46 protein-coding genes (1 of these 46 running past the window's edge) are annotated in these 57,671 nt (G+C 72.9%); 20 read left to right on the plus strand and 26 right to left on the minus strand.

All coding sequences use genetic code 11. The annotated features are described in order from the left end of the window. A protein-coding gene (locus IEZ27_RS01095) for a cation:proton antiporter regulatory subunit (RefSeq protein WP_125637598.1) crosses the window boundary here: on the minus strand, window positions 1–163 show its 5' end (the start). It extends 320 nt beyond the left edge of the window; only the first 163 of its 483 coding nucleotides appear in the window; its start codon is at window positions 161–163; the stop codon falls past the left edge of the window. A gap of 305 nt (window positions 164–468) precedes the next feature. Here IEZ27_RS01095 and IEZ27_RS01100 point away from each other — a divergent pair, with 305 nt between their 5' ends. The 3 genes from IEZ27_RS01100 (at window position 469) to IEZ27_RS01110 (ending at window position 3,140) form a co-directional block, all read left to right on the plus strand. Further along, the gene (locus IEZ27_RS01100; RefSeq protein WP_125637597.1) at window positions 469–1,113 is read left to right on the plus strand and encodes a response regulator transcription factor; all 645 of its coding nucleotides are present in this window, start codon (window positions 469–471) and stop codon (window positions 1,111–1,113) included. Window positions 1,114–1,207: 94 nt separating this feature from the next. Then, complete coding sequence (locus IEZ27_RS01105) at window positions 1,208–1,672, plus strand: ATP-binding protein (protein ID WP_189645457.1); 465 nt, start codon at window positions 1,208–1,210, stop codon at window positions 1,670–1,672. A 40-nt stretch (window positions 1,673–1,712) separates the two neighbouring features. Beyond that, window positions 1,713–3,140 carry a PAS domain-containing sensor histidine kinase gene (locus IEZ27_RS01110; protein ID WP_189645458.1) on the plus strand — a complete coding sequence of 476 codons (1,428 nt, stop codon included), beginning with the start codon at window positions 1,713–1,715 and terminating at the stop codon, window positions 3,138–3,140. Window positions 3,141–3,162: 22 nt separating this feature from the next. Here IEZ27_RS01110 and IEZ27_RS01115 read toward each other — a convergent pair whose 3' ends face one another. Continuing rightward, window positions 3,163–4,332 carry an acetate/propionate family kinase gene (locus IEZ27_RS01115; RefSeq protein ID WP_189645459.1) on the minus strand — a complete coding sequence of 390 codons (1,170 nt, stop codon included), beginning with the start codon at window positions 4,330–4,332 and terminating at the stop codon, window positions 3,163–3,165. Next, window positions 4,308–6,611, minus strand: coding sequence for a phosphoketolase family protein (locus IEZ27_RS01120; RefSeq protein ID WP_229823031.1), 2,304 nt, complete (start codon window positions 6,609–6,611; stop codon window positions 4,308–4,310). Before IEZ27_RS01120 ends, IEZ27_RS01115 begins: the two co-directional genes overlap by 25 nt. Before the next feature lie 63 nt (window positions 6,612–6,674). On the opposite strand from IEZ27_RS01120, the gene IEZ27_RS01125 reads away from it, so the two are divergent. The 5 genes from IEZ27_RS01125 to IEZ27_RS01145 all read left to right on the plus strand — a co-directional run bounded on the left by IEZ27_RS01125 (window position 6,675) and on the right by IEZ27_RS01145 (window position 12,629). Then, entirely contained in the window at window positions 6,675–8,381 is a 1,707-nt protein-coding gene (locus IEZ27_RS01125; protein WP_189645461.1) for an IlvD/Edd family dehydratase, read from the plus strand. Window positions 8,382–8,517: 136 nt separating this feature from the next. Then, window positions 8,518–10,149: a glucose-6-phosphate isomerase gene (pgi, locus tag IEZ27_RS01130; RefSeq protein ID WP_189645462.1), complete on the plus strand. Its 1,632-nt coding sequence runs from the start codon at window positions 8,518–8,520 to the stop codon at window positions 10,147–10,149. A 1-nt stretch (window position 10,150) separates the two neighbouring features. After that, the gene (zwf, locus tag IEZ27_RS01135; protein ID WP_189645463.1) at window positions 10,151–11,518 is read left to right on the plus strand and encodes a glucose-6-phosphate dehydrogenase; all 1,368 of its coding nucleotides are present in this window, start codon (window positions 10,151–10,153) and stop codon (window positions 11,516–11,518) included. A 27-nt stretch (window positions 11,519–11,545) separates the two neighbouring features. Beyond that, window positions 11,546–11,902, plus strand: coding sequence for a spore germination protein GerW family protein (locus IEZ27_RS01140; protein ID WP_125637589.1), 357 nt, complete (start codon window positions 11,546–11,548; stop codon window positions 11,900–11,902). 88 nt (window positions 11,903–11,990) lie between these two features. Then, the gene (locus IEZ27_RS01145; RefSeq protein WP_229823032.1) at window positions 11,991–12,629 is read left to right on the plus strand and encodes a LysE family translocator; all 639 of its coding nucleotides are present in this window, start codon (window positions 11,991–11,993) and stop codon (window positions 12,627–12,629) included. A gap of 48 nt (window positions 12,630–12,677) precedes the next feature. Here the strand turns inward: IEZ27_RS01145 and IEZ27_RS01150 are convergent, their stop codons facing one another. The 3 genes from IEZ27_RS01150 to pulA all read right to left on the minus strand — a co-directional run bounded on the left by IEZ27_RS01150 (window position 12,678) and on the right by pulA (window position 17,092). Beyond that, window positions 12,678–13,400, minus strand: coding sequence for a VIT1/CCC1 transporter family protein (locus IEZ27_RS01150; protein WP_189645464.1), 723 nt, complete (start codon window positions 13,398–13,400; stop codon window positions 12,678–12,680). A gap of 199 nt (window positions 13,401–13,599) precedes the next feature. Then, window positions 13,600–14,274: a hypothetical protein gene (locus IEZ27_RS01155; protein ID WP_229823033.1), complete on the minus strand. Its 675-nt coding sequence runs from the start codon at window positions 14,272–14,274 to the stop codon at window positions 13,600–13,602. A gap of 154 nt (window positions 14,275–14,428) precedes the next feature. Beyond that, window positions 14,429–17,092, minus strand: a complete 2,664-nt coding sequence (pulA, locus tag IEZ27_RS01160; RefSeq protein WP_189645465.1) for a pullulanase-type alpha-1,6-glucosidase — start codon at window positions 17,090–17,092, stop codon at window positions 14,429–14,431. A gap of 39 nt (window positions 17,093–17,131) precedes the next feature. On the opposite strand from pulA, the gene IEZ27_RS01165 reads away from it, so the two are divergent. After that, entirely contained in the window at window positions 17,132–19,381 is a 2,250-nt protein-coding gene (locus IEZ27_RS01165) for a hypothetical protein (RefSeq protein WP_189645466.1), read from the plus strand. Here IEZ27_RS01165 and IEZ27_RS01170 read toward each other — a convergent pair. After that, window positions 19,341–20,528, minus strand: coding sequence for a cytochrome P450 (locus IEZ27_RS01170; RefSeq protein ID WP_229823034.1), 1,188 nt, complete (start codon window positions 20,526–20,528; stop codon window positions 19,341–19,343). The genes IEZ27_RS01165 and IEZ27_RS01170 overlap by 41 nt on opposite strands. Window positions 20,529–20,633: 105 nt before the next feature. Between IEZ27_RS01170 and IEZ27_RS01175 the strand changes: the two genes are divergently transcribed. From IEZ27_RS01175 to IEZ27_RS01185, 3 genes are all read left to right on the plus strand, one after another. Then, window positions 20,634–24,041 (plus strand): phosphodiester glycosidase family protein, encoded by a 3,408-nt coding sequence (locus IEZ27_RS01175; RefSeq protein ID WP_229823038.1) that lies wholly within the window; start codon window positions 20,634–20,636, stop codon window positions 24,039–24,041. 184 nt (window positions 24,042–24,225) lie between these two features. Beyond that, on the plus strand, window positions 24,226–26,403 hold the full coding sequence (locus IEZ27_RS01180; protein ID WP_189645469.1) for an amylo-alpha-1,6-glucosidase: 2,178 nt from the start codon (window positions 24,226–24,228) through the stop codon (window positions 26,401–26,403). A gap of 28 nt (window positions 26,404–26,431) precedes the next feature. Beyond that, entirely contained in the window at window positions 26,432–27,547 is a 1,116-nt protein-coding gene (locus tag IEZ27_RS01185) for a glycosyltransferase family 4 protein (protein WP_189645470.1), read from the plus strand. Here IEZ27_RS01185 and IEZ27_RS01190 read toward each other — a convergent pair. Further along, complete coding sequence (locus tag IEZ27_RS01190) at window positions 27,460–28,392, minus strand: LysR family transcriptional regulator (RefSeq protein WP_189645471.1); 933 nt, start codon at window positions 28,390–28,392, stop codon at window positions 27,460–27,462. The two genes, IEZ27_RS01185 and IEZ27_RS01190, sit on opposite strands and share 88 nt — an antisense overlap. Window positions 28,393–28,807: 415 nt before the next feature. Here IEZ27_RS01190 and IEZ27_RS01195 point away from each other — a divergent pair, with 415 nt between their 5' ends. Then, window positions 28,808–29,653 carry a TNT domain-containing protein gene (locus tag IEZ27_RS01195; protein WP_189645472.1) on the plus strand — a complete coding sequence of 282 codons (846 nt, stop codon included), beginning with the start codon at window positions 28,808–28,810 and terminating at the stop codon, window positions 29,651–29,653. A gap of 107 nt (window positions 29,654–29,760) precedes the next feature. Continuing rightward, the gene (locus IEZ27_RS01200; RefSeq protein ID WP_189645473.1) at window positions 29,761–30,654 is read left to right on the plus strand and encodes an MBL fold metallo-hydrolase; all 894 of its coding nucleotides are present in this window, start codon (window positions 29,761–29,763) and stop codon (window positions 30,652–30,654) included. Between the two features lie 70 nt (window positions 30,655–30,724). On the opposite strand, the gene IEZ27_RS01205 is transcribed toward IEZ27_RS01200, so the two are convergent. The 5 genes from IEZ27_RS01205 to IEZ27_RS01225 form a co-directional block, all read right to left on the minus strand. Beyond that, window positions 30,725–32,392, minus strand: a complete 1,668-nt coding sequence (locus IEZ27_RS01205) for an HAL/PAL/TAL family ammonia-lyase (protein WP_189645474.1) — start codon at window positions 32,390–32,392, stop codon at window positions 30,725–30,727. Between the two features lie 130 nt (window positions 32,393–32,522). Continuing rightward, window positions 32,523–33,308: an ABC transporter ATP-binding protein gene (locus tag IEZ27_RS01210; RefSeq protein ID WP_189645475.1), complete on the minus strand. Its 786-nt coding sequence runs from the start codon at window positions 33,306–33,308 to the stop codon at window positions 32,523–32,525. Then, window positions 33,298–34,407: a FecCD family ABC transporter permease gene (locus tag IEZ27_RS01215; protein WP_229823044.1), complete on the minus strand. Its 1,110-nt coding sequence runs from the start codon at window positions 34,405–34,407 to the stop codon at window positions 33,298–33,300. The genes IEZ27_RS01210 and IEZ27_RS01215 overlap by 11 nt, the downstream gene beginning before the upstream one ends. Then, window positions 34,400–35,473 (minus strand): ABC transporter substrate-binding protein, encoded by a 1,074-nt coding sequence (locus IEZ27_RS01220; RefSeq protein ID WP_189645476.1) that lies wholly within the window; start codon window positions 35,471–35,473, stop codon window positions 34,400–34,402. Before IEZ27_RS01220 ends, IEZ27_RS01215 begins: the two co-directional genes overlap by 8 nt. Window positions 35,474–35,606: 133 nt before the next feature. Then, window positions 35,607–36,221 carry a hypothetical protein gene (locus IEZ27_RS01225; protein WP_189645477.1) on the minus strand — a complete coding sequence of 205 codons (615 nt, stop codon included), beginning with the start codon at window positions 36,219–36,221 and terminating at the stop codon, window positions 35,607–35,609. A gap of 139 nt (window positions 36,222–36,360) precedes the next feature. On the opposite strand from IEZ27_RS01225, the gene IEZ27_RS01230 reads away from it, so the two are divergent. Continuing rightward, a complete protein-coding gene (locus IEZ27_RS01230) occupies window positions 36,361–36,969 on the plus strand; it encodes a hypothetical protein (protein WP_189645478.1) in 609 nt (202 codons plus the stop codon). 16 nt (window positions 36,970–36,985) lie between these two features. Here IEZ27_RS01230 and IEZ27_RS01235 read toward each other — a convergent pair whose 3' ends face one another. Then, entirely contained in the window at window positions 36,986–38,707 is a 1,722-nt protein-coding gene (locus IEZ27_RS01235) for a phosphatidylglycerol lysyltransferase domain-containing protein (RefSeq protein ID WP_229823047.1), read from the minus strand. Between the two features lie 77 nt (window positions 38,708–38,784). On the opposite strand from IEZ27_RS01235, the gene IEZ27_RS01240 reads away from it, so the two are divergent. The 4 genes from IEZ27_RS01240 (at window position 38,785) to IEZ27_RS01255 (ending at window position 45,256) form a co-directional block, all read left to right on the plus strand. Continuing rightward, window positions 38,785–39,873, plus strand: a complete 1,089-nt coding sequence (locus IEZ27_RS01240; protein ID WP_189645479.1) for an alpha/beta hydrolase — start codon at window positions 38,785–38,787, stop codon at window positions 39,871–39,873. A gap of 108 nt (window positions 39,874–39,981) precedes the next feature. After that, window positions 39,982–41,145 carry an amidohydrolase family protein gene (locus tag IEZ27_RS01245; protein WP_189645480.1) on the plus strand — a complete coding sequence of 388 codons (1,164 nt, stop codon included), beginning with the start codon at window positions 39,982–39,984 and terminating at the stop codon, window positions 41,143–41,145. Continuing rightward, complete coding sequence (locus tag IEZ27_RS01250; protein WP_229823048.1) at window positions 41,142–42,440, plus strand: M20 metallopeptidase family protein; 1,299 nt, start codon at window positions 41,142–41,144, stop codon at window positions 42,438–42,440. The genes IEZ27_RS01245 and IEZ27_RS01250 overlap by 4 nt, the downstream gene beginning before the upstream one ends. An 11-nt stretch (window positions 42,441–42,451) precedes the next feature. Next, entirely contained in the window at window positions 42,452–45,256 is a 2,805-nt protein-coding gene (locus IEZ27_RS01255) for a glycoside hydrolase family 2 TIM barrel-domain containing protein (RefSeq protein ID WP_189645481.1), read from the plus strand. A gap of 59 nt (window positions 45,257–45,315) precedes the next feature. Here IEZ27_RS01255 and tuf read toward each other — a convergent pair whose 3' ends face one another. From tuf to IEZ27_RS54845, 11 genes are all read right to left on the minus strand, one after another. After that, complete coding sequence (gene tuf, locus IEZ27_RS01260) at window positions 45,316–46,482, minus strand: elongation factor Tu (protein ID WP_189645482.1); 1,167 nt, start codon at window positions 46,480–46,482, stop codon at window positions 45,316–45,318. A gap of 232 nt (window positions 46,483–46,714) precedes the next feature. Beyond that, entirely contained in the window at window positions 46,715–47,815 is a 1,101-nt protein-coding gene (menC, locus tag IEZ27_RS01265) for an o-succinylbenzoate synthase (RefSeq protein ID WP_185844862.1), read from the minus strand. Window positions 47,816–47,926: 111 nt separating this feature from the next. After that, window positions 47,927–48,481, minus strand: coding sequence for an acyclic terpene utilization AtuA family protein (locus IEZ27_RS01270; protein ID WP_189645483.1), 555 nt, complete (start codon window positions 48,479–48,481; stop codon window positions 47,927–47,929). Between the two features lie 80 nt (window positions 48,482–48,561). Beyond that, window positions 48,562–50,139 carry a Na+/H+ antiporter gene (locus tag IEZ27_RS01275; protein ID WP_189645484.1) on the minus strand — a complete coding sequence of 526 codons (1,578 nt, stop codon included), beginning with the start codon at window positions 50,137–50,139 and terminating at the stop codon, window positions 48,562–48,564. A gap of 46 nt (window positions 50,140–50,185) precedes the next feature. After that, window positions 50,186–51,190, minus strand: a complete 1,005-nt coding sequence (locus tag IEZ27_RS01280; protein WP_229823051.1) for a M24 family metallopeptidase — start codon at window positions 51,188–51,190, stop codon at window positions 50,186–50,188. Continuing rightward, window positions 51,187–52,089 (minus strand): ABC transporter ATP-binding protein, encoded by a 903-nt coding sequence (locus tag IEZ27_RS01285; RefSeq protein WP_125637567.1) that lies wholly within the window; start codon window positions 52,087–52,089, stop codon window positions 51,187–51,189. Before IEZ27_RS01285 ends, IEZ27_RS01280 begins: the two co-directional genes overlap by 4 nt. Then, complete coding sequence (locus IEZ27_RS01290) at window positions 52,089–52,871, minus strand: ABC transporter ATP-binding protein (RefSeq protein WP_189645485.1); 783 nt, start codon at window positions 52,869–52,871, stop codon at window positions 52,089–52,091. The genes IEZ27_RS01285 and IEZ27_RS01290 overlap by 1 nt, the downstream gene beginning before the upstream one ends. Continuing rightward, the gene (locus tag IEZ27_RS01295; RefSeq protein ID WP_189645486.1) at window positions 52,868–53,728 is read right to left on the minus strand and encodes an ABC transporter permease; all 861 of its coding nucleotides are present in this window, start codon (window positions 53,726–53,728) and stop codon (window positions 52,868–52,870) included. The genes IEZ27_RS01290 and IEZ27_RS01295 overlap by 4 nt, the downstream gene beginning before the upstream one ends. Further along, a complete protein-coding gene (locus IEZ27_RS01300) occupies window positions 53,725–54,840 on the minus strand; it encodes an ABC transporter permease (RefSeq protein ID WP_229823052.1) in 1,116 nt (371 codons plus the stop codon). Before IEZ27_RS01300 ends, IEZ27_RS01295 begins: the two co-directional genes overlap by 4 nt. A 12-nt stretch (window positions 54,841–54,852) precedes the next feature. Continuing rightward, the gene (locus IEZ27_RS01305; protein WP_189645487.1) at window positions 54,853–56,433 is read right to left on the minus strand and encodes an ABC transporter substrate-binding protein; all 1,581 of its coding nucleotides are present in this window, start codon (window positions 56,431–56,433) and stop codon (window positions 54,853–54,855) included. A 63-nt stretch (window positions 56,434–56,496) separates the two neighbouring features. Further along, on the minus strand, window positions 56,497–56,625 hold the full coding sequence (locus tag IEZ27_RS54845; protein WP_268246029.1) for a hypothetical protein: 129 nt from the start codon (window positions 56,623–56,625) through the stop codon (window positions 56,497–56,499). Here IEZ27_RS54845 and IEZ27_RS01310 point away from each other — a divergent pair, their 5' ends adjacent. Continuing rightward, window positions 56,626–57,177, plus strand: coding sequence for an Lrp/AsnC family transcriptional regulator (locus tag IEZ27_RS01310; RefSeq protein WP_229823053.1), 552 nt, complete (start codon window positions 56,626–56,628; stop codon window positions 57,175–57,177). A gap of 84 nt (window positions 57,178–57,261) precedes the next feature. On the opposite strand, the gene IEZ27_RS01315 is transcribed toward IEZ27_RS01310, so the two are convergent. After that, window positions 57,262–57,612, minus strand: a complete 351-nt coding sequence (locus IEZ27_RS01315) for a hypothetical protein (RefSeq protein WP_229823054.1) — start codon at window positions 57,610–57,612, stop codon at window positions 57,262–57,264. Window positions 57,613–57,671 lie beyond the last annotated feature (59 nt).

Here is a 57,671-nt window from a genome sequence, read left to right on the forward strand (position 1 = left end):
TCAGCTTGACCGTCTGGCAGGCGCGGTCGGGGTCGTCCTTGTCGTAGATCACCAGGTCGCGGCGGCCGGTGCGGTGCGAGACGATGCCCACTCGCTGGCCGGCGCGGGTGGTGAAATCGTGCCGTAGCCCGATGCCCGGCAACGCTGTCTGCTCTACCTCCACCTATCCCACCCATCCAAAATCCGCATATTTCCGGACAACCCTACCAACGCTCGTCGGCTCTCCGGCCGCCTCGAAGGCCCCTCTTCCAGGCCCCGCGCGAAAAACTCACACCCCACCGCCCCGTGCCCGCCCCGAGCTCAGTGCGCCGCCGCCCCACGCCCACCCCACGCACGCCCCGCCCCTCCCGCACCCCCCTCCGCACCCCCTCCGAGGCATCCTCCACGGCGTGCGGGAGCGGAGGGGCGGGGTGGCGTGCGGATGGGAGACTGCTGCTGACGTTGCCGCAGGAGAAGCGAGACGAAGCGATGCCGACCACCCCCTCCGTCCGGCTGCTGCTCGTGGAGGACCACGCGATGGTGGCCGAGGCCATCGGCCTGGCGCTCGGTCAGGCGCCGGGCATCGAGGTCGTGGCCCAGGCGGGCACCCTCGCCGCCGCCCTCGCCGAGACCGCCCGCTGCCACCCCGACGTCGTGGTGCTCGACCGCCGTCTGCCCGACGGCGACGGCATCGAGGCCATCGGCCGGTTCGCGGCCGCCGCGCCGCGGGCCCGTGTGCTGGTGCTGACCGGCGAGGCCACCGCCTCCGTCGCCGCCCGGGTGGTGGAGGCGGGCGGCGCGGGCCTGCTGGTGAAGTCGTCCAGGCTTCAGGAGCTGGAGTCGGCGGTGCGCGAGGTGGCCGCCGGCGGCGTGGTGTTCGCGCCCGGCCTGCTGCCCGGCGTGCTCGACCGGCTGACCGGACGCGTCCGCCACCCCGGCGCGGCGCTCACCGGACGCGAACGCCAGACGCTGCGGCTGCTGGCCGAAGGGGCGAGCACGGTCGAGATCGGCACCCGGCTCGGCGTGGCCCGCAACACCGCGCGCAACCACGTCCAGCACGTGCTGGAGAAGCTCGGAGCCCGTTCCAAGCTGGAGGCCGTGGCCGTCGCGCGCCGGGAAGGGCTGCTCGACTGACGCATATGCACCAGACGGGTTCCCCCATCCGTACCGGGCGGGGTGGTTCCGCTGCGTCTCGTGATCGGGTCCGGCGCTGCCCGACAGTAGAGGGATGGGCAGTTTCGCTGGGCCGTACCAGGTGGACACCCAGCTGCCGGAGGAGATGGGCAGCATCACCGCGGCCCGACAGACGGCGCGCGAGGCGCTGGACGGGTGCGGCTACCTCGGGCGTCACGACGACGTCGTGCTCGTGGTGTCCGAACTCATCACCAACGCGCTCGTGCACGGCGACGGCCCGCCCGCCCTGCGTATCCGCTGCACCCCCTCCCACGTACGGATCGAGGTGCGCGACTCCGGCCCCGGCCTGCCCACCCCGCGCGAGCCGGGACCGGCCGACGGCTGGGGCCTGAACGTCATCGGGACGTTGTCCACCGGCTGGGGCGTCACCCGCGGCGCGGGGGACGGCGAGAGCGGCAAGGTGGTGTGGTGCGAACTGGCGGCGCAGGTCGTCCCACAGACCACCGCGCAGGCCACTCCGCAGGCCACCTCGCCGGCCCAGGAGCGTTCCAGGGCGTGACCGGGTTCCGGTCCTCCGCCGGGCCGTGCGAAGCTGCAGTATGTCCGCCCACGACCGGCAGTCCGATGACATCCAGCTGCTCGTCCGAAGCGTCGTCGACTACTCGATCTGCCTCCTCGACCTCTCCGGCCATGTGACCAGCTGGAACGCGGGCGCCGAGCGCATCAAGGGCTACCGGGCGGAGGAGATCATCGGCAGCCATTTCTCGGTGTTCTACCCGCCGGAGGACGTCGCGGCCGGCAAACCCGAACGGTTGCTGGACCGCGCGGCCACGGCCGGCCGGGTGGCCGACGAGGGCTGGCGGCTGCGCAAGGACGGCACCCGGTTCTGGGCGAGGGTGGTCATCACCGCCCTCCACGACGAACGGGGCCGGCTGCGCGGGTTCGGCAAGGTCACCGGCGACCTGACCGAGCGCCGCCTGGCCGAGCAGGCGCTGCGCGACAGCGAGGAACGTTTCCGGCTGCTGGTCCAGAACGTCGTCGACTACGCCATCTTCATGCTCGACGCCCAGGGCCGGATCGTGAGCTGGAACGCCGGCGCCGAACGTATCAAGGGCTACCGCGCCGAAGAGATCATCGGCGCCCACTTCTCGGTCTTCTACCCGCCCGAGGACGTCGCGGCCGGGAAGCCCGCCATGGAGCTGGAGGTCGCGGTCGCCGACGGCCGGTGGGAGGAGGAGGGCTGGCGGGTGCGCAAGGACGGCACCCGGTTCTGGGCCGGCGTGGTCATCACCGCCCTCCACGACGACCGCGGCGAGCTGCGCGGGTTCGGCAAGGTCACCCGCGACCTGACCGAGCGCCGCAACGTGTCCCGCGCCCTCGACGAGCGCGGCATGCTGCTCAGCCACCTCGTACGCGCCCAGGAGCTCGAACGCCGCCGCATCGCCTACGACGTGCACGACGACACGATCCAGTCCATGGTCGCCGTCGGCATGCGGCTGCGCGTGCTGGAGGGCGGCCTCGCCCCCGAACGGGCCGCCGAGCTGCGCGGCATCGGCGAGGCCGTCGAGGCCGCCGTCGGACGGCTGCGCGACCTGACCTTCGAGCTGCGCCCGCCGGGCGTCGACCAGGAGGGGCTGGTCGAGGGCCTGGCCGGCTACCTGCGGCAGGTGACCGCCGACGCCGGGCCGGCGTTCGAGATCATCCACCGCCTCGACGCCGACCCGCCGCCCGAGGCGGCCATCACGATCTTCCGGATCTGCCAGGAGGCGATCACGAACGTGCGCAAGCACGCCCGCGCCACCTCGATCACCCTGTCCCTGGTCTCGCTGGACGGCGGCGTGCACGTACGGGTCGCCGACGACGGGACCGGGCCGCCGCCGCAGGGGGAGGGGCGGCTCCGGCACTTCGGGCTGATCGAGATGCGCGAGCGGGCCGAGCTGGCGGGCGGGTGGTGGAGCCTGGCCGCCCGGCCGGGCGGGGGCACCACGGTCGAGTTCTGGGTGCCCGCCGTCCCCGCACCGGCCTGACCCGCCCCTGATCCACTTTGCTTCAGGGGCCGGGGATCAGCTCCAGGGCCTGGCGGGCGATCTCCCATTCCTCGTCGGTCGGGACGACCAGCACCGCCACCTCCGCGCCCGGCGGTGACACCGCCCGCTCCGCCGCCGATTCCGCCGCGTTCAGCTCGGGGTCCACGGTGACGCCGAGCCGGTCGAGCCCGGCCAGCGACTCCGCCCGGGTGGCCGCGTCGTGCTCGCCGACCCCGCCGGTGAACACGATCGCGTCCACCCGGCCGAGCAGCGCGTAGTAGGCGCCGACGTACTTGCGGACGCGCCGGGTGTAGACCTCCAGGGCCAGGCGGGCCTCCTCGTCGTCGCGTCGCCGTACCTCGCGCATGTCGAGCGTCCCGGCCAGGGCCCGCAGCCCGCCCTGGTGGCTCAGCGCGTGCTCCACCTCCTCGGCCCCGAGGCCGCGCACCCGGGCGAGGTACCCGGCGATCGCCGGGTCCACGTCGCCGGAACGGGTGCCCATCACCAGGCCCTCCAGCGGCGTCAGCCCCATGGAGGTGTCCACGCTGCGCCCGCCGGACATCGCCGTCGCGCTGGCGCCGTTGCCCAGGTGCAACACGATCAGGTTCAGCTCGGACGGGTCGCGGCCGAGGAAGGCGGCGGCGCGGCGGGAGACGTAGGCGCAGGAGGTGCCGTGGAAGCCGTAGCGCCGCACGCCCCACTCACGCGGCACCGCGTACGTGTACGCCTGCGGCGGCAGCGTGAGCTGGAACGCCGTGTCGAACACCGCCACCTGCGGCACCCCCGGGAACGCCGCCCGCGCCACCCGGATCCCGGCCAGGTTGACCGGGTTGTGCAGCGGCGCGAGCGGCGCCAGCTCCTCGATCGCGGCGATCACGTCGTCGTCGACCAGCGCCGGGCCGGTGAAGCGGGTGCCGCCGTGCACGACCCGGTGCCCGACCGCGACGGGGTCCAGCGCGGGCCCGGCCTCCGCGAACGCCTTCAGCATCGCCTCCAGCCCCTCGGCGTGCCCGGGGAAACGCTCCTCCCGCACGTACGGCGGCCCTTCGCCCGTGTGGTGCGTCAGCCGCCCGCCTTCCTCGCCGATGCGCTCCACCAGCCCGCGCGCCGGGCGCTCGCGGGTGCCCACGTCCACCAGCTCGTACTTGATGGACGAGGAGCCGGTGTTCAGGACGAGTATTCGGCCGGCCATGTCCACGACCTGATCTCCGCGGGGTCCTCGCCGTGCTCCCTGGTGTACGCGCGGGCCCGCAACCGCGCGTCGCTCATCCGCTGGCGCAGGTGCGCGGCCTTGGCGCCGAGCCCGTCCACCCGGTCGATGACGTCCATGACCAGGTGGAAGCGGTCGATGTCGTTGAGCATCGCCATGTCGAACGGCGTGGTCGTGGTGCCCTCCTCCCGGTAGCCGCGTACGTGCAGGTTGTCGTGCCCGTGGCGGCGGTAGGCGAGCTGGTGGATGAGCGAGGGGTAGCCGTGGAAGTTGAAGATGACCGGCTTGTCGGTGGTGAACAGGGTGTCGAACTCGGCGTCCGGCAGGCCGTGGGGGTGCTCCGACGGCGGTTGCAGCCGCATCAGGTCGACGACGTTGACGACCCGTACCTTCAGTTCGGGCAGGTGTTCGCGCAGGATGGCCGCGGCGGCCAGCGTCTCCAGGGTGGGCACGTCGCCGGCGCAGGCGAGGACGACGTCCGGCTCGGAGCCCTGGTCGCCGGAGGCCCACGGCAGGATGCCCAGGCCGCGGGTGCAGTGGGCGATCGCCTCGTCCATGGTGAACAGGTCGAGCACCGGCTGCTTGCCCGCGACGATCACGTTGACGTAGTCACGCGAACGCAGGCAGTGGTCGGCCACCGACAGCAGGGTGTTGGCGTCCGGCGGCAGGTAGACGCGCACCACCGACGCCTTCTTGTTGACGACCACGTCGAGGAAGCCGGGGTCCTGATGGCTGAAGCCGTTGTGGTCCTGCCGCCACACGTGCGACGACAGCAGGTACGTCAGCGACGCCACGGGCCGCCGCCACGGGATCTTCTGCGCCGACTCCAGCCACTTGGCGTGCTGGTTGAACATGGCGTCGATGATGTGGATGAAGGCTTCGTAGCAGTTGAACAGCCCGTGGCGGCCGGTCAGCAGGTAGCCCTCCAGCCAGCCCTGGCACAGGTGCTCGCTCAGCACCTCCATCACCCGGCCGCCCGGGGCCAGGTTCTCGTCCGTGGGCAGGATCTCGGCCTCCCACGCGCGGTCGGTGACCTCGAACACGTCCGACAGCCGGTTGGAGGCGGTCTCGTCGGGTCCGAGCAGCCGGAAGTTGCGCGGGTTGCCCGTGATCACGTCGCGCAGGAACCCGCCGAGCACCCGCGTCGGCTCGTTCGACTGCACGGCGGGGGACTTGACCTCCACCGCGTGCCTGCGGAAGTCCGGCAGGGCCAGCGGGCGCAGCAGCTCGCCGCCGTTGGCGTGCGGGTTGGCGCTCATCCGGAGCGGGCCGCGCGGCACCGTACGCAGGACGTCCTCGACCGGCCTGCCGTCGGAGCCGAACAACTCCTCCGGCCGGTACGAGCGCATCCACTCCTCCAGCATCGCCAGGTGGGCCGGGTTCTCCCGGACGCCGGACAGCGGCACCTGGTGGGCCCGCCAGGTGCCCTCGACCGGCTTGCCGTCCACCTCGCGCGGCCCGGTCCAGCCCTTGGGGGTGCGCAGGACGATCATCGGCAGCCGCCGGTCCTGGCCGTCCTTGTACTCGGCGATCTCGTCGAAGACGGTGTCGAGGGTGGCGGCCATCTCCTCGTGTGAGGGGCCGACCAGGTGCGGGCGGTGGCCGTACCCCTCCAGCAGCTTGAGCAGCTCGTCCTCGGGGATGCGGGCCAGCACGGTCGGGTTGGCGATCTTGTAGCCGTTCAGGTGCAGGATGGGGAGCACGACGCCGTCGTGCCTGGGGTCGAGGAACTTGTTGGAGTGCCAGCTCGCGGCCAGCGGGCCCGTCTCGGCCTCGCCGTCGCCGACGACGCAGGCCACCACCAGGTCGGGGTTGTCGAACGCGGCGCCGTAGGCGTGGGCGAGGGAGTAGCCCAGCTCGCCGCCCTCGTGGATGGACCCCGGCGTCTCCGGCGCGACGTGGCTGGGGATGCCGCCGGGGAAGGAGAACTGGCGGAACAACCGCCGCATGCCCGCGACGTCCTGCGAGACGTCCGGATAACGCTCGCTGTAGGAGCCCTCCAGCCAGGCGTGCGCCACCGCGGCCGGCCCTCCGTGACCCGGGCCGACGATGTAGATCATGTCCTGGGCCCGTTCGGAGATCACCCGGTTGAGGTGGGCGAAGCAGAAGTTCAGTCCCGGGGTGGTGCCCCAGTGGCCCAGCAGGCGCGGCTTGATGTGCTCGGGCCGCAGCGGCTCGGCCAGCAGCGGATTGTCCAGCAGGTAGATCTGCCCGACGGACAGATAGTTGGCCGCCCGCCAGTACGCGTCTATGTGGTCCATGCACTTGCCCATTCCTCTACAGGCGATGCTGAATCCCCCGGACTGCCGCTAATGTGCGGTCACATGGCGCTGCGCAGCTCGCTCTGGTACTCCGGCGACGACCGGAACTCCTACATCCACCGCGCCTGGATGCGCCGCGGCCTGCCGCGCGAGGCGTTCGACGGGGACCGCCCGCACATCGCGATCGCCAACAGCGCCTCCGACCTCGCGCCCTGCAACGCCCACCTCGACGAGGTCGCGCGCGGCGTCATGAACGGCGTGTGGGAGGCGGGCGGCGTGCCGCTCAACCTGCCCGTCGTCTCCCTGGGCGAGACGAACGTGCGCCCGACCGCCATGTTATGGCGCAACCTGGCCGCCATGGCCGCCGAGGAGCTCCTGCGGGCCAACCCGATCGACGGCGTGGTGCTGCTGGGCGGTTGCGACAAGACCGTCCCCGCGCTGCTCATGGCGGCCGCCTCGGTCGACCTGCCCGCGATCGTGGTGCCCGGCGGGCCCATGCTGACCGGCCACTTCCGCGGCGTCCCGCTCGGCTGCGGCACCGACGTGTGGCGGCTCAGCGAGGAGGTGCGCGCGGGCACGCTCTCGCGCGAGGCGTTCCTGGGCTCGGAGTCGTCGATGATCCGCAGCCGCGGCCACTGCAACACGATGGGCACCGCCTCGACCATGGCGTGCATGGCCGAGGCGCTCGGCATGACGCTGCCCGGCACGGCCGGCACCCCCGCCCCCGACAGCCGCCTGCTGGAACGCGCGCACGACAGCGGCCGGCTCGCCGTCGAGCTGGTACGCGCCGGCCGCCGGCCCAGCCATGTGATGACCAGGGGCTCCTTCCTCAACGCCATCGTCACGCTGGCCGCGATCGGCGGCTCCACCAACGCGGTCGTCCACCTGCTGGCGGTCGCCGGGCGGCTCGGCGTCGAGCTGAGCCTCGACGACTTCGACCGCACCGGGTCCGGCGTGCCGCTGCTGGCCGACCTGCAACCGGCCGGACGGCACCTGATGGACGACCTGTTCCGGGCAGGCGGCCTGGCCGCCGTGCTGCGGGAGGTGGAGGACCTGCTCGACCCGGCGGCCATCACCGTCACCGGCCGTCCCCTGGTCGAGCACCTGGCCGGCGCCGAGATCTGGGACGACAGCGTGATCAGGCGGCGCGCCGACCCGCTGCTGCCCGACGCGGGCATCGCCGTGCTGCGCGGCAACCTCGCGCCCGACGGCGCCGTGATCAAGCCCGCGGCCGCCTCGCCGGAGCTGCTGCGGCACCGGGGCCGGGCGGTCGTCTTCGACGGCGTCGAGGACGTCCACGCCCGGCTCGACTCGCCCGACCTCGACGTGGACGAGACGTCGGTGCTGGTGCTGCGCGGCTGCGGCCCCAGGGGCTACCCGGGCATGCCGGAGGTCGGCAACCTGCCGCTGCCGCGCAGGCTGCTGGCCAAGGGCGTACGCGACATGGTCCGGGTCAGCGACGCCCGGATGAGCGGCACCGCGTACGGCACGGTCGTCCTGCACGCCTCGCCCGAGGCGGCGGCCGGCGGGCCGCTGTCCAGGGTGCGCACCGGCGACCCGATCGTGCTCGACGTGGCCGCCAGGAGGCTCGACGTGGACGTCCCCGAGGCCGAGCTGGCCGCCAGGAAGCCGGTCACGACCGGCCACGCCCGCCCGTCCCGCGGGTGGGAGCGCCTGTACGTCGACCACGTCACCCAGGCCCACCTGGGAGCCGATCTCGACTTCCTGACGGGTTCCTCCGGTGACGCGGTCGGCCGCGAGTCCCACTGAAGGCAAAGAGTGCCGGCCGCCGTGCGCGGAATCTTCCCCGTGGGGTACGGGGTTCCCTGACGGGAGCCCGGCTCAGAGGATCTCCCGCGAGTGCGGGACGATGTGATCAGGTTTGACGAGACATGAGGAGGAAGCGGTGAACGGCGACATCAGCCAGAGCCAGGAGTGGGCGGCTCTGGGCAAGCATCACGAGGAGCTGGCGGGAAAGCAGCTTCGTGAGCTGTTCGCGGAGGACCCGGGCAGGGCCGGGCGGATGACGGTGAGCGCCGGGGACCTCTACCTCGACTACGCCAAGCACCGCGCCACCCAGGAGACGATCGACCTGCTGGTGGCCCTGGCCGAGCGGGCGGGCCTGCGCGAGCGCGTCGGCGCGATGTTCGGCGGCCAGCACATCAACGTGAGCGAGGACCGCGCCGTCCTGCACGTCGCGCTGCGCATGAGGAAGAACGCCGAGCTCGTCGTGGACGGCCAGGACGTCGTGGCCGACGTGCACGCCGTGCTCGACAAGATGAGCGCCTTCTCCGACCGCGTCAGGTCCAAGGAGTGGAAGGGCGCCACCGGGCAGCCGATCAGGACCGTGGTCAACATCGGCATCGGCGGCTCCGACCTCGGCCCGGCCATGGCGTACGAGGCGCTGCGCGACTACGTGGACGCCGGCATCGAGGCCAGGTTCGTCTCCAACATCGACCCCGCCGACATCCTCGGCAACCTGCGCGGCCTCGACCCCGCCACGACGCTGTTCGTGGTCGCGTCCAAGACCTTCACCACGCTGGAGACGCTGACCAACGCCAGGGTCGCCCGCCGCTGGCTGGTCGAGGCGCTGGGCGAGGAGGCCGTCTCCAAGCACTTCGTGGCCGTCTCCACCAACGCCGAGAAGGTCGCCGAGTTCGGCATCGACACCGACAACATGTTCGGCTTCTGGGACTGGGTGGGCGGCCGCTACTCCTACGACGGCGCCATCGGCCTGTCCCTGATGATCGCGGTCGGGCCCGAGCGGTTCCGCGAGATGCTGGCCGGCTTCCACGCCATGGACCAGCACTTCCGCACCGCGCCCTTCAACGCCAACATGCCGGTCCTGATGGCCCTGCTCGGCATCTGGTACACCGACTTCTTCGGCGCCGAGACCCGCGCCGTGCTGCCCTACAGCCAGCGGCTGCACCGCTTCCCGGCCTACCTCCAGCAGCTCACCATGGAGTCCAACGGCAAGTCGGTACGCGCCGACGGCACCCCGGTGACCGTCCCGACCGGCGAGATCTTCTGGGGCGAGCCGGGCACCAACGGCCAGCACGCCTTCTACCAGCTCCTGCACCAGGGCACCCGGCTCGTCCCCGCCGACTTCATCGGCTTCGCCGAGCCGTTCGAGGACCGCGAGGGCATGCACGACCAGCTCACCGCCAACCTGCTCGCCCAGACCTCCGCGCTGGCGTTCGGCAAGACCGCCGAGGAGATCGCGGCCGAGGGCACGCCGCCGGAGATCGTGCCCCACAAGGTGATGCCGGGCAACCGGCCGACCTCGACGATCCTGGTGACCAAGCTCACGCCGTCCACGCTGGGGCAGCTCGTCGCGCTGTACGAGCACATCGTGTTCGTCGAGGGCACGATCTGGGGCGTCGACTCCTTCGACCAGTGGGGCGTTGAGCTGGGCAAGAAGATGGCCCTCGACGTGGCGCCCGCGCTCACCTCCGAGGAGCCGCCGCAGACCTTCCCCGACTCCTCGACCGAACAGCTCGTGCGCAGGTACCGCGAGCTGCGCGGAAGGCAGGTCTGACATGGGGCGGGCCGGCGCGCTGGTCCTGTTCGGCATCACCGGCGACCTCGCGCGCAAGATGCTGCTCCCCGCTCTCTACCACCTGACCGCCGACGGCCGGCTCGACCTGCCGATCATCGGCGTCGCCAAGACCGACATGGACCTCGACGCGCTGCGCGAGCACGCCCGCGAGGCCTGCGGCGGCGTCCAGGACGCGGCGTTCGAGAAGCTGGCGGGCAACCTGCGGCTGGTGGCGGGGGACTACCGCGACCCGGCCACCTTCGCCAGGCTGCGGGAGGAGACCGAGGGCAAGGGCTTCCTCGTCCACTACCTGGCGGTGCCGCCCGTGTTGTTCTCCGTCGTCGCCGAGGGTCTGGCCGGCGCGGGGCTCAACCACGACGCCAGGCTCGTGGTGGAGAAGCCGTTCGGACACGACCTCGACTCGGCCCGCAAGCTCAACGACGAGCTGCTGAAGTACTTCGACGAGGACCACCTGCGGCGGGTCGACCACTTCCTGGGCAAGGAGCCGGTCGAGGACCTCATGGTGTTCCGGTTCGCCAACATGCTGCTCGAACCCCTGTGGAACCGCAACTACGTGCGCAGCGTGCAGATCACCATGGCCGAGGACTTCGACGTCTCCGACCGGGGCGCCTTCTACGACGCCAACGGCACGGTCCGCGACGTGGTCCAGAACCACCTGCTGCAACTGCTGGCCATCCTGGCGATGGACCCGCCGCCGTCCATGGACGCCCGCGCCCAGCTCGACGAGAAGTGGCGGGTGCTGCGCGCGGTCCAGGCCATCGACCCGGCCCATGTCGTACGCGGCCAGTACGACGGCTACCTCGACACCCCCGGCGTACGGCCCGGCTCCACCACCGAGACGTTCGTCGCCATGCGGCTCTACATCGACAGCTGGCGGTGGGCGGGCGTGCCCTGGTGCATCCGTTCGGGCAAGGCGCTGCCCACCACCGACCTGGAGATCGTCGCCGAGCTGCGCAGGCCGCCGGTGACGATGTTCCGGGGCGGCGACGCGCCGCCGGGGCCCAACCTCATCAGGTTCCGGTTGCAGCCCGACGCCGGGGTGACCTTCGACGTGCTGGCCAAGGAGCCGGGCAGGCAGCGGACCATCCCGGTGCCGGTGAGCGTCGACTTCACCAAGGTGCTCGGCCCGATGGAGGCCGCCTACGAACGGATCCTGACCGACGCCGTCACCGGCGACCCTCGGCGTTTCGCCAGGTTCGACCTGGTGGAGGAGTCGTGGCGGATCGTCGGACGGCTGCTCGACCTGCCCGACCGGCCGCTCCCGTACGAGAAGGGCACCTGGGGGCCGGAGTCGGCGGAGAAGATCGCGCCGGGCGGCTGGCACGAGATCTCCACCACGTTCGACTAGCGGACGATCCGGGGGAACGATGGTGACATGGACATCAAGGAGCTGTTGGAGCAGTCGAAGGACGTCGTCACCGTCAAGCGGGTCTTCGGCGAGCCGATCCGCCACGGGGACGTCCTGGTCATCCCCGTCGCCCGGGTCGCCCACGGCGGCGGTGGCGGCCACGGGCAGGGCCGGGACGAGAAGGGGGAGGAGCTCGGCAGCGGCGGCGGTGGCGGCTTCGGCTACAGCGCCACCCCCGCCGGGGTGTTCGTGGTCAAGGACGGCGACGTGCAGTGGCGTCCGGCCGTGGACGTCAACCGGATCGTGCTCGGCGGCCAGATCGTCGGCGTCGTGCTGGTGCTGACGATCCGGACCATCTTCAAGAAGTGGCGCCGCAGGAAGTGACACGCCCGTCCCCGGCGGATCTGCGGGCAGGTGTCCTGAATGTGGACAGCTCGATCCCGGGCGGCCGGGGGTTCGTAAGGTGATCCCCATGATGACTTCTCTGGCGCAGTTCGCGGGTTTCGGCGGTGTGGTGATGCTCGGCGCGATGTCGCCCGGCCCTGACTTCGCGGTCGTGGTCCGCCGTTCGGCGCTGTCCGGCCGCGGTCACGGCATGGCCGCCGCGGTCGGCATCGCCGTGGGCGTGTCGGTCTGGGTGGTGGCCGCCGCCACCGGCGTGGCCGCGCTGCTGGCCGCCTCGGCCATGGCGTTCACCGTGGTCAAGGTCGTCGGCGCCGCGTACCTGCTCTACCTGGGGGTCAAGGCGCTGCGTGCCGCCCTGCGCGGGGGCGGCGGGCTCGACCTCGGCCTGCCCGCTCCCGCCGGGCGCGGCCCGTGGGCGGCCTTCGTCGAAGGGCTGCTCACCAACGTGCTCAACCCCAAGGCCGCGCTGTTCTTCGTGGCGCTGGTGCCGCAGTTCGTCGGCGAGCGGGCCGCGTTCGGCGAGGCGCTGCTGCTGTCGGCGGTCGCGCTGGCCGGCACGGTGGTCTGGTTCCTCACGGTGGCGAACGTGGTGAGCACACTGCGCCGGGTGTTCGCCAGGTCCGGCGTGCGCAAGGCCGTCGACGGCCTGACCGGCGCCGCGCTCATCGCCCTCGGCGTCAACCTGGCCATCGCCGGCCGCCCCTGACCTCCCGGCGGCCCTGCGTGACCGCCGCCCATGGCCGGGGCGCCGGGGTCAGGAGACGGCGACGCCGAGCAGGTGGCCGAGGCCGAAGGTGACGGCGGCGGCGCCCGTGCCCAGGCCGAGCTGGCGCAGGCCGCCCAGCCACCACGGCCGCGCCGTCATCACGGCCACCGCCGCGCCGAACCCGAACAGCGCCACCACGCTCAGCGCCAGCGCCAGGAACAACCCCGACGCCCCGAACAGGAACGGCGCCAGCGGCACCATCGCCCCCATCGCGAAGGCGACGAACGACGACCCCGCCGCCAGGTACGGCGAGGGCAGGTCGTCGGGGTCCACCCCCAGTTCCTCGCGCACGTGCACGCGCAACGCCTGCTCCGGGTCGGCCGACAGGCCCTCGGCGACCCGGCGCGCCAGGTCGGCGTCCAGCCCGCGCGCCCGGTAGAGGGCGGCCAGCTCGGCCCGCTCGCCGTCGGGGTTGCGGGCCAGCTCACGGCGTTCGACGGCGATCTCGGCCCGCATCAGCTCGGTCTGGGAGCGTACCGAGGTGTACTCGCCCGCCGCCATCGAGCACGCCCCCGCGACCAGGCCCGCGAACCCCGCGAGCACCGCGCCGCGCCCGGCGCCCGCGGCGCCCACGACTCCGGCGATCAGCGCGACGTTCGAGACCAGCCCGTCCATCGCCCCGAACACCGCCGGACGCAACCAGCCGCCGGTGACGTCCCGGTGGCTGTGATGCTTCTCAGGAGAAAAGGGCCTGGCAAGCTCGACAGTCATGACAATCCTCCCCTTACTGACAATTCGTCACGAAATTTAGGCCCTTCGGGACATGATCCGCAACGAAGGAGAGGCTAGCCTGATCAGCGATTTTCCCCCTCCGTGACCGCCCGCGCACGCGGGAGCGCCGGGCGGAGGGGCGGGAACACGGACGTCCCCCCGGCGTCCGTCGTACGGACGCCGGGGGGACGTCGGCGGGTCAGGCGCGGGCCGGACTGGCGGGCGCGACCGGAGCCGGCTCGGCGCTCCGCGGCCCCCGGATGAGCGCCTCGCAGTCGGCGATCGCGTCCTCCAGCAGCCCGCGCAGCAGCTTGTCGGGGTCCTTGACGCAGGCCTGGACGATGCCGACCACGGCGAGCTGCACCGCGTTGGGCGCCGCGTAACGGCGGAAGCCCTTCTCGGTGATCTTGGCGGCCCGGCTGAAGCGCCTGGCCTGCTCGGCCGCGTGCGGCACCTGCTCCATCGCCCTGAGGCTCATCTCGCTCATCCGCCCCGACGGCGCCCCGTCGAGCCTGGCCAGCATCTCCTCGGCCGCCAGCACCGACACCGCGAGCGCGAGCTGGCGCTCGGCGGCGGCGACCGGCAGGGCCGTGGTCGCGCAGCGCAGCGCGATGTGCGCGTCGACCCGCAGGTCGTCGCCGGCCAGCCCGATGATGGACGGTACGAGCCCGACCAGCTCGGCCCGGCTCTCGTCGCCGGTGTTGTCGTTGACCAGGCGGGCGAGCGCGGCCAGCAGCGGATGGGTGCAGGCCGGATGGTCGCTCCACCGCTCGCCGGCCAGGTAGGACGCCAGTTCCATGAAACAGGCGCCGCGCTTCGGGTTGCGATGCCTGCCGCGGGACAGGACCGGCATGTGATCAAGGTGATTGTCCACGGGTGCTCCATGCTCCACGCGATCGCCGTCTATCCAGTTTGCGCTGTCGTGCGCGTCGACGCCAGAGATCGGGCATCGTGCACAGGGAATGATTCCCCCACGAGATGCGATCATTCCTCGCCGAACCCGGCATCGCGTAATGGCTATTAATGGTTTATGGGGCCGGAAATTCGTTTTCTGAGGAAATTTCGTTACTTATGACGAAAACCGCGACCGTACGGGCCGGGACCGTCACCGTGCCGGCCGCCGGGTCGAAGGACGAGCGCCGGACCACCTCGTCGGCCGAGGCGGCCTGCACCGGGTGGAGCTCGATCCGGCGGCCCGGCGGCACCGCCACCGGCGGCGTACAGGGGGAGGGGGTGGCGTTGAGCACCGCGACGACCACGTCCCAGCGCGGGTCCAGCCCCGCGGTGTCCACGCGCATCACGATCACGCCCTCCCCGCCGGCCGGGAACGACAACCGCCGCCGTACCTCCTCCGCCGACCCGAGCGCGAACGCCGGCGTCGAGGCCCTGATCCGCAGCAGCTCCCCGAACGCCGCCCGCGCCGCCCTGATCGCCGGGCAGCCGGGACGCAGAGCCGGATCGGCCAGCAGCGGCCGGGCGTACGGCCAGGCCGCCTCGTTGCCGGCCCGCGGCGGCAGGCCCGCGCCGAACCCGTTGCCCGCCGAGCAGTCCCACAGCAGGCGGTTGAACCAGTCGCCGGAGTCGTAGGAGTTGCGGTCGAGCGACTTCGACCGCAGCCGCTCGCCGCCCGCGTGCACGAACGCCGCCCCCTGCCCCAGCAGCACCGTGGCCAGCGACAACACCTGCATGCGCACCCGGTCGGCCATCGGCGTACGGGCCGGCAGCTTGTAGGCCAGCGCGTCGAACAGCGTCTCGTTGTCGTGCGCCTCCACGTACGCGACCGCGTCGGCCGGCCGGTCGGCGTAGCCCGCGCCGGCGCCGTTGTGGCCGACGTCCGAGCCCTTGCGGCCCGAGGGCAGCACGTAGTCGCGCAGGCTGCCGGTCAGGCCGAGCATGACCAGGTCGGCGTAATGGCGCAGCCGCTCGCGCTGCTGTTCCTCGGTGCCGTTGGCGGGGGCGCCGTTGGGCGCGCCGGCCAGGCCGGAGCCGAAGCCCTGCACCCGCGGGTCGTCGTCGAACGGGCCGCCGCCGCGCACCGCGTCCCGCAGCCTGTCGTCGAACGTGCCGATGCCGGTGCCGGCCATGTTGGCCTGCGTGGCCTGCTCGAACCTGGCGTCCCCGGCCACCTCGCCGAAGCTCCAGCCCTCGCCGTACAGGATGATCGACCGGCCGTCCACGCCGTCGCGCTCGGGGGTGAGGGCGTCGAGCGCGGCCCGTACGGCCAGGATGTTCGCCTTCGGGTGGTGGCCCATGAGGTCGAAGCGGAAGCCGTCCACCTTGTACTGCCTGGCCCAGGTGAGCACCGAGTCGACCACGAGCCGGCCCATCATGGCGTGCTCGGGCGCGGTGTTGGCGCAGCAGGTGGAGGTGGCCAGGGAGCCGTCCTCCAGCAGGCGGTGGTAGTAGCCGGGCACGATCGGGTCGAGCACGCCGGCCGAGTGGGTGTGGTTGTAGACCACGTCCATGACCACGCGCAGCCCGGCCCCGTTGAGCGCGGCGACCATGGCGCGGAACTCCCTGATCCGCTCGTCCGGGTCGGTCGCGTAGGAGCCCTCGGGGACGGTGTAGTGCAGCGGGTCGTAACCCCAGTTGAAGGAGTCGCGGTCCGCGGTGAGCGCCACGCGCTCCTGCTGCCGTTCGGAGTCGGGCGGCAGGGCGGCCAGGTCGAGGCCGGGCTCGGTCCTGTCGGACCTGCGCTCGGGGACCGTGGCGAAGTCGAACACGGGCAGCAGGTGCACGTGGGTGAGCCCGTCCGCGGCCAGCGCGCGCAGCTCGCGCATGCCCTCGCCGTCCTGGCAGAAGGCCGCGTACGTGCCGCGCAGCTCCTCGGGCACGCTCGCGTCGGAGGCGGAGAAGTCGCGTACGTGCAGCTCGTAGATGACCGCCCGGTCCAGCGGGACGGGGGCGGGCTTGGCCAGGCGGTCCCAGCCGGGCGGTTTGAGCGCCGGGTCGTCCAGGCTCACCAGCCTGCTGCGCACCCCGTCGGGCGCGGCGGCCAGGCTGTAGGGGTCGGTGACCTCGCCGGTGACGACCCGGCCGGCGGCGGGGGAGTAGACGGTGACGAGGTAGGTGTAGTCCTTGCCGTACCAGGCGGGCCGGCCGCGGGCCGACCACACGCCGGTCTCCTCGTCGAGCCGCATCGGGTGGGTCCGGCCGCCGATCGCCAGCTCCACCCGCCGCGCGGTCGGCGCCCAGAGCGCCAGCCGCGGCAGGAGCCGTCCGGACGGCCCGAGCCGGGCGTGCGCGGCCCCGGCGTAGACGTCGTCGAGCACGCCGGGGATCTGCACGCCCGTCGCCGCCGCGACCGCGCCCGAGGCGTCCCGCGCCACGGCCACGACCTGGCCGCGCAGCACGTCCTTCGCCAGCCGGGCGTCCTCGGGGCGCAGCGTGAGCGCGGTGCCGCCGGCCAGGTGCGGCCACGCACGCCGCTGCCCGGCGCTCAGCGTGCCCGGCGTGAGCGGGAGGGTACGGGTCTCGCCGGTCAGGCGGCCGTCGCGGCAGCCGATCCCCCCGTCGGGGGCGCAGGCCAGCGCGTGCGTCAGCGACGGATCCACCGTCCAGATGACCGTTCGCCTGTCGATCCAGTGGGCCCGCGCCTCGCCGTCGCCGATCGCGGTCACGTAGATCGTCATGCCCGTACGGGCGCGGCCCATGCGGGGCAGGCGCGCCAGGACCGGACGTGACCGTACCATTACTTTGCGTAATCATTCACTTTGCGTGATCCTGATCCCATGGACGGATTCCTGGACCCCACCTGCGGAGGCGTGACCGAACTACGTGTGCACGGTGTCTCCGGCACCCCGCCGGCGAGCATCCTCAACCATCCCCACCCCCGCCAGATCGCCGGGGACTCCACCACCGGCTTCTACCGGCGCTGGTGGCCGGGCGGCCGGCCCGACGGCGAGCAGGCCGACGTGCCCGGCGCTCGCCACCGCGAGGCCTACGCCTGGGGCGGCCTCACCTCGGGCGGCAGGACCATCGCGCTCTGGCTGCTCCTGCTGCCCTTCTCCCTGGCCAACCTGTCCTACTTCATGCTCCCCAGACCTCCCGGAGGCGCCCGCCTGCGGCACGTGACGGAGGCGGCGCAACGCCTGTTCGCGCTGCTGCTCACGGGCACCCTCGTGGGCGCGGTCACCCGGGCCAGCGTCGATCTCATCGGCTGGCAGTGCACCGCGGCGGGCCGGGCCTGCGCCCGCGAGAGCGCGCCCGCCTGGGTCCACTGGATGAGCGAACTGTGGGGGGCCGAGCCGTCGCGGCGGCTGGCCGTCGCCGCGCTGGCGCCGTTCGCGGTGGTCGTGCTGCTGTGGTGGCTGGCACGGCGCACCTGGGAGCGCGACGAGCAGACCGGCGCGCCGCACGACGGCGGGTCGCGTCCGGGGCCGCTGCTGGCCCAGCCCCGGCTGTGGCACGGCGGCGCGCCCGTGTGGCGGTTGCGGGCCGTGCACGTCGCCTTCGCGCTGGGCTCGATCGGGCTGGCCGTGTCGGGGCCGTTCGTGGGGAGCGCGCGGGGGCTGGCGCTGACCGCGGCCAACGTCGTGGTCCAGGTCGCCGCCGCCGCGCTGGCGGTGCTGCCTGCGATCGCCCGGCGGCTGGCCCCCGGCGAGGCGGTGCCGCCCTGGGTCACCGGGGCCTGCCGGGTGCTGCGTGTGGCCGGTCCGCTGGTCTTCGTGGCCACGATCGCCTCGGCCGCGGACGGGATGTCCCCCGCCCTGCCGGGCCGGCAGCTTCCCGGCCTCGGGTTTGGAGCGTTCCAGTTCGGGACGACGCTCGGGCTCGGCCTGTTCATCCTGGTGGCGACCACCGTCCTGGCCCGCATGGACCGGCAGGCCGGGCCGGGCGACCCGATCGAGCGGCGGGCGCTGTACGGCATGGCCGCCTGGTTCACGCTGATGGTGGCGGCCGGCAGCGCGAACGTGCTGGCGCTCGGCCTGATGTTCTGGACCGCCACCTTCTTCGGCGTGCCGGCCTCCGTCGCCGAGCCCGGGCCGGTCGATCGCCGGCTCTACCTCGACGACCCGGTCTGGTGGACGGCCGCGCTGGTGCCGCTGCTGGTGGCCGGGTTCGTCGGGGTGGCGGTCGCGTTGTGGCTGATCCGCGGGTCGGCCGCCGCCACGCTCACGCCGAAGCTGACCCCGTACTACGGCGCCTACGACCGGGACGTGGCCGGGAAGTGGGCGCTGGCCGGGCTGACCGACCGCGCCGGGCTCGTGCTGGCGGTGGTCACCGGCATCGGCGCGGCCGGTTCCGGCGCGGTGACCGTGATCTACCGCTTCCACCTGTTCGCCCCGGTGGGCGGGCTGGCCGGGCTGCTGGCCTCGGTCGGGAGCTGGGCCATGACGGCGATCGTCGTCGGCCTGGTCCTGCTCGGCCGCCGCACGTACAGCGACACGCGGCTGCGGCGTACGGTCGGCATCCTGTGGGACATCTCGACGTTCTGGCCCCGGGCCATCCACCCGCTGGCCCCGCCCTGCTACACCGAGCGCGTCATCCCCGAGCTGCTCGCCCGGATCAACACCCTGACCAGGTCCGGCGGCGACGAGGTGGTGTTGTCGGGCCACAGCCAGGGCAGCGTGCTCACCGCCGCGCTCGTGCTCCAGGTCAGGCCCGAGCTGCGCCCCCGCGTACGGCTGCTCACCCACGGCTCGCCGCTGCGCCGCCTGTACGCCGCCTTCTTCCCCGCCTACTTCGGCACCCGCGGCCTGTCGGCGATGCGCGACGCCGTCCGCTGGACCAATCTCTACCGGCTGAGCGATCCCATCGGCGGTCCGGTCTTCCGCCGGGTCGATCCCTTCGGTCCCCGTCCGGCGGGCGAGGGCGAGCAGACCGTCGACCGGTTCTGCTGGGATCCGCTCCAGCCCGGTCCCGGCGAGCCGCTGCCCGAGGCGCGCTGGCACTCCGACTACTGGCTCGACCCGGCCTACGAGGAGACCCTGACCCGTCTCACCAGGTCAGATGGAGCTCCTCAGGGGCGCGGTGGATGAGCGTGGCGGCCATGGTCACGTCCCGGCGGGCCAGCCGGAGGCCGGGCAGCTCGCGCACCAGCAGCTCCAGCGTCACCCGGAGCTGCTCGCGGGCCAGGAACGCGCCGGGGCAGCCGTGCACGCCGTGCCCGAACGCCAGATGACGGCCGCGCGGCCGGGTGATGTCGAAGTCGTCGGGCCGCTCGTACGCGGCGGCGTCCCGGCCGGCCGAGGCGTAGGAGACGAACACCGTCGCGCCCTCGGCGAGCGGCGTGCCGGCCAGGGTGAGCGGCCTGGTGACGCGGCGGCGGAAACCCTGGACGGGCGCCTCGTACCGGGCGGCCTCCTCGATCGCGGCCGGGATCAGCTCGTCCGGCCGCGCGCACAGCAGCTCCCACTGGCGGTGGTCGCGCAGCAGGCGGTGCACGACCGAGCCGAGCAGCGCGGTCGTGGTGAGGTGCCCGGCCAGCATGACGTTCTCCACGTTGGAGGCGATCTCGTCGCGCTGGGCGGCGGTCGGCTCGCCGGGCGCGAGGGCGCGTACCACCTCGCCGGTCAGGTTCGCGGCGGCGCGGGAGCGGTCGGCGTGGGCGGCCAGCAGGCGCCGCAGCGCGGCGACCTCGCGGGCGGCGGCGATCTGCTCCTCCTCGGGCATCGGGGTGAACAGCAGGTCCTCGGCCCGGCCGCCGCCCCTGATCGCGGCGGGCACGTCGGCCGGGTCGAGGCCGAGCAGATGGCCGATCACGGTGGCCGGCAGCGGCCTGGCATAGGCGGACATCCACTCGCCGCCGCCCGCCTTGGCGAACGCGGCGACCAGCTCAGCGGCCGTGGCGGCGACGAACGGCAGCGCGGCGCTCACCCGGGCGGGCGACAGTCCCCGGGTGAGCGGCCGGCGGTAGCGCTGGTGGGCCTCGCCGTCGGTGCTCAGCACCACGGGCGCGCCGCCGGGCACCCCGGCCAGCTCGGCGAACGCGCGCGGCCCGGGGATCACGTCCGGCCGTAGAGCGCCCTTGGAGGAGAAGTCGCCGGGCCTGGACAGCACCTCGCGGACGTCGTCGTGCCTGGCCACGAGCCAGGCGTCCAGCTCCTCGACGAAGGTCAGCCCGGGGGCGGCGCGGGCGCGCGCATAGAGCGGGTACGGGTCGCGGTAGAGCGCCTGTCGGTCCACGCGTCCCATCGTCCGGCCAGGCCGGGGACGCGACAAGATCTGAAATTTTCTTTTAGTTCACCCTCAAGTCTTGAAACTTATATCCACGAACGATTGAGTTCGGTCGTGCAGACCCTCCGTTTCCTGGCCGCCGCCGCGCTCGTCTTAGGGCCGGTGGCCCTGAGTGCGCCCGCGCAGGCCGACCCCACCCCGCCCGCCGAGGACGCGCTCAAGGCGTCCTCGTACCCGCCGCCCTCCACGCTGATCAGCCAGGCCACCGCCGGGCAGCCGCGACTGGAGACCGCCAAGAGGACCCGGCCCGTCGCGCCGGGCATCTCGCTGACCTCGTACGACACCTACGACGCGCTCGGCTGGCTGCGCGCCGACGCGGTGACCGCCGACCTCGGCGGCACCAAGGGCGGGCCCAAGGCCGACTACGTCTTCTCCGGTGAGGTGACCAAGACCGAGCCGCTGTCCGGCCCCGCCGGGCGCTCCCACGCCGTGGCGGCGGTCAACGGCGACTTCTTCGACATCAACAACTCCGGCGCCGCCCAGGGCATCGGCGTGCAGGACGGCACGCTGGTCCAGTCGCCGGCCGCCGGGCACGACAACGCGGTCGCCGTCACCGGCGACGGCATCGGCCGGGTGCTCAAGATGTACTTCGAGGGCACCGCCACGCCCTCCGGCGGCGCGCCGATCGCGCTCACCCAGTTCAACCAGATCGTGCAGGGCGGCGGCGTGGGCCTGTTCACGCCGCTGTGGGGCTCCTACAACCGGGCTCGCGCCGTCGAGGGCGCCTCCTCGGTCGCCGAGGTCGTCCTGGTGGACGGCGTGGTGAGCGAGGTGCGCACCGCCGCGGGCACCGGGCCGATCCCCGCCGGGACCACGATCCTGCTCGGCCGGGACGCCGGCGCGACCGCCCTGTCGGCCCTGAAGGCCGGTGACCGCGTCGATGTGAAGTACCAGCCGAAGGCGTCGGACGGCTCCACCGTCAAGGCGGCCGTCGGCGGCAACTACGTCCTGGTCAAGGACGGGGTCGTGCAGAACTCCAGCGACCCGGCAGCGCACCCGCGCACCGCCGTGGGCTTCTCCGCCGACGGCAGGAAGATGTACCTGCTCACCGTGGACGGCCGCCAGGCCGACAGCCGCGGCGTCACGCTCAACGAGCTGGCCGCCATGATGGTCGACCTCGGCGCGGCCGACGCCCTCAACCTCGACGGCGGCGGCTCCTCCACCATGCTGGCCCGCGAGCCCGGCTCGGCCGCCGTGCAGGTGGAGAACAGCCCGTCCGACGGCGGCGAGCGCCACGTGCCCAACGGCCTGGCGCTGTACGCGCCCGAGGGCAGCGGCAAGCTGAAGGGCTTCTGGCTGGAGACCGCGAGCGACCCGGCCAAGGCGCCCGGTGTCGGCCCGGTCGCCGGCGGCCGCCCCGACCGCGTCTTCCCCGGCCTGACCAGGCGGCTGACCGCCGCCGGCTACGACGAGACGTACGGCCCGGCGGCCGGCACGCCGTCCTGGCGGGCCAACCCCGCCGTGCACGGCGTCATCAGGAACGGCCGCTTCCACGCCCTGGTGCCCGGCCAGACCACCGTCACCGCTTCGCGCGGCGGCGCCAAGGGCACGCTCGGCCTGACCGTGCTCCAGCCGCTCCAGCGGCTCGGCGCGACGGCCGACCGGCTCGGCATCTCGGGAGCCGACGGCAGTGCCGCGTTCGGCGTCGTCGGCTACGACGCCAACGGCAACTCCGCGCCCATCGAGCCGGACGACCTGACGCTCGACTACGACAAGAACCTGTTCGAGGTCACCCCGGCCGAGCACGGGTACTTCACCGTCAAGGCCCGGCAGGCCACCGGCTCCGGGCTGATCACCGCCAAGGTCGGCAAGATCACCACGGCCGTCCCGGTGACCGTCGGGTTCGAGTCCAAGCCGGTCGCCGACTTCGAGGACGCGGCCAAGTGGACCTTCGCCGCCGCCCGCGCCACCGGCTCGTTGTCGGCCGCGCCGGGTCAGAGCGGCGGCGGGCTCAAGCTGTCCTACGACTTCACCACCTCGACCGCCACCCGGGCCGCCTACGCCAGCCCGCCGCAGCAGATCGTGGTGGACGGGCAGCCGCAGGCGTTCGGGTTGTGGATCAACTCCACCGGCAAGGGGGAGTGGCCCAGCCTGGAGTTCTACGACGCGCTCGGCCAGTCGCAGATCCTGCGCGGGCCGTACATGACGTGGACCGGCTGGCAGTACGTCGAGTTCCCGGTGCCCGCCGGGGTCAACTACCCGCTCAAGCTCCGGCGCTTCTACGTGGCCGAGACCAGGGCCGACGCCAAGTACACCAACGACATCCTGATCGACGGCCTGGTGGCCAAGGTGCCGCCGTCGATCACCGCGCCCCCCGTCCCCAAGGTCGCCGACCCGGTGGTCAAGGCGGACGTGGCCAAGGCGCCCTGGCGGTTCGCGGTCATGTCGGACGCCCAGTTCGTGGCCAGGAACCCCGACAGTGACATCGTCAGGAACGCCCGCCGCACGCTCCAGGAGATCAAGGCCGCCAAGCCCGACTTCCTGCTGATCAACGGCGACCTGGTGGACGAGGCGTCGCCGGAGGACTTCGCGCTGGCGAAGAAGATCCTCGACGAGGAGCTGGGCGGAGAAGTGAAATATCACTACATCCCCGGCAACCATGAGGTCATGGGCGGCAAGATCGACAACTTCAAGGCCGTCTTCGGCGACACGTACGGCACCTTCGACCACAAGGGCACCCGCTTCGTCACCCTGGACACCTCCCGCCTGAACCTGCGGGGCGGCGGCTACGACCAGGTGGCGATGCTCCGCTCCGAGCTCGACAAGGCGGCCAAGGACGCCTCCGTCGGGTCGGTCGCCGTGCTGTTCCACGTGCCGCCGCGCGACCCCACGCCGGGCAAGGGCAGCCAGCTCGGCGACCGGAAGGAGGCCGCGCTGGTCGAGGGCTGGCTGGCCGACTTCCAGCGTGACACCGGCAAGGGCGCGGCCTACATCGGGGCGCACGTGGGCACGTTCAACGCCTCCCGCGTGGACGCGGTGCCGTACTTCATCAACGGCAACTCCGGCAAGAACCCGGCCACCGCCGCCGACGACGGCGGCTTCACCGGCTGGTCGCTGTGGGGCGTGGACCCCGTGACGCCCGCCGAGGCCGAGCACGTACGGCGCAACTGGTTCGCCGACGCGCCCGACTGGATCGGCACCCAGGTGCGGCCGCACGTGGACGAGCTGACCCTGACCGCGCCCGCGACCGTCGCGGTCGGCGCCCCCGCGCCGGTCACGGCGACCGTCCGGCAGGACGAGCGGGCCGTGCCCGCCGCCTACCCGGTCTCGGTGACGTGGTCGGGCTCGCCCAACCTGCACGTCGGCACCCGCCAGACGGCCAAGCCGTGGCACGTGGCCGTGCTCGACCCCGGCACGGGCACGATCACGGCCCTGCGGGCGGGGCAGGTGACGGTCGCCGTCACGGTCAGCGGCGTCACCCGCCAGGCGACCGTGGCGCTCACCGCCAAGGCCGCCGCCTGAGGCCCCCGGCCGGGGAGGTGATCCCTCCCCGGCCGGCTGGCCCATATATACGGATATTTCGGTACGAAGTGCTAAAAATCTTGGCAGCCATGGGATTCCCCATTCTTCCTCCGGATAGCACTCCTGACGTGCGGGGACTGCCCTCGCAGGCGAGGGACCGGGGGAACGACTAGGGGGTTCGTCCGTGAACGCATGGACCTTCGAGGGACAGCCCGGCGCGCTGGGCGACACGGTCACCCTCGTGGAGGGCAGCTCCTTCTGCGTCTGCCAGCACGGCGGCGACATCGTCCCCGGCGGCGCCCAGGGCGTCTACCACGCCGACACCCGCCTGCTGTCCCGCTGGATCCTGCGTGTGGACGACCACCCCGTCGAACCGCTCCAGGCGATCATCCCCGAGCCGTACCACGGCACGTTCCTCGGCAAGGCCAGGCCGCGTCCGGGAGGGGCGGAGAGCACCCTGCTGGTGGTGCGCGAGCGTTACGTCGGCGGCGGGCTGCGCGAGGACCTCGTGCTCCGCAACATGTCCGAGGAGGCCGCGGGCTGCGCGCTGTCGGTGCAGGTCGGCGCGGACCTGGCGGACCTGTTCGAGGTCAAGGCCGAGCGGGTCCGGCCGGCCGACGACGTGGAGATGACCACCGGCGAGAGCGGCCTGGTGGTCTACGCGCCGAGCCGGGCCCGCGGCGCCAGGATCGTGGTCGAGTCGCCCGGCACGCCGGTCGTCGCCGCGCCGGGGCTGCTCATCTTCAACCTGGTGGTGCCCGCCCGTGGCGAATGGCGCGCCAGCCTGCTCGTGACGCCGACCCACGAGGGCGAGGAGCCCCCGGACCGGGTCCCGGCCGCCCACCCGGCCCGGCCCGACGCGCCGGCCCGACGCCTGGCCGAGTGGACCGCCAGCACCCCCGTCGTGGAGAGCACGAACGCCGCCCTCGTCGAGGCCCTGGCCCGCTCCCGCGAGGACCTCGGCGCCCTGCGCCTGTTCGACCGCGACCATCCGGACGAGCCGCCCGCCATCGCCGCCGGCGCGCCCTGGTTCATGACGCTGTTCGGCCGGGACTCGCTGCTGACGTCCTGGATGGCGTTGCCGCTGGACCACACGCTCGCGCTGGGAACGCTGCGCAGGCTGGCCCGGCTCCAGGGCGTCAAGGTCGACCCGCTCTCCGAGGAGGAGCCCGGCAAGATCATGCACGAGCTGCGCTTCGGCGCCCAGGACGACTCCTCGCCGTACGCGGGACGCGCCTACTACGGCTCGGTGGACGCCACCCCGCTGTTCGTCATGCTGCTCGGCGAGGTGCGCAGGTGGGGCGTGCACTGCGACGCGGTCGAGGACCTGCTGCCGCACGCCGACGCCGCCCTCGCCTGGATCGAGGAGTACGGCAGCCGCGACGGCCTCGTCTGGTACCAGCGCAAGACCGATCGCGGCCTGGTCAACCAGGGCTGGAAGGACTCCTTCGACGGCGTCAACTTCGCCGACGGCACCATCGCCCGCCCGCCGATCGCGCTGGCCGAGGTGCAGGGCTACGTCTACGCCGCCTACCTCGCCCGCGCCCACTTCGCCTGCCACGAGGGCGACCAGGCCGCCGAACGGCGCTACGTGGAGCGGGCACAGGCGATCAGGGACGCCTTCAACGAACGCTTCTGGCTGCCCGGCCCCGGCTACTACGCCATGGGCCTGGACGGGCGCGGCCGGCCCATCGACGGACTCGGCTCCAACATGGGCCACTGCCTGTGGTCCGGCATCGCCGACGAGGACAAGGCGCGCCAGGTGGCCGGGCACCTGCTCTCGCCCGAGATGTTCACCGGGTTCGGGGTGCGCACGCTGGCCTCGTCGATGGGGGCGTACAACCCGATGAGCTACCACAACGGCTCGGTGTGGCCGCACGACAGCGCGATCATCGCCACCGGGCTGATGCGCTACGGCTACGTCGAGGAGGCCCAGCGCATCGCCGTCGGGCTGCTGGAGGCCGCGCACGCCTTCGGCGGGCGGCTGCCGGAGCTGTTCTGCGGGTTCGACCGGGGGGAGTACCGGCAGCCGGTGCCGTACCCGACGTCGTGCTCGCCGCAGGCATGGGCCGCCGCCGCGCCCATCCAGCTCCTGCGCACGCTGCTGCGGCTGGACCCCGGGGTGCAGTACGGGAAGATGTGGCTGGTCCCGGCGCTGCCCGAGGGATTCGGGGACGTGACGATCAGGGGCATGCCGGTGGGGGACTCCAGGATCGACATCGCGGTCAGGGGCGACGGCGGCACGCCCACGGTGTCCGGCCTGCCCGAGGGCATGGAGCTGATCACCGAACCACGCTGTCCCATCAGCGGCGCCTGCCGTCCCGGCCTGGCCCGCAGGACGAACGGCCTGTCGACGTTGTGACGACCGGACTCGCACAGGGGGTGCTGGGATGACGGAGCCCGAAAGTGACTGGGAAGGCGCGTTGCGCATCGCGATGATCGCTCCGCCCTGGGAGGAGGTGCCGCCGCGGGCCTACGGCGGGATCGAACAGATGCTCGCCGACCTGATCATCGGGCTGTCGGGCCGCGGCCACGAGGTGACCCTGATCGGCTCGGGCAGCACGGAGGTCCCGGCCAAGTTCCTGGCCACCTACCCGCAGGCGCCCTCGGAGCGCATCGGCGAATCGCTGCCCGAGGTGCTGCACGCCGCCCAGGCGTGGCGGGCGCTGGAAGGGCTGCCCGCCGACATCGTGCACGACCATTCGCTGGCCGGGCCGCTCACGGCACTCGGCCGGGCGACGCCGACCGTGGTGACCTGCCACGGCCCGGCCGCCGGTGAGCTGGGCGAGGTTTACCGCGCGCTCGGCGAGCACATCGGCCTGGTCGCGGTCTCCGACGCGCAGCGCGCGAGCACGCCCGACCTCAACTGGATCGCCACCGTGCACAACGCGCTCGACGTCGCCACCTTCCCGTTCCAGGAGCACAAGGAGGACTGGGTGCTGTGGCTGGGCCGGTTCAGCGACAGCAAGGGCCCGCACCTGGCCATCGACGCCGCCCGCGCGGCGGGCCGCCGCATCGTGCTGGCCGGCAAGCTCACCGAGCCGTGCGAGCAGGCCTACTTCGAGGAGCACGTACGGCCCCGGCTCGGCCCCGACGCCTCCTACGTGGGCGAGGCCGGCGCCGGGCGCAAACGCGAGCTGCTGGCCGCCGCCCGCTGCATGGTCTTCCCCATCCAGTGGGAGGAGCCGTTCGGCATGGTCGTGATCGAGGCGATGGCGTGCGGCACGCCGGTCGTGGCGATCGGGCGGGGAGCGGTGCCGGAGATCGTGGTGGACGGCGTGACGGGGTTCGTGCTGCGGGAGGTGGAGGAGCTGCCCGCGGCGATCGAGGCGGCCGGGCGGCTGGACCCGTACGCGTGCCGGGCCCACGTCGAGCGGCACTTCGGCCTCGGCGCGATGGCGGCGGCCTACGAGGCGGTCTACCGCCGTATGCTGGCCGCTCCGCGCCCGGTCCGGCTCGCCGACGAGCCCGCACCGCCCGCGCCGCCCGGCGGGGCCGTGCGGTAGATCTCCGCGGCGAGGCGGGCGAACGAGCGCACCAGCGGCCCCGGGTCGCCGGCGGCCCGGGCGACGACCAGCCGGCTCGGCGGCTTGCCGGTCAGCGGCACCGCCACCAGGCCCTCGGGCAGCGGGTGGCCGAGCGTGGTGAGCCCGACCGTGCCGTTCCACAGGACGGCCTGCGTGCACTCGTGGACCGTACGCACCACCGGGCCGTCGTGGAGCGGCCCGCGCGGCCCGCTCCAGTAGGCCCGCCAGATCGGGTCGGCGCCCTCCGGCAGCCGGAACCACGGCCGGTCGGCGAGCTCGTCGGGCCGTAGGTCCGCGCGCCCGGCCAGCGGGTCGTCGGCGCGCAGGACCACCCCGACCGGGTCGGCGCGCAGCACCCGCGTGACCAGCCCCGTCCCGTCGAACGGGGTGCGCGTGAGCGCGACGTCGACCAGCCCCGCCCGCAGCCCGGCGGTCGGGTCGGCCAGATCGGCCTCGCGGACCCGGACCCGGACGCCGGGGTGGCGCTCGCGGTAGGCGGCGGCCAGCGCGGTGCCGGCCTCGGCGGCGCTGTCGGCGAGCGTGCCCACGGTGAGCACGGCCGGGCCCGCCGCGGCGGCCACCCGGGAGCGCAGCCGGTCGGCCCTGTCGAGCAGTTCGCGGGCCTCGTCGTAGAGCGCGGCCCCGGCGGGGGTGAGCGAGACTCCGGCGGGCGAGCGGTGCAGCAGCAGCTGGCCGAGCTCGCCCTCCAGCCGCCTGATGGCCCTGCTCAGCGGCGGCTGGGTCATGTGCAGCCGCTCGGCGGCCCGGCCGAAGTGCAGCTCCTCGGCGACCGCGACGAAGTTCCTGAGCAACCTCAGATCCATGCCACCACCAGAGGCCGTGCCCGGTCCCGCACGCCACCGTCCCATGTGCTTGCTTCGGTACGCATGTCCCGACAAAACATGCGAAGTGCAGCATACTTAGAAAAATCGTCGCATGGCAACAAGTGTTGTATTTGATGCTGCACTTTTTGCTCTTCCCTGGTAACGCCGACGATGCATTGCGGGCGACCGCGGGGAATGTAGCTGTCGATCAGCGCATTCGACACCCGGTCGTACGCGCGCGGGCATTGCTGTGGCGTTCTCATGAATCGCGCACTTGCCGCCGTCCCGGGTATCGCCGAAATGCTCGTGATCTTCCTTTATTCGTTTTCTCTTGCACGATCACAGGAATGTCATGCGATATCACCGACGAATCGTCGTCCTAGCCGCCGCCATCTGCCTGGTGGCCTCGGGTGGCGTGCCCGCGCACGCCGACATCGCCGTACAGGCGGGCACCCGGCTCAGCCAACCGGAACTCTTTCTGCGGACGCCGCCGCCCGGCAAGAGCGAGTCCGGGAAAGGGGACAAAGAGACCGGCGGTATGGTCTGCGGACCGCCGTACCTGACCGGGGACCCGGACCTGGGGCCGACGAACCTGCCCAGGACCGGCTACCTCGGGGGCATCCTGCGCGATTACGTGCCGCTGGGCGGTCTCAGCCCGCAACACTTCCTCTCGCGTTACTGGGACTACGCCGTCAACAATTACCGATTCCCGCCCGACTCCGGGTTCGGCCGTTCCGGCGATTATCCCAACGGCCGGCCGCTGCTCAAGGCGACGTTCCTGCAGATCGGCATGCGGCTCGACCGTTTCGGCGGATATTCGGGCTCGTTCCTGTCGCCGATGGGCGATCTGTTCATCCGTCGGGCGCTGCCGCCGCGCAATCTGAACACCAACCCGCAGGACCTCGAGCACGTGTGCAATTATCACGCCTTCCGGGTGCTCAAGTCGTTCCGCGTCGAGGTGGGCTCGGCGGCGCCCGCGTTCGAGCAGCCGGGCGGCGGCACGCAATATCACGTGGTCAGCCGGTACATTCCCGAAGCGCCGAGGACGAGCGACGAGGTCCCGGTGAGCTGGCTGCTGCAGAACGGATATCTGCAGGAGATCGAGCCGATCCTGGCACCCGTCAAGACCGGTGCCGACACGGAGACCCGGACCACCGAGACCCGTGCCAACAAGGCCCGGGACATGGGCGGTTCCGGCCCGTACGTCGTGACCCGCAGGTGGGCCCCGACCGGCCGCCCGCCCGCGCACGACCGATCCTAGGGTCCTGACCTGCGGTGATACCCGAACGACATCGGGCCTCCAGAACCGGACTTGGACGCTGCGGCGTCCGGCGCGATGGACTGGAGGCCGTCTTCGGAGGAGTCACCATGACTGAGACCACCCTGCCGGACCCGGCCGTCCACCTCTCGGACGCCCGGGAACTGGCTCCCGACCTGCTGGTCGTCCCCGACGGGGGCGTGCCGCTGGTGCCGAACATCGGTCTGATCGGCGGCCGGGACGCCGTCCTGGTCGTCGAGACCGGCATGGGCCCGGCCAACGCCCGGCAGGTGCTGGCGTTCGCGGCCGAGCACGCCCGCGGCCGCCGGCTCTACCTGACGACCACGCACTTCCACCCCGAGCACGCCTTCGGCGCGGGGGAGTTCGCCGGCGAGGCGACGTACCTGGTCAACCGGGCCCAGGCCGAGGATCTGCGGACCAGGTTCGGCGGCTACCTGGAGATGTTCAAGGGGCTCGGGGAGAGCGTCGCGCACCGGCTCGACGGCGTCGCGCAGCCCGTCCCCGACCTCGTCTACGACCAGGAGCACGACCTGGACCTCGGCGGCCGGGTGGTGCGGCTGCGGGCCACCGGGCGCGCGCACAGCCGGGGCGACCAGGTGGTGAGCGTGCCCGACGCGGACGTCCTGTTCACCGGCGACCTGGCCGAGGCCGGGCAGTTCGCCATCTTCCCGTGGTTCCCGCCGCACGACGCCGACGTGTCCGGCACCCGCTGGCTGGCGGTGCTGCGCGGCCTGGCCGAACGCGCCCCCCGGATGGTCGTGCCCGGCCACGGCGAGATCGGCGGCCCCGGGCTGCTGGCCGACGTCCGCGACTACCTCGAACTGCTGCGGGACGAGACGTGGGCGCGCCGCGACTCGGCGATGAGCGAGGAGACGATCATCGAGGAGGTCTCCGCCCTGATGATCGAACGCCACCCGGAGTGGGCCGGGCGCGAGTGGATCGCCAAGGGCGTGGGCTGCCTGTGCTCGGAGCACCCCGCCTGACAAGCCGGATGCCCCGAACACCCAGCCTGACCGGTCGAATGCTCCGAACACCCCGCCTGACCGGGTCGTGTCACGGCTCGACGGACGGCCTCAGCGCGCCGCCGCGCACCAGCGAGATCGCCCGCTCCAGGTCGGGGGTCAGGTAGCGGTCCTCGCCGAGCGGCGTGATGAACCGCCTGATCTCGGCGTGCAGGGCGCGGGTCACCGTCCCGAGCGGCAGGCCGGCCATCTTCGCCGCGATGAGGTCGATGCCCTGCGCCGCCATCAGGTACTGCACCGCCAGGACGGTCTCCAGGCGGTCGAGGTTCTCGTGCAGGTCGCGTACCGAGGCCATCGCCATCGTGTTGTGGTCCTCCTGGCCGTCCTTGACCGGACGTGACAACGTGCCCGCCGGGTGGGCCCTGACCTGCATCTCCGGGACCAGCGCGGCGGCCACCGTCTGCACCTGCACCATCCCGGAGTTCAGGCCGACGCTCCCGCCGGCCAGGTTCGCCGGCAGGTCGTAGCTCCAGCGGGGCGACAGCAGGCGTCCCGACAACTCCTGCGACAGGACGCCGACGTCGGTGATCTCGGCGTTCAGGCTGTCGGCGAGGTGGCCCATGATCGAGCCGTCCCAGTTGCCGCCCATCACGAACTCGTAGCCGGGGCCCCGCTCGCGCCGGAAGATCAGCGGGTTGGAGGTCGAGGCGTTGGCCTCGCGCAGCAGGGTCCGGCGGGTGGCGGTGAGCACCTGGCGCAGCCCGGCCATGATGTGCGGGGCCGCCCGTACGGACACGGCGTCCTGCACGCGCGGGTGGTAGTCGGCCGGGTTGAGCCGCCGGCGGCCCTCCTCGGTCATCCAGCCCGAGCCCGCCACCATGGCCCGCAGCCGCGCCGCGACCGCGTCCTCCTCCGGGATGCGGCGCTCCCGGTGCGTACGCGCGTCCAGCGAGCCGCGCTCGGCCCTGGTCGCCTCCATGAACAGCGCGAAGGCGCCCTCCGCCTGGTCGGCGAGCACCGTGGCCCGGTGCACGGCGTGCAGCAGCGTGGCGGCCAGCACCGTGCTGCCGCTGATGATCGGCAGCGCCTCCCCGGCCTCGAAGGTGAAGGTCCTGTCCAGGCCCGCGCGCGGCAACATCTCCGAGGCCGGTCCCACCGCCCCCCGGTAGTGCACCGGCGCGTCCTCGCCGAGCGCGGCCAGCCCGGCCGCCGCCTGCGGCTGCAGGTCGCCGGTGCCGAGCGAGCCGATCTGCGGCATCACCGGCACGACCCCGGCGTTCACCATGGACAGCAGCCGCTGCGGCACCTCGGGCCGTACGCCGACCTTCCCCCTGGCCATCTGGTTGGCCTTGAGGACCAGGGCCAGCCTGACCACGTCGTCGGGCAGCGGCGGGCCGACGCCCGCGGAGTGCGAGCGCAGCACGTTGCGCTGGAACTGCTCGGCCTCCTCGGGCGAGAGCGGGCGGTCCTTCAACGGGCCGAGCGCCTGGTTCCAGCCGTACACGCGCTGGCCGCTCAGCGCCGCCAGCGCCCCCGCCCGCGACCTGGCCATACGGGCCCGCGCGGCGTCCGACACCCGCGCGACGACGGGACGGCCCTCCAGGATCGCGAAGGCGTCGCGCAGCGAGAACCGGTCGCCGTCCAGCACCAGGTTCAGCACCGGCGCCGCCGCGGGGGCGGGCGCCGGTGCCGGGGCGGGGACGGCGACCGCCCGCTCCGGTACGCACACCGCCGCGAGCAGGCCGACGCCCGCGGCCATTCGTCCCACTTTGCTGATCAACTCAGCCCCCCGGCCCGTTTCCGACGAAGATCCATTCCGCTCCGTTTATAGCCGTGCGGTCAGGCGTCGCCGGGAAGGCTCCACACCGGGGGACGAGTGCTGACCGGCCCTAGGGCAGGCGCTTACCTCCTGCCTTGGACGCCACCGCGACGTGCGGCCGGCCGGTGATCGGATGTGGCCCCACGTGGGCCAGGACGCCGAAGACCTCCTCGATGAAGGCCGGCGTCAGCACCTCCAGCGGAGGGCCCTGCCCGGCGACCCGGCCCTCGCGCAGGACCACGATCCGGTCGGCGTACGCGGCGGCCTGGTCCAGGTCGTGCAGCGCGGCCAGCAGCGTCAGGCCGAGCGAGCGGATCAGGTCCAGCAGGAGAAGCTGCGAGCCGACGTCCAGGTGGTTGCCAGGCTCGTCCAGGATCAGCAGCGGCGCCTCCTGGGCCAGCGCGCGGGCCAGCAGCACGCGCTGCCGTTCGCCGCCCGACAGCGTGGTCATCAGCCGGTCGGCCGCCCAGTCCATGCCGACCCGTTCCAGGGCGGTGGCGACCACCGTACGGTCGGCCGCGCTCTCCCGGTCCAGGGCCCGCTTGTGGCTGTGCCGGCCGGCCGCGACGACCTCGGCGACGGAGAACCCGTCCCCGGCCGGGTTGTGCTGGGGCAGGACCGCCCGCCGCCGCGCGGCGTGCCGGGGCCGCATCCGCCACAGGTCGTCGCCGTCCAGCCGGACGACGCCGCCCGTGGGACGCAGCGACCGGTAGACGGTACGCAACAGCGTGGACTTGCCGCTGCCGTTGGGCCCGACGAGCGCCACGAACTCGCCCGGCCCGGCGCTCAGCGTGACGTCGGTGACGATGGGCCGCGCGTCGATCGCCGCGCTGACGCCCGCGAGGTCAAGCCGCATCGCCGCCTCCCGCCCGCCGCCGGCGCAGCAGCCACAGGAAGAACGGCACGCCGAGCCCGGTGGTGAAGATCCCCACCGGCAGTTCGTTCGGCCGGTCGGCCACCCGCGCCGCCAGGTCCACCAGCACCAGGAACACCGCGCCGGCCAGCAGCGACACCGGCAGCACCCGGCGGTGGTCGGCCCCGACCACGAACCGGACCATGTGCGGCACCATCAGCCCGATGAACCCGATGCCGCCCACCACGCTGACCACCGTGGCCGTCAGCAGCGACCCGGACGCCAGTAGCCCGATCCGCAGCGCGGCGACCGGCACGCCGATCGCGACGGCCGACTCCTCACCGGCCAGCAGCGCGTTGAGCGCGCGCGCCTGCGAACACAACCAGGCCACGCAGCACACGACGAGCAGCGCGGGCACGCCCAGATCCGCCCACGACGCCCCCGCGACGCTGCCCATCAGCCAGAACATCATGCCCTGCAACTCGGTCGGGTTGAGCTGGAGCTGCACGAACGTGGTGGCCGCCGAGCACAGGTAGCCCACGGCCACACCGGTCAGCACCAGCCAGGAGTCCAGCAGCCGCCCCGATCGCTGGGCCAGCGCGTACACCACCAGCGCCGACAGCAGCGCGGCGGCGAAGGCGGCCCCGGTGACGCCCAGCGCGCCGGTCAGCCCGGCCAGCGCGCCGCCGCCCAGCGCGGGCACCAGCACCGCGCCCAGCGAGGCCGCCGAGGACACACCCAGCACGTACGGGTCGGCCAGCGGGTTGCGGACCAGCGCCTGCAACGCCACCCCGGCCACCGACAGCGCGGCCCCGGCCAGCGCGGCCAGCAGCGCGCGGGGCGTACGGATCTCCCACACGACCTGCGCAAGCAGCGGGTCGGCCTGGTCACCGCGCCCGGTCAGGTACGCCCACACCACCCCCCACACCTGGCCGAGCGGCAGGTTCACCGACCCGGCGGAGATCCCGATCACCAGGGACGCGACCAGCGCGGCCCCCAGACCGGCCAGCAGGAACCCGGTCGCCCGCCCGGACACCGCGTGCGGCCGCCGCCGCGGCGGGACGGACGTGCGGCGCGGCGGGGCCGTCAGCGTGTCAGTCACCGGGATGCACCGCCTTGGAGATCTTCTCCACGGCCCAGGCGTTGAGCGGCCCGAGGTAGACGCCGTCGGAGACGACCGTGAAGGCCCTGGACTTGGCCGCGGCCCAGTGGGGGTAGGCGGCGAACAGCTTCGCCGCGGCCTCCTCGCCGTTCTCCGCGGGCGTGAACAGGCCGACGACCAGCACGTCCACCTGGGCGGTCGCGAGCTGTTCGCGGTTGAGGGTGCGGGTCATGTCGGCGGTCTGGCCGGCGAAGGCGTTGACCCCGCCGGCGGCCCTGATCACGTCGTCGTAGACGCCGCCGGTCATCACCGCGGGCAGGCCGTTGGCGTTCATCATGGCCATGCCGGGATAGGCGATCAGCACCTTCTTCGGCGGCAGCGACGCGACGCGGGCCCGTACGGACTCCACCCGCGCCCGCAGCCGTCCGATCAGGTCGAACGCCCGCCGCTGCACGTCGAACACCCGCCCGAGCAGGCCGATGAACTCCAGCGAGGAGTTGATCGACTGGTTGCGGTAGGCGCGCTTCTCCTGCTCGCTCGCCGCCGGCTTGCCCATCGCGCAGTTCACCGGGTTGACCAGCGAGGTGATGCCGGCCGCGGCGAGCTGCTCGCGGGTCGCGAAGCCCCTGGTCGCGTCGAACCCGCCCGACCAGGTGGAGACCACCAGGTCCGGCTTGAGCCTGAGCACCTGCTCTGCGGGCACGTCGAAGTTCTTGTTCATGGTCAGGCCGCCGGTCGGCAGCGCCTTGATCCGGCCGGTCATGGACGGGTCGTCGGACACGCCGTAACTCTGGGCGTTGGCCAGGACGGTCTTGTCCAGTCCGAGCATCAGGAAGCTCTCCACCTCGCCGACGCTGGTGCCGTTCAGGATCAGCACACGCTGCGGCGGGCGGCGGAAGGTGACCCGCATGCCGCAGTTGTCGAAGGTGAGGGGGTAGACGGTCCGGCCGGCGGCGGGCTGGACGCCGGTGGGCGTCCGGCCGCCGGTCGCCGCGGGCGCGCCGCAGGCCGCGGCCAGCAGCACGAGCGCGAGCGCCGAGGCTCGGCGGGTACGGGTGGATCTCATGGGTGATGTCCTCTGAGTCGAGTCGCGGGCACGCCGCGCCGGCTCCATGGCGGAGGCGGGGCGCGGCGGCGAGCCGGGCTGGTCGTCGGAGGAACCGAGGGGGTCGCGGGCGCGCGAGGGACCGCGGGCGCGCTCAGGCGAGCGGGCCCACGACCGTCGTACGGACCGGCCACCGCGGCTCCGGTCCAGCCGCAGGCGGCCCGCGCAGCACCAGCACGTGCCGCAGGAACAGCCGTACGCGGGCCGTGACGTCCTCGCGCCCGGCCACCGGCGCGCGCGGCGGCGCGGCGAACCCGGCCACGGCGAGGAACAACACCAGCAGCGGGCGCAGCACCCACCCGGCCAGCTCGCGGACCAGGGCGCACAACCCCGACTCCACCCAGCGCAGCCACACCGACGTCAGCAGCACGCTCGCCGCGTGCACGAGCAGCATCCCCAGCCCCGGGGCACCCGCGTCGTGCAGGTGGCCCAGCTCGGCCGCGGGGGGCGGCTCGGGATGGTCGCCGCACACGGACAGCAACACGTGCAGGACGACCTGCGAGGCGCCCGTCGCGGGCACGATGGCGGCCAGCGTGCGCTCACGCCCGGTCAGCGCCAGGGCCGGCGCCAGGACCAGCAGGAAACCGGCCAGCAACGCCTTCGGGTCGAAGCAGCCGCCGCCCGCCACGTGGCCGAGCGCGGCCAGGGCGGCGCACGTGCCGGCGAAGCTCGCCGCACGCAACCAGCGCACCACCGACCACGGACCCATCGAGGCCAGATCCTCCCACACGGCCGGGCCGCCCGCCTCCCATGGGGTGTGCGGCGTTGACAGGCGGCGTACTCTCCGAGTGTGACCCTCCGGTTGACCGCTCCGCCGTTCGACGACGAGGCTCCGTGAGGAGTCCCACATGACCGGCCTAGGCTCGCGCGTGGTCCTGGTGCCCGACCTGGGCGAAGAGCTGGCCCGCGCGGTGGGCGAGCTGGAGAGGCTGCTGCTGGTGCTGCGCGCCGCCGAGTCCGTCGGCTCGCCGCTGCCCGGCGCGCTCGCCGACGGCGTCGCGCTGACCGCGCTGCGCCGGTTGTGGCGGGCGATCGGCCCCACACAGGGCAGGCGCGCCACCGCCGCCCGCCTCGCCGGCCGTCTGTACGCCCCCGGCGGCCAGGTCGAGCACATGCCGCTGCGCCTGGTCGACATCGACCCGCTCGACGTGGCCACCCTGTCGGCGGCCGCCATGGCGCTCGGCCTCGGCGCGGTCGGCAAGGGCGTGGTCCGCCAGGCCCTCGACGCGGTCGGCACCGACCTGCCCGCCACCGAGCTGGTCTCGGCCGCCGCCCGCTTCAGCGGCCTGCTCGACCTGGCCGACACCGCCGACTCCATCGTGCTGCGCGAACGCCTGGCCGCCGCGGGGCCCGGCGCCGACGTCGTCCTCACGCCGGAGGCCGAGCGGGCCTACCAGGCCACCGTCGGCCGCCTCAACGCGATGTGGTCCGGCACCGGCACCGCTGCCCCTCCCTGACCCGGCGCCGCGCGGGTCACGGGGCCAGCGGCGCCGGCGTGGTGCCGTGGCGGGGTAAGCGGGGCAGCCGCAGCCGCCCGCGCAGCGGCAGGCCCGAGGGGATGAACGCCTCGGCCTGCAGCGCCGAGACGCCGATCCTGGGCAGGTCGCGCGCGTTGGGGTAGACGACGAAGCGCGGCTCCCAGATCGGGCGGAACTTGGCGTTGAACCGGTAGAGCGACTCGATCTGGAACCAGTGCGACAGGAAGACCAGCACCGACCGCCACGCTCGCAGCACGGGGCCCGCGCCGAGCCGGTCGCCGCGGGCCAGCGCCGCGCGGAACATCGCGAAGTTGAGCGACACCTGCGTGATCCCCAGCGCCGGCGCGGCCCGCAGCGTCTCGGCGATCAGCAGCTCGTTGAGCCCTGGGTCGGCGTCCCGGTCGCGGCGCATCAGGTCCAGCGAGACGCCCCGCGCCCCCCACGGCACGAAGTGCAGCACGGCCTTGAGCTCGCCGTCCTTGGAGGCGGTGGCCACCACGCAGTCGGCGTCGGCCGGGTCGCCGAAGCGGCCGAGCGCCATCGAGTAGCCGCGTTCTGTCTGGGTGCCGCGCCACAGCCCGGCGGCGTGCCGGATCCGTTCCTTCTCCTCCTCGGGCACGTCGCGGGCGCGACGCACCCGGCAGGCGTACCCGGCGCGGCGCGTGCGGTTGACCATCTGCCGTACGTTGCGCATCGCGCGGCCCTCCAGCGTGAAGTCGGCCACCTCGACGATCGCCTCGTCGCCGATCTCCAGCGCGGACATCCCCGCCACCCGGGTCCACACCTCGCCGCCCGCCTCGCCGCACCCGATGACCGCCGGCACCCAGGCGTGCCGCCGCGCCTCGGTCATGAACGCGGCGATCGCCGCCGGCCACGCCTCGCGGTCGCCGATCGGGTCGCCGCTGGCCAGCATCACGCCGGAGACGACACGGTAGGCCACGGCCGCCTTGCCCGACGGCGAGAACAACACGCTCTTGTCCCTGCGCAGCGCGAAGTAGCCGAGCGAGTCGCGTTCGCCGTGCGCGTCCAGCAGGGCGCGCAGGCGGCTCTCGTCGTCGGCGGTCAGCTCGGCGACCGGCCGCTCGGGGCGCAGCGCCAGGTAGAGCGTCGTGACCGCGGTGAGCGCGCCGAGCGCGACGAGGGAGAAGTAGACCAGGTCGGAGACCCGTTCGGAGGTGAACGTGACCGGCCCCTCGATGCCCGCCAGCCCGAGCGCCACGTGCTCCAGCCGGTCGAGCACACCCGGACGGCCCACCAGCGCGCCCGGCCTGGCGCTCACGATCAGATAGCCGAGCCCCAGGTCGATCACGCCCAGCACGAGCAGGTTCCACAGTGCCCGCCAGCGCGAGCGCGGGTCGGGCAGCGCGGAGAACTCCCGCCGCCCCGCCACGAGCACGGCCAGCAGCACGACGCTGATCGCGGCCGTCACCGGGCGCAGGTGCAGCACGCCCATGACGGCGCTGACCGGCAGCAGCACCACCACCGCCCGCCAGGCCCGCACCTTCCCCCGGCGCAGCGCGTGCGCGATCATCACCAGCATGATGCCGACCACCAGCGACGTCGCCCGCGCCACGGTCGTCACCGTCCCGGGCAGCAGGTCCGACCACTGCCCCATCCGCGTGTGCTCCAGCCGCGGCGCGACGGCCTTGGCGATGTCCAGCAGGCCGATGACCAGCGAGGAGTAACCCGCCAGCGCGAGGATCCATGGACGCTTCACACCAACGATTGAAGCCCCTCCGGGTTAATCTCCTCGTTAACCACGCGCTTACGCCCGCCGGGATATGTCTGCTGTCCATGGGACTGACCTCGATCGTGCTGCTCGTGGCCGCCGCCGCGCTCGCGGTGGCCGCGCTGTCGGCCACCGTGTGGTTGTGGCCGCGGCTGGCCGGGCGGGGCACGCCGCCGGTGCTGGGCCGGGTGGGCCTGCTGGCCGCCTGCCAGACGTTCACCGTGGCCGCGCTCGCGCTGCTGGTCAACTACTACTTCGGCTTCTACGGCTCCTGGGACGACCTGCTCGGCGCCGACACCGGCACCGCCCAGATCACCGCCGCCGGGGCCGCCGCCGGCCTGCGGGTGCTGGACAGCCGGGTCGTCCCCGGCGGGCGCATAGAGGAGGTCACCCTGCCGGGCGCGCGCACGCACCTCAGCGAGGAGGCGTACGTGTTCCTCCCCTCGGCCTACTTCAAGGAGCCCACCCGCCGCTTCCCCGCGATCATCGCCCTCACCGGCTACCCCGGCGACCCGCGCAACCTCATGACCCGGCTCGACCTGCCCGGCCGCCTCGCGCACGCCATCGCCCTGCACCAGGTCAACCCGGCCGTCCTGGTCATGATGAGGCCGAGCGTGGTGCTGCCGCGCGACACCGAGTGCGTGGACGTGCCGAACGGGCCGCAGGCGCTGACGTACTTCGCCGACGACGTACGGCAGGCCGTGACCGCGCACTACCGGGCGGCGCCCGGCCGCGACTCCTGGGGCGTCCTGGGCGGCTCGACCGGCGGCTACTGCGCGCTGAAGATCGTGATGAGCCGTCCCGACGCGTTCTCCGCCGCGGTCTCCCTGTCGGGCTACTACAAGACCATCGTGGACGGCACCACCGGCGACCTGTTCCACGGCGACAAGGCGCTCGCCGACCGCAACGACCTGATGTGGCGCCTGGCCAGGCTGCCCGCCCCGCCCGTCGACGTGCTCGTCACCAGCAGCAGGAAGGGCGAGGCCGACTACCTGCCGACCGAACGTTTCCTGAACGCGGTCAGGCCGCCGATGCGGGCCTCGTCGCTGATCCTGCCCAGCGGCGGCCACAACTTCAACACCTGGAACAGGGAGCTGCCGCAGGCGTTGCCGTGGCTGGTTCAGCAGCTCGCCGAGCCCGCCCCGGCCCGTTAGCGGGGGAGCCGGTCGCGGGCCGGGTGGTTCATCCTCGCCCCCACGGGGGAGAAGACCTCTCCGTGACCGACTCGTACGCCACCGCCCCGCCCGGCCGCCGGAGCGCCGATGTCCACTGACCTCGACCTCGCCCCGGCCGGGTTCGTCCGGGCCATCGAGGAACTGCCGCTGGTGGACCACCACGTCCACGGCGCCGTCGCCCACGACCTGTCGCGCGGCGCGTTCGAAGAGCTGATCACCGAGTCCGACCGGCCGGTGCCGGAGTGGATGACACAGTTCGACTCCCAGGTCGGGTACGCCGTCCTGCGCCACTGCGCGCCCGTCCTCGGCCTCGAACCGCACTGCCCGCCCGAGGAGTACCTGGCCAGGCGGGCCCGCCTGGGCGCCGAGGAGGTCAACCGGCTCCTGCTGGGCGCCTCGGGCGTGGCCCACTACCTGGTCGAGACCGGCTACCGGGGCGATGAGATCCTGGGCCCGTCCGGCATGGCGGAGGTCACCGGCTCGCCCGCCGACGAGATCGTACGCCTGGAGACGGTGGCCGAGCAGGTCGCGGCCGGCGGGTGCGGGGCGGCCACGTTCGCCCAGGCGTTCGCGGAGGCGCTGTGGGAGCGCACCGCCCAGGCACGCGGGCTCAAGACCGTCGCCGCCTACCGGCACGGCCTCGACCTCGACCCGGAGCCGCCGGGCCGGGCCGAGGTCACCGAGGCGGCCGGGCGCTGGCTCGGCTCCGGCGGCCGGCTGTCCGACCCGGTGCTGCTGCGCCACCTGATCTGGACCGGGATCGAACGGGGGTTGCCGCTGCAGTTCCACACCGGCCTCGGCGACCCCGACCTCGACCTGCGCCGGGCCGACCCGCTGCTGCTGCGCGGCCTCGTCGAACGCGCCGAGCCGTCGGGGGTGCCGCTGGTGCTGCTGCACTGCTACCCCTTCCAGCGGCACGCGGGCTTCCTCGCGCAGGCCTACCCCAACGTCTTCTTCGACGTGGGGCTCGGCGTGACCTACAGCGGGGCGCGCGGCGTGGCGCTGGTGGCCGAGAGCCTGGAGGTGGCGCCGTTCGCCAAGATCCTGTTCTCGTCCGACGGGTGGGGGCCGGCCGAGCTGCACCACCTGGGCGCGGTGTTGTGGCGGCGGGCGATGGCGCGGGTGCTCGGCCGGTTCGTGGTGGAGGGGGAGTGGTCGGCCGCCCAGGCGATGCGGGTGGCGGCCATGGTCGGGGCGGACAACGCGCGGCGCGTCTACGGACTCGGCGCACGCGAGGAGGGCACGCGGTGAACGACGTTCGGGGCCGTACGATCGACCGGCCCGTCGACGGGGCCGTCATCGGGGCTGCCAGCGAGGACGGCGCCGTCCACGTGCTGCTGCGGGAGGCGTTGCGGCGGGAGCTGCCCGCCGCGCGGGCGCTGCGCCGCGAGCTGCACGCCGCGCCCCGCGTGTCGGGCGAGGAGGGCCCCACGCGGGCGCTGGTGCTCGACGCCCTGCCTGCCGGTACGGCCGAGCACGTGGCCGGCACGGGCGCGGTCCTGCGCGTCGGCGGCCCCGGCCCGGCGGTCGGCGTACGCGGCGAACTGGACGCGCTGCCGCTGGCCGAACGCACCCGCGTCCCCTGGGCCGCCACCGGCGGCGCGATGCACGCCTGCGGCCACGACGTGCACCTGGCCGCCGTGGTCGCCCTGGCCAGGACCCTCGACCGGCTCGGCGCCGACCCGCCCCTGCTGGTCGTGCTGCAACCGCGCGAGGAGGGGGTCCCCTCGGGCGCCTCCGACGTCGTGGGCTCCGGCGCGCTGCACCGCCACCAGGTGCGCGCGATGGTCGGCGCCCACGTGCAACCCCTGCTGGAGGAGGGCACGGTCGCCTGCGTGCCGGGGCCGGTCAACGCCTCCTCCGACGAGTTCAGGGTCGTCGTCAGGGGAGTGGAGGGCCACGCCGCCTACCCGCACCTGACCAGGGACCCCGTGGTGGCCATGGCGCAGGTCATCGTCACCGCCCAGCAGGTCGTCAGCCGGGCCGCCGCCCCGATGGCGCCCACCGTCGTCACGTTCGGCACGGTGAACGCCGGCACCGCGCCCAACGCCGTGCCGGGCGAGGCCGTGGCCAGAGGCACGCTGCGCGCCATGTCCGAGGCCCGCCGCCAGGAGCTGCACGAACGGTTCACCCAGGTGGTCGAGGACGTCGCCAGGGCGTGCGGCTGCGTGGCCGAGGTGACGATCCTGCCCGGCGAGCCCGTCCTGGTCAACGACCCCGGGCTGGCCGTACGCGCCGCCGCGCTGCTGCGGGAGCAGGGACGGGCGGTGGACGGCGAGCTGCGCTCCTGCGGGGCCGACGACTTCTCCCACTACGCCTCGGTCGCGCCCTCGCTCATGATGTTCGTCGGTGTGGACACCGCCGCCGGCCTGCACAGCCCCGACTTCCTGCCCGGCGACACCGCCGTGGACGCGGTCGCCGAGAGCCTGCTGGCCGGCTACCTCGCGGCCGCCCACCCGCGCGCTCGCATTCCTCCAACAACCGCCGCAGGAAGTCCAAGCACCACCGGAACGGGCATCGCTGACGGGACCACCCCGAACCTCTAGTGTCGGAGGAGATGGATCTCGAAACCTTCGCCCCCGGTTCGGGCCGTCTCGAACCCCGTGCGGCACTCCGCTCCGACGCCCCCGCCCTCGATCTCAACGGCCTGTGGCGCTTCCGACTCTCGCCCGTCGCCGACGTCCCCGACGACTTCGCCCGGCCCGGCTTCGACGACTCCGCCTGGGCCGAGCTGCCGGTGCCCGCCCACTGGCCCCTGCACGGCCACGGCGCCCCCGCCTACACCAACGTCTCCTACCCCTTCCCCGTGGACCCGCCGCACGTCCCCGACGAGAACCCGACCGGCGACTACCGGCGCGCCTTCGACCTGCCGGACGGCTGGAGCGGCGGCAGGCTGCGGTTCGAGGGCGTCGACTCCTTCGCCCGGGTCTGGCTGAACGGCCACGAACTGGGCTTCTCGACCGGCAGCCGGCTGCCCGTCGAGTTCGACGCCGGCCCCTGGCTGCGGCCGGGACGCAACGTGCTGGCCGTGCGCGTGCACCAGTGGTCGGCCGCCAGCTACCTGGAGGACCAGGACATGTGGTGGCTGCCCGGCATCTTCCGCGACGTCACCCTCACCCGGTCGGCCGCCGACGTGTTCGTGCACGCCTCCCACGACGGCCGGCTGAGCTTCGAGGCCGCCGAGGGCCGCCTCAGCATCCCCGAGCTCGGCGTACGCGACCTGGAACCCGGCGTCGAGATCACCGTCGGGGCCGAGCCGTGGACCGCCGAGACACCCCGCCTGTACGAGGCCGTCCTGACCATGCCGTACGAGACCGTGCGGCTGCGCGTCGGCTTCCGCACCGTGTCGATCCAGGACGGCGTGCTCCTGGCCAACGGCCGCCCGCTGCTGCTCAAGGGCGTCAACCGGCACGAGTTCCACCCCCTGCACGGCCGCGCGGTCCCGTACGAGACCATGCGCGAGGACGTGCTGCTCATGAAGCGGCACAACGTCAACGCCGTCAGGACCAGCCACTACCCGCCGCACCCCGACTTCCTCGACCTGTGCGACGAACTGGGCCTGTGGGTCGTCGACGAATGCGACCTGGAGACGCACGGCTTCGGCCAGGTCGGCTGGCGCCGCAACCCCACCGACGACCCGCGCTGGGCCGAGGCGCTGCTCGACCGCATGCGCCGCATGGTCGAACGCGACAAGAACCACCCCAGCGTCATCATGTGGTCGCTCGGCAACGAGGCGGGCGTCGGCCGCAACCTCGCCGTCATGGCCGACTGGACGCGCGAGCGCGACCCGTCCAGGCCGCTGCACTACGAGGGCGACTGGTCGTGCGCGAACACCGACGTCTACTCCCGCATGTACGCCTCCCACGCCGAGGTCGAGGCCATCGGCCGCGGCGAGGAGGACCCCCTGGACGATCCGGAGCTGGACGCGCGGCGGCGCGCGATGCCGTTCCTGCAGTGCGAGTACGCCCACGCCATGGGCAACGGGCCCGGCGGGCTGGCCGAGTACCAGGAGCTGTTCGAACGCCACCCCCGGCTGGCCGGCGGGTTCGTGTGGGAGTGGATCGACCACGGCCTGGCCCACCCGCGCCACGAGTACGCCTACGGCGGCGACTACGGCGAGCCCCTGCACGACGCGAACTTCGTGATCGACGGGCTGGTGTTCCCCGACCGCACGCCCTCTCCCGGGCTGCTGGACCTGAAGAAGGTGTTCGAGCCGGTGCGGTTCGAGTTCGGGGACGGCGTGCTGAGGGTGCTCAACCGGTACGACTTCCGCGACCTGGCCCATCTCGCCTTCCGGGCCGTCGTGGAGGCCGACGGGACGCCGGTCGCGGAGTTCCCCCTGGAGGTCCCGCCGGCAGGCGGCGAGATCGAACTGCCCGCCCTGCCCCCGGCAGAGGGAACGGCGGGGGAGCACTGGCTGACCGTCCGCGCCGTCCTGGCCACCGACCAGCCCTGGGCCCCCGCAGGCCATGAACTCGCCTGGACCCAGACCCCCCTAGCGCCCCCCGCCCCCCCGGCCCCGGAGCCAACCAGGCTGCCCGCCACCCCCGAGTCCCGCGACGGGCGGCTCGTTCTGGGCGGCGGCGAGTTCGACGCCCGCACCGGACGCCTGCTGAGCCTGTTCGGCCTGGACGTCGAGGGCCCGCGCCTCGACCTATACCGCGCCCCCACCGACAACGACCGCTACGGCGGCCTGGACCGGCAATGGCGAGGGCTCGGCCTGCGCCGCCTCACCCACCGCGTGGACGGCGTCGAGACCGGCGACGGCCTCACCGTACGCGTCAGGGTCGCCCCCGCCGCCACCGACCTCGGCATGCGCGTCGCCTACACCTGGACCGCGACGTCCGACGACACCCTGAACCTGACCGTGGACGTCGAGCCGGACGGCGAATGGCCCGGCCCGATCCCGCGCCTGGGCGTCCACCTGACGCTCCCCGGCGAGATCGCCCACGTCACCTGGTACGGCCGGGGACCCGGCGAGGCCTACCCCGACACCGGGATGGCCGCCCGCGTGGGCCGCTGGACCGCCACGATCGACGACCTCCAGACGCCCTACGTCTACCCGCAGGAGAACGGGCACCGCGCCGACGTGCGGTGGGCCGAGTTCGGCGGCCCGACGGGGACACCCGGGTTCAAGGTCGCCGGCGACCCGGTGTTCGGCCTGACGGCGCGCCGGTGGAGCACCGCCGAGCTGGCGGCGGCCCGCCACCGTCCCGACCTGGTGGCCGGTGACCGCGTACACCTCCACCTGGACCTCGCCCAGCAGGGCATCGGCACCGCCACCTGCGGCCCCGGCACCCTGCCCCGGTACGACCTGCACCCCGCCCCGGCCACCCTCCGCCTCCGCTTCACCCCGGCCTGAGCCCCGGACGGCGAAAGGCCGGGGTCCGAAGACCCCGGCCTCAGCCCCGGACAGGCCGGTCAGGCGGGCACCGTGAGCACGGTGCCCGCGCCGACCGTCAGCCCGCCCTCGCGGATCGCGAACCCGAGACCCGGCTCGACGGCGACCGCCCGGCCCAGCCGGACCGTGACCTCCACCGTCTCACCCGGCTCGGCGGGCCCGGACAACTCCAGCTCGCCGGGCACGTCGGTCGTTCGCAGGTAGAACTGCGGCCGGTACCCCGGCCCGACCGGACGCCGCCGCCCGCCCTCCTCAGGGGTCAGGAGGTACACGCGGGCGGTGAACGACGTACGGGCGCGCTGGGTGCCGGGCGCGGCCAGGACCATGCCCCGCCGTACCTGCTCGCGGCGCACGCCGCGCAGCAGGACGGCGGCGTTGTCCCCGGCCTCGCCCCGCTCCATCGTCTTGCCGAACGTCTCCACGCCGGTCACGACCGCCGTGAACCCGTCGCCGAGCCCGACCGCCTCCACCGTGTCGCCCACGCGAACGGTGCCGCGCTCGATGGCCCCGGTGACGACCGTGCCGCGGCCGGTGACCGTGAGCACGTTCTCGACGGGCATGAGGAACGGCGCGTCCACGTACCGGACCGGGACGGGGATGTGCTCGTCCACGGCCCGCAGCAGCGCCTCGACCGACGCCGTCCAGACCGGGTCGCCCTCCAGCGCCCGCAGCCCGGACACCCGCACCATCGGGACGTCGCGGTAGCCGTGCTCGGCCAGCAGGTCGGCCAGCTCCAGCTCCACCAGGTCCGTCAGCTCCGGGTCGGCGCCGTCGGCCTTGTTGACGGCGACCACCAGGTGCTCGACCCCGACCCGACGGGCCAGCAGCACGTGCTCCCTGGTCTGCGGCATGATGCCGTCGTGCGCGGACACGACGAGGATCGCGCCGTCGAGCTGCGCCGCCCCCGTGATCATGTTCTTCACGTAGTCGGCGTGGCCCGGCATGTCCACGTGGGCGTAGTGGCGGGTGTCGGTCTCGTACTCGACGTGCGAGATGTTGATCGTGATGCCCCTGGAGGACTCCTCCGGGGTCCGGTCGATCCGCTCGAACGGCGTGTACGTCGCCTGCCCCCGCTCGGCGAGCACCTTCGTGATCGCCGCGGTCAGCGTGGTCTTGCCGTGGTCGACGTGCCCCATCGTGCCGATGTTGAGGTGCGGCTTGTTCCGCACGTAGGCCTGCTTGGCCATGATTCCTTCCTCGAAGACCTGGGACCTTGTGTGACCCGTACGGGGTCGGCAACCTCCCCTCGCCGGGTCACATCAGGACTTACGAGAAGAGGTCAGCGCTCCAGGCCGTCGCAGGCACGCTCGAACACACCCGGCGCGGCGGGTGCGATGCGGCGAACGTGCAGGAACATGAAGAACATGGTGCGGCGCTCAGCGTCCGCACGCAACGGATTATTCCGCCCAGGCCGGCCCCCTACAGCGGGATCCACTCCGTGGCGGTCGTGACCTCCTCCAGGATCGACGGGATCGGCTCGACCCCGAGACCCGGCCCGGTCGGCACCTCCAGATGGCCGTCCACCAGCTCGAACGGCTCGGTCACGTCCGTCGCGAAGTACCGCCGCGACCCCGAGGTGTCCCCCGGCAGCGTGAACCCCGGCAGCGCCGCCAGAGCCACGTTCGCCGCCCGCCCGAGGCCGGTCTCCAGCATGCCGCCGCACCACACCGCCACCCCGTTGGCCCGGCACATGTCGTGGATGCGGCGCGCCTCCAGGTAACCGCCGATCCGCCCCGGCTTGATGTTGATGATCGAGCACGAGCCCAGCGCGATCGCGGCCGCCGCGTGCTCGGCCGACTCGATGGACTCGTCCAGGCAGATCGGGGTCTGCAACTGGCGGGCCAGCTTGGCGTGCTGGACGAGGTCGTCGTTGGCCAGCGGCTGCTCGATCAGCAGCAGGTCGAACGCGTCCAGACGGGCCAGCCGGCGGGCGTCGGTCAGCGAGTACGCCGCGTTGGCGTCCACCTGGAGCAGCAGGTCGTCGCCGAACCGCTCGCGCACCGCCCGCACCGGCTCGACGTCCCAGCCGGGCTCGATCTTCAGCTTGATGCGCACGTACCCCTCCTCGACGTAGCCGGCGACGGCGTCGAGGAGCTGCGGGACCGAGTCCATGATGCCGACCGACACCCCGCACGGCACCCGGTCGCGGGCCGCGCCCAGGAAATGGCCGAACGACTCGCCGGCCGCCCTCAGCTGCGCGTCGAGCACGGCGGTCTCCAGCGCGGCCTTGGCCATGCGGTGACCCTTGACGGGTTCGAGGGCCCGGCCGACCCCGTACGCGTCCACGTTCTTCGGCAGGGCGGGCAGCAGGAAACGGCGGATCACCTCGGCGGCGCCGTCGACGTACTCGGAGGAGTAGAGCGGCTCGGACATGGCCACGCACTCGCCCCACCCCTCGGCGTCCGGCGTCACCACCCTGACCAGCAGGACGTCACGGGCGGTCTCGGTGCCGAACGACGTGCGGAACGGCGACACCAGCGGCATCGCGATCCGCCGCAGCTCTACTCCGGTGATCTTCACACTCTCTCCACTCGGTCGGCGCACAGGTGTTCCCTGGCGACCGTACGACATGCGGCCGCGCCGGGATTCGTACCGCGACACCAAAGGCCGGCACTTCTTCGTCGGAAGGTCCTACACGACGATGCCCGGCGTCGGCGCGATCCGGATCCGGCACGGCGTGTCCTCGCTGAGCCGCACCGCCTCCAGCGGCACCGTGACCTCCGGCGTACGATAACGCCCCCCCGAGAACGCCGCCGCCAGCCGGGCCCGGACGAACGCGGCCGACATCTGGCCGTCGATCGAGCTCCTGCCGTCACGGCCGATCTCCGCCACGCACACGCCGGGCTGCGTGGCCAGAGCCAGACCGGCGACGGTGGCCCCGGCCAGGGCGCCCACGTCACGCCTGGTCCAGCCGTAGTGCCACATGCCGGCGGCCACCACGGGCGCGGCCGGGCAGGCGGGCTCGGTGATGACCACGTCGAGCCCCTGGAGCAGGGCGGAGGCGATCTGCTCGGCCCCCCTGAGCGCGCCCGGCGCGATCCGCAGGCCGGGCAGCTCGGGCAGCGGGCCGCCGAGCGTGTAGATCAGCTTGATACCGGTGGCGAGAGGTTCGGGACCACTGTCGCGCCATCCACAGGCGACGACGCCGACCGACGGGGCAGAGCCCAGCGTGCCGATCCGCAGCATAAGAGAATGACTACCCTCTGCGGCGGCCAGTCACACACCGTCACCCGCCGTCACCGGCCGGCACAACGGATACCCGCAGGTCAGCGCATGCTTCTGGCGTCGAGCGCCCGCAGCACCCGGGACACCACCTGAGGATCGGCACGCGGGTCGCGGCGGGCGTCCAGCACCGCCTGCCGGGCGGCCGACATCATCTCCTCCTGCACCCGCCGGACCAGCCGCGCCCGCCGCACCCGCTGCTCGAACGCCTCCCGCCGCTCGTCGTCGGCGGCCTCCGGGCTGATCCGCAACCCGAGGTCCACCATGCGCCTGCCCAGCAGCTCGACCACCTCCTCCGGCAGGTCCTCGGCCTCGTCGATCTCCCGCAGCCGCCTCTTGGCCGCGTGGGCCGCCCGGATCGCCAGCCGCTTCTCCAACTCCCGCTCGGCCGCCGTGTCGGCCTTGACGCCCAGCCGCGCCACCAGCCACGGCAACGTCAGCCCCTGCGCCACCAGCGTCACCAGGATGACCGCGAACGCGATGAACACGATCACCGGCCGCTGCGGGAACGGCTGCCCGTCATGGATCCGCAACGGGATGGCCAGCGCCAGCGCCACCGACGCCACGCCACGCATGCCCGCCCACCACATGACCACGGTCTCGCGCCAGGTCATCGGCACCTCGGTGTCCTCGCGCCGCCCCTTCTTGGCCACCCACGCCGCCGGCAGCAGCCACACCAGCCGTACGACCACGACGACGCCCACCACGGCGGCGCTCCACCACAACACCGTGCCGAGCCGCCCCTGCACCGTGCCGAACACGGTGTGCAGCTCCAGCCCGATCAGCCCGAACGCGATCCCCGTCACCAGCGTGTCCACCACCTGCCAGAACGTGGAGGAGGCGAACCTGCCGAACACGTCGTCGGCGTCCCACATGCGGTCACTGAGGTAGAACGCGGTCGTCAACACCGCCAGCACCCCCGACCCGCCCAGCTCGTCGGCCACCGCATAACTCACGAACGGCACCACCAGCGACAACCCCACCTGCAACGTCGCGTCGGCGAGCAACACCATCAGCTTCCCGGCCGCCCACCCCAGCGCGAACCCCGCCGCCACCGCCACCACCGCCGACAACACGAACTCGCCCAGCGCCCCCGGCCACGAGAACGCGCCCGTGACGACCGCCGCCACGGCCACGTGGTAGAGCACGATCGCGGTCACGTCGTTGAACAGCCCCTCGCCCTCCAGCAACGACACCATGCGCCGGGGCAGGCCCAGCCGCCCGGCCACCGCCGTGGCCGCCACCGGGTCGGGCGGCGCGACCAGCGCGCCCAGCGCCACCGCCGCCGCCAGCGGCAGACCCGGGACGAGCGCCTGCGCCGTGACCGCCACGGCCGCCGTCGTCACGAACACCAGCGCCACCGCCAGCAGGAAGATCGGCTGCCAGTTGGCCGCGAACTGCCGCCACGACGTACGCCGCGCCGCCGCGTACAACAACGGCGGCAACAGCAGCGGCAACACGACACCCGGCGGGATGTCCACGTTCGGCACGAACGGCAACACCGCCAGCACGATGCCGAGCAACGTCATCAGCACCGGCGCGGGCAACCCCAGCCGATCACCGAGCGGAACCGTGACCAGCGCGCCCAGCAGCACCAGCATGAGCAGCACGAACTGGTCCACGACGCCCCCCGATGATCGTCGTCACCCAGCGTAAGCGCAGCTCACCTCACCGGTCGAGCACGTGCAGGGTGTGCGGGCTCGTGCCCAGCGACACCGGCTCGGCCGCCGTACAGGCCACCACGTCGGCCACCCGCGCCCCGAACAGATCGGGCACGTAGATGGCCGGCTCCAGGCAGACCGCCATCCCCGGCGCGAACACCGCCTCCTCGCCCGCCCGCGGACCCTCGTCATGCCCCAGACCGACGCCCCGGCCCACGTGCAGAGCGGCGTAGTGGCCGTACCCGCTGGCGTCGATCACCTCGTTCACCGTCCTGGCCAGCTCGTCGAACGGGACCGAGGGCCGCAACGCCGCCAGAGCCGCGCGGTGGGCGGCCAGCACCACCGAGTACATCGCCTCGTAGTCCTCCGGCGGCTCGGCGACCGCGAACACCCGGCCCGCCTCGGCGCAGTAACCGTCCCAACGGCCGCACACCGACACCAGCAGCGCGTCCCCGGGATTGATCACGCGCTCGCCCGGCCGATGCTCGGGCCGCGCGGTGTTCTCGCCCGCCGACACACGCAACGAGATCACCTCCTCGCAGCCCGACTCCAGCGCCAGCAGCCGCAACCGGCGCGCCATCGCCCGCTCGCTCGCGCCGAACCAGGCCAGCTCACGCGCCTGCGCCAGCACCTCCTCCGCCGCCGCGACCGCCCGCCCGAGCGCCGACAACTCCGCCGGATCCTTACGCAGCCGCAACGGCGCCAGCACCGCCGAGGCGGGCACCAGCTCCGCCGCGATCGCCAGCCTGAACAACTCGCGCGCCCGCATCTCCGGATCCACCCCCACCCGCCGTGCGGAGGCGGGCACCAGCCCGGCCGGATCCCGGGTCTCGACGACCGAGTCGGCCGTCACCACGAGGAACACACCCTCCCCGTCCGCGTCGGCCAGGCCATCCCGGGAGGCACTGAGAAACCGGAAGTCCGGCGACGGCCGCAACACCAGCACGTCGATGCCCTCCCCGGCCATCGCCCGCCGCACGGCCGCCACCCGCGCGGCGTGGCGCCGGCTCACGCCGGCTCGTGCAGCCAGCAGGCGACCGGCCCGAAGTCCGGCTCCCTCTCGCGGCACACCTCCATCACCAGCGGACAACGCGGGTTGAACCGGCACCCGCCCGGCGGATTCGCCGGATCGGGCACGTCCCCGGCCAGCTCGGCCGGCAACACGCCCATCCCGTCCGGCTTGGGGATGGCCCCCAGCAACGCCCTCGTGTACGGATGCTTCGGATCGGCCCACACCTCGGCCGTGTCACCGATCTCGACGATCTTGCCCAGATACATCACGGCGATCCGGTCGGCGATCAGCCGCACCACCGACAGGTCGTGACTGATGAACAACAACCCGGCCCCGGAGTCCACCGCCAGATCACGCATCAGCCGCGCCACCTGCGCCTGAGCCGAGGCGTCCAGCGCCGAGATCGGCTCGTCGCCGATCAGCAGCCGCGGCCGCGCCGCCAGCGCCCTGGCGATCGCGATGCGCTGCCGCTGCCCGCCGGAGAACTCGTGCGGATGCCGTCCCGCGAACGCGCGCGGCAGGCCCACCCGCTCCAGCAGATCCGCGGGATCGGTACGGCTGTCGTTCGCGGTGCGCAGGCCGTCGGCGATCTGATCGCCCACCCGGCGCCGCGGGTTCAGCGACGCGTACGGATCCTGGAACACCATCTGGATGCCGGTCAGCTTCCTGCGGCGCAGCCCCAGCGGCGTCACCTGCTGCCCCTCGAACGCGATCGACCCGTGCGTCACCGGATTCAGGCCGCAGACCGCGCGCGCCAAGGTGGACTTGCCACACCCCGACTCGCCGACCAGCCCCACGACCTCACCCGCCCTCACGGACAGGCTCGCCCCCGCCACCGCCCGCACCACCGGACGCCCGGGGGAGCGGTGCTCGACGACCAGGTCCTCGATGTCCAGCATCAGCCCTCCACGTCCGAAGCAGAATCAGGCAGCGAGTCCAGCAGCGCGCGCGTGTAGGCGTGCTCGGGCTCGCGCAGCACCCGCCCGCGCGGCCCGGTCTCCACGACCAGGCCGTCCTTCATCACACTCACCTCGTCCGCGACCGCCGACATCACGCCCAGGTCGTGCGTGACCAGCAACACCGCCAGGCCCAGCTCGTCGCACAGCCCGCGCAGCAGCCGCAGCACACCCGCCTGAACGGTCACGTCCAGCGCCGTCGTCGGCTCGTCGGCGATCAGCACCTTCGGCGAGCAGGCCAGCGCGATCGCGATCGCGATGCGCTGCCGCATACCGCCGGAGAACTGGTGCGGGAAACGCCCGAACGCCTCCTCGGCGCCCGGGATGCGCACCTTGCCCAGCAGCTCGACCGCCCGCGCCTTCGCCTCGGCCTTGCCCAGGCCCAGGTGGTGCCGCATGTGCTCGGTGAGCTGCCGGCCGACCGTCAACATCGGATGCAGGCTGGTCGCCGGGTCCTGGAACACCATGGCGACCTCGCCGCCGCGTACCCGGTTGAGCTCCTTGGGCGGCAGCGTCAGCAGGTCCCGCTCACCGAGCCCGATCCGGCCCGAGACACGCGCGCCGTGCGGCAGCAGCCCCAGAACGGCCAAGCCCGTCATCGTCTTGCCCGACCCGCTCTCGCCGGCCAGGCCGTGCACCCGCCCCGCGGCCAGCTTCAGATCGACGCCGCGCAGGACCTCCTTGCCGCGGATCGACACCTTCAGACCGGTGATGTCCAGCGTCACAACGCACGCTCCTTGATCGCGCGGGCCGTCCGCGGGTCGAGCGCGTCCCGCAGCGTGTCGCCGAGGAAGTTGAACGCCAGCACCACGGTCAGGATCGCCAGGCCGGGGAACGTCGCCACCCACCAGCTGTCGAAGACCTCCACACCGGAGGCCACCATCGCACCCCACTCAGGGGACGGCGGCTTGGCCCCGAGGCCCAGGAACGACAACCCGGACAACAACAGCAGCGCCGTACCGATGTCGAGCGTGGCCAGCACCAGGATCGGGCCGGTCACGTTCGGCAGCACGTCCACCCGCAGCGAACGCCACACAGAAAAGCCCAGCAGCCGCCCGCTCAGCACGAACTCCCGCTCCCGCACCCCCAGCACCAGCCCGCGCGTGACGCGGGCATAGGCGGGCCAGGCCACGACCAGCACGGCCAGCACCGCGTTGCCCAGGCTCGCACCCAGCGCCGCGGCCACCACCATGGCCAGGATCACCGTCGGGAACGCGAACACCAGGTCGGCGAACCGCATGATCGTCTCGCCGACCCACTTGCCGAAGTACCCGGCACACGCCCCCAGCAGGCCGCCCACCAGCACCGACAGCGCGACCAGCAACAACGTCAGCGGGATCGACACCCGGGCGCCGTACATGATCCGGCTCAGGATGTCGCGCCCGAGCTGGTCGGTGCCGAACCAGTGGCCGGGCCCCGGAGGCGCCAGCCGCGGCAGGTCCTGCGCCAGCGGATCGTGCGGCGCCAGCCACGGCGCGGTCAGCGCGATCACCACCCAGGCCACGGCCAGAACGGCGCCCGCGACGGCCAGCGGCTGCCGCCACGCCTCGGGCAGCCTGCCCAGCAGCCCCTTGCCTCTCATTGCAGCCTCACTCGGGGATCGATGACGCCGTACAACACGTCCACGATCAGGTTGATGACCAGATAGACCACACCCACGACCAGGCCGACACCCATCACGGCGGGCAGGTCGAGGCTGGTGGCGCTCTTGTAGGCGTACTGGCCGACACCGGGCCAGGCGAAGATCGCCTCGACCAGGACGGTGCCCGACAGCAGGCTGCCGAAGGCCAGACCCGCCACGGTGATGATCGGCACCAACGCCGAACGCAACACGTACCTGAACAGGATCACCCGCCCCGGCAGCCCCTTGGCGCGAGCCGCACGCACGTAGTCCTGCCCCAGCACCTCCAGCACCGCCGAACGCGTGAAACGGGTCAGCAGGCCGATCGTGTACAGCGCCAGCACCAGCGCCGGCGTGATCAGATGCCCGACGGCGGAGGTGAAGATGTCCCACCGGCCCGCCAGCAGCGCGTCGACCGTCTGCAGCCCGGTCACCGCCGGAGCCGAACCGAGCGCCACGTCCACCCGGCCGCTGCCCGGCGTGATCTGCAGCCGGTAGAAGAACACGTAGAACGCCACCAGCGCCAGCCAGAACGTCGGCACCGAGATGCCGATCAGGCTCACCAGACGCAACGCGTGGTCGGCCAGCCGGTCCCTGCGCAGCGCGGCGACCACGCCGAAGGCCACACCCAGCACCAGCGAGATCAGGATCGCCGCCCCCGCCAGCTCCAGCGTCGCCGGGACGAACTCCGCCAGATCCTGACTGACCGGACGGTGGCTCTGCTGACTGGTGCCCAGGTCACCCTGGACCAAGCCCTGCAGATGGATCGCGTACTGCTGCCACAGCGGCTTGTCCAGGCCGTGCTCGGACCGCCACTGGGCCACGATCGCCGGGTCACCCAGCGCCCGCTGGCCCAGGTTGGCGGCCACCGGGTCACCGGGCACCAGGTTCGTCAGCACGAACGTCACGAGCGTGATGCCCCAGGCCAGCAACACCGCGATGAGGATACGCCGGACGAGGAAACGCGCCAGCGGAGGCACGCCCCGCCGCCGCGTCCCCGCGGCGGCCTCCTTGACCGGGGAGCCGGCGCCGGGGCGCGGCGGCGAACCCGCCGCGCCCGGGTTGTCGGACACCTGCCGGACTCCTTACTTCGCGCCGAGGTCGGCGACGTCCACGGTCCACACCGGGTGGTACTCAACGCCCGTCACCGACGCGGCCGACACGATGTTCTGGCTCGGCTGGATCAGCGGCACGAACGGCCCCGACGTGTTCAGCTTGGTCTGCAGGTCGGCGTACGCCGCCTTGCGCGCCTCGTCGCCGATCGCGGTCGCGGCCTTGTCAGCGGCGGCCTCGATCTCCTTGGCCGCGCCTTCCTTCCAGCCGGCCCGCAGGCCCACGGTCTTGCCCGGCGCGAACGCCAGGTAGTCGCTCGGGTCCGGGTAGTCCGGCCCCCAGTACCACAGGCCCATCTCCTCCTTGCCGTTACGGTAGTTGTCCAGCGCGGTCGTCACCGGCGCGGGCTGGAGATCCACCGTGATGCCGACCTCCTTGAGGTTGGCCTGGATCCGCTCGGCCAGCGGCTGGAACGACAGACCGTTGACGGTCAGCTCGCTCGGGTACTCCAGCTTGACGGTCGGGTTCGACACGCCACTGGCCGCCAGCGCCGCCTTGGCACCCTCGACGTCCCGCTTGGCCGCCTGCTCGGGCGGCAACGCGCCGAGCAGCTGCGACGGGATCACACCCGGCGCCTGGCCCGCGCCCTCACCGGCCAGCTCCAGCAGGCCCGCGTAGTCCACGCCCTTGCGCACGGCCTCGACGAACTTGGCGTTCGGCGTGGTCTTGCTGACGCCCGAGTCCTGGTTGGCCAGCAGGAAGATGACGTTCGCCGAGGCGGTCTTCTTCACCTGAAGGGTGGAGGGCATGTTCGTGACCTGGTCACCGGACAGGTTCAGCGCCACCTGGCTGTCACCACGCTGCACGTTGAGCTTCTGCGTGGCGGCCTCGACGTTGCGGATCACGACCTTGTCGTAGGCCGGCTTGGTGCCGTAGTACTTCGGGTTCGCCTTGAGCGTGACCTGGCTGCTCACGTTGAACGCCTCGATCGTGTACGGCCCCGACCCCGCCGAGGAGGAGTTCAGGTACTGCTCGGCCTTGTCCTGGGCGTCGGCCGTGGCGCCGTGCTCCTTGGCGACCTTGCTGTTCAGGATGCCGAGCGCCGGGTTCGGCAGGATGTACGGCAGCGCCGGGTTCGGCGCCTTCGACGTCAGCGTGATCGTCGAGTCGTCGGTCTTGGCCACCTCGACGCCGTCCAGCAGGAACGACGGGGTGCCCTTCATGTCACGCACGCGGTTCAGCGAGAACACCACGTCGTCGGCGGTGATCGGCGAGCCGTCGGCGAAGGTGGGGCCCTTCTTGAGCTTGAGCGTCAGCGTCTTGCCGTCCTCGCTCAGCTCGTAGGACTCGGCCAGCGCCGGGACCGGCTTGGTCACGTCGGAGCCGTCGAAGGTCAGCAGCGTCTCGTAGACGGCCTTGCCGACGATCAGTCCGGTGGGCTCGTAGGTGCGGCCCGGGTCGGCCGTCTTGAGGTCGAACGACGTGTCGATGACGAGCGTCTTCCCACCGCCACCGGAGGCCGCCGGGGTCTGCGAGGTGCCGCCGCTTCCGCAGGCGGCGAGGGCGAGCGCACCGGCGAGCAGCACTGCCGCCGTCTGCGAGCGGGTCGCCATGGGGTCCTCCAAATTGGACGTTCGGGAGAAGGTTGTCGAGGATTGTCCGGCAGAACGTCCAGGTCACGTGCGGTCCGCGAGACGTATATAAATGGTCGAGGTGTAATGATGAGTGAAATTTCCAGAAATGGTGCCAGCGGCGGCGGTCCGCCTGGACGGATCGGCATCGGCCTTGAGCTGGACGACGTCCATATGAAGATCCTTGAGATCCTGCGCGAGAACGGCAGGATCTCGGTCGCCGCCCTGGCCGAACGGGTGGGCATCTCCCGTGCGAACGCCTACACGCGCTTCGAGGCGCTGCGCGCCGACGGCGCGATCAAGCGCTTCACCGCCGAGATCGACCACGTGCGGGCCGGGCTCGGCATCACCGCGCTGATCTTCGTGACCGTACGCCAGCAGATGTGGAAGCAGTTCAGGGCCGAACTGGCCCGGATGCCCGAGGTCGAGTACTGCGCGATCACCACCGGCCAGCACGACGCCATGATCCAGGTACGGGTCTCCGACGTGGCCGCCGTGCACAGCATGGTGACCGACCGCCTGGCCAACATCCCGGCCGTCAAGGCGACCGAAACCGTGTTCATCCTGGACGAAGTGCTCAGACGGCCGTACGTGTTGCCGTCCGACCGCGACGCCTCCCGTCCCGTGCGGCGGATGCCGCAGGAGGCGCAGGGGGACGTACCGCTCGGCAAGATGCGCTTCGTCGGCGCCGCCGAGGGCCGCGCCGCCCTGCGCAAGGACGGCTAGAACACCCCCTGACCGGACCGCCGCCGCGACAGCCGACACCGGCTGTCGCGGACGGCTTGCCCTGGGCAGGCCGCGGGCGCTGCGTCAGGAGGCGGGCACTTCGGCGCACACGCTGACGTGCAGCGTGTCGTCGCCGTCGAACCTGAACTCCTCCACCAGACGCAGCAGCCCGTCCTCGCCCTGCTCGACGCGGCTGCTGCTCTGGCCGCCGGCCTTGCCGCCGGCCTTGAGCGCGTGCGCGTAGGAGATGGCGACGTCGGCGCCGTCCCGCGTGCCGACGAAGCGGCCGTGGGTCACGGTGTCGCCCGTGTAGCTGCCCCACACCACGCCGTCGGCCTCCCAGTACTGGAACTCCGTCGGGCTGTCGGGGTCCACCGCGCTCGCCGTCGAGCTCACCATCACGAATTTACGGCCGTTGAGATTCACGCCCTCCATAGTCACCATATTTCCGGATCATCACCGCCCGGCTGGACGTTTGGTCAGAACACCCGGTC

Source organism: Nonomuraea spiralis, from assembly GCF_014648435.1.
Classification (GTDB): Bacteria; Actinomycetota; Actinomycetes; order Streptosporangiales; family Streptosporangiaceae; genus Nonomuraea; species Nonomuraea spiralis.

Coding starts and splice junctions, on each gene's coding strand:
- IEZ27_RS01100 (WP_125637597.1), top strand. CDS start 469: ATGCCGACCACCCCCTCCGTCCGGCTGCTGCTCGTGGAGGACCACGCG.
- IEZ27_RS01105 (WP_189645457.1), top strand. CDS start 1,208: ATGGGCAGTTTCGCTGGGCCGTACCAGGTGGACACCCAGCTGCCGGAG.
- IEZ27_RS01110 (WP_189645458.1), top strand. CDS start 1,713: ATGTCCGCCCACGACCGGCAGTCCGATGACATCCAGCTGCTCGTCCGA.
- IEZ27_RS01115 (WP_189645459.1), bottom strand. CDS start 4,332: ATGGCCGGCCGAATACTCGTCCTGAACACCGGCTCCTCGTCCATCAAG.
- IEZ27_RS01120 (WP_229823031.1), bottom strand. CDS start 6,611: ATGGACCACATAGACGCGTACTGGCGGGCGGCCAACTATCTGTCCGTC.
- IEZ27_RS01125 (WP_189645461.1), top strand. CDS start 6,675: ATGGCGCTGCGCAGCTCGCTCTGGTACTCCGGCGACGACCGGAACTCC.
- zwf (WP_189645463.1), top strand. CDS start 10,151: ATGGGGCGGGCCGGCGCGCTGGTCCTGTTCGGCATCACCGGCGACCTC.
- IEZ27_RS01140 (WP_125637589.1), top strand. CDS start 11,546: ATGGACATCAAGGAGCTGTTGGAGCAGTCGAAGGACGTCGTCACCGTC.
- IEZ27_RS01145 (WP_229823032.1), top strand. CDS start 11,991: ATGATGACTTCTCTGGCGCAGTTCGCGGGTTTCGGCGGTGTGGTGATG.
- IEZ27_RS01150 (WP_189645464.1), bottom strand. CDS start 13,400: ATGACTGTCGAGCTTGCCAGGCCCTTTTCTCCTGAGAAGCATCACAGC.
- pulA (WP_189645465.1), bottom strand. CDS start 17,092: ATGGTACGGTCACGTCCGGTCCTGGCGCGCCTGCCCCGCATGGGCCGC.
- IEZ27_RS01165 (WP_189645466.1), top strand. CDS start 17,132: ATGGACGGATTCCTGGACCCCACCTGCGGAGGCGTGACCGAACTACGT.
- IEZ27_RS01185 (WP_189645470.1), top strand. CDS start 26,432: ATGACGGAGCCCGAAAGTGACTGGGAAGGCGCGTTGCGCATCGCGATG.
- IEZ27_RS01190 (WP_189645471.1), bottom strand. CDS start 28,392: ATGGATCTGAGGTTGCTCAGGAACTTCGTCGCGGTCGCCGAGGAGCTG.
- IEZ27_RS01200 (WP_189645473.1), top strand. CDS start 29,761: ATGACTGAGACCACCCTGCCGGACCCGGCCGTCCACCTCTCGGACGCC.
- IEZ27_RS01205 (WP_189645474.1), bottom strand. CDS start 32,392: ATGGCCGCGGGCGTCGGCCTGCTCGCGGCGGTGTGCGTACCGGAGCGG.
- IEZ27_RS01210 (WP_189645475.1), bottom strand. CDS start 33,308: ATGCGGCTTGACCTCGCGGGCGTCAGCGCGGCGATCGACGCGCGGCCC.
- IEZ27_RS01220 (WP_189645476.1), bottom strand. CDS start 35,473: ATGAGATCCACCCGTACCCGCCGAGCCTCGGCGCTCGCGCTCGTGCTG.
- IEZ27_RS01225 (WP_189645477.1), bottom strand. CDS start 36,221: ATGGGTCCGTGGTCGGTGGTGCGCTGGTTGCGTGCGGCGAGCTTCGCC.
- IEZ27_RS01230 (WP_189645478.1), top strand. CDS start 36,361: ATGACCGGCCTAGGCTCGCGCGTGGTCCTGGTGCCCGACCTGGGCGAA.
- IEZ27_RS01240 (WP_189645479.1), top strand. CDS start 38,785: ATGGGACTGACCTCGATCGTGCTGCTCGTGGCCGCCGCCGCGCTCGCG.
- IEZ27_RS01245 (WP_189645480.1), top strand. CDS start 39,982: ATGTCCACTGACCTCGACCTCGCCCCGGCCGGGTTCGTCCGGGCCATC.
- IEZ27_RS01255 (WP_189645481.1), top strand. CDS start 42,452: ATGGATCTCGAAACCTTCGCCCCCGGTTCGGGCCGTCTCGAACCCCGT.
- tuf (WP_189645482.1), bottom strand. CDS start 46,482: ATGGCCAAGCAGGCCTACGTGCGGAACAAGCCGCACCTCAACATCGGC.
- IEZ27_RS01270 (WP_189645483.1), bottom strand. CDS start 48,481: ATGCTGCGGATCGGCACGCTGGGCTCTGCCCCGTCGGTCGGCGTCGTC.
- IEZ27_RS01285 (WP_125637567.1), bottom strand. CDS start 52,089: ATGCTGGACATCGAGGACCTGGTCGTCGAGCACCGCTCCCCCGGGCGT.
- IEZ27_RS01295 (WP_189645486.1), bottom strand. CDS start 53,728: ATGAGAGGCAAGGGGCTGCTGGGCAGGCTGCCCGAGGCGTGGCGGCAG.
- IEZ27_RS01305 (WP_189645487.1), bottom strand. CDS start 56,433: ATGGCGACCCGCTCGCAGACGGCGGCAGTGCTGCTCGCCGGTGCGCTC.
- IEZ27_RS54845 (WP_268246029.1), bottom strand. CDS start 56,625: ATGGACGTCGTCCAGCTCAAGGCCGATGCCGATCCGTCCAGGCGGACC.
- IEZ27_RS01310 (WP_229823053.1), top strand. CDS start 56,626: ATGAAGATCCTTGAGATCCTGCGCGAGAACGGCAGGATCTCGGTCGCC.
- IEZ27_RS01315 (WP_229823054.1), bottom strand. CDS start 57,612: ATGGAGGGCGTGAATCTCAACGGCCGTAAATTCGTGATGGTGAGCTCG.